Below are 57,671 nucleotides of genomic sequence, written 5' to 3'. Positions count from 1 at the left end.
TGGCTCGTCGGCGAAACCACCTTCACCAACTACCTCCACATGAACACCCGCCACCCCGTCCAGCACCCCCTGGACGGGATCACCGCCAGCCAACTCAACGCCGAACTCGTCTTCCGCGGCTCCAGCATCGAACCCTCCCCCGGCTTCCGGATCCCTGTCACCGCCACCGCCGACCTCAGCCAGAAGGTCCTGCGCAACTGCTACCGCATCGAGGCCATGAACCCCCACGACGCCACCGAACAAGCCCGGACCCTCTGGGCACGGATGCTCGACGGCGGCGCCGACCCCACCGACGACGAAGCCGCAGAGCTCATCGCCTACCTCAAATTCATCACCGTCCGCGACCGGCTCATCGCCGACATCCCCGGCATCGAAGACAGCATGCGCGACCTCCTCCTGGGCCAAACCACCCAAAGCCCCCACTGGCAGCGCGTGGACCGCGCCACCGACGTCCTCTTCCACCTCTACATGCGCGCCGACGGCCCCGACACCGCCCCCGTCCTCACCAGCCTCGGCGTCATCCAATGGTGGGAAGGCCACGGCAGCAAAGCCCACCAATGCTTCCAAAAAGCCCTCGAAGCCGACCCCGACTACCGCCTAGCCCAACTCACCGACCACCTCGTCCGCGACGGCATCCTCGCCGACTGGGCCACCAGCCGAAACAACGCCTACCAACCACCCCACACCAGGGGACCAGAAATAGGTGGCCTCGGAATGGCATAGCCTGCGACAAGCAGCTTTGCACTCGACTGAATGCTTGGAATCCCTTTCGCCGCAGCAGCGGGAGTCTGTTGGCATCCGCTTCTCGCAAACTACTTCCGGGTGTTTTGCAGCTTTCCGGTGATCTGGTGTGCTTCTTCGAGCAGGAGCCTGCCAAGGAATTCCTGGCGTTCCTTCCGGAAGCGGGGTTCGATGCCGGTCAGTGAGAGGGCCCAGGCGGGCCGGCCCTGCGTGTCGAAGACGGCGGCGCCCATCCCCCAGCTGCCTTCCAACACGAGGCCGGGATTGACCGAGTACCCGTTGTGGTTGGTCAGCGCGAGGTTGTCCCTGACCAGGGACACGGGGTGTGCGGGGGCGAAGGTTCCGGCGTGCTCGTCCCAGCGGGCCAGGATTTCTTCCTGTTCTGTCTTCGGCAGGAAGGCCATGATGGCGTTCCCGGCCGAGGCGACGCCGAGGGGGAAGCGTACTCCTTCGTGGAGGACGAAGGAGCGGATCGGGAACGGCCCTTCCTCCCGCAGCAGGCACACGGTCTCTCCTCCCCGGCGCACGGAGAAGAAGGCACTTTCCCCCGTTTCTTCCGCCAGTCGACGCAGGCTGGGTCGGGCGATGTCCTCCACGGGAAACCGTGCTGCGGCGACGGATCCCATCAGCAGGGCCTCCGGTCCGAGCACCCAGTTCCCGGTGCCGCCGTCGTGGTCCAGCAGCCCCTCGGCCGCGAGTGAGGTCAGCAGGCGGTGGACGGTGGGGCGGGTCAGCCCGGATTCACGCACCACCTCCACGAGGGCGGCACCCTCGGGCTTCCTGCTGATAATCCGCAGCAGGGCCGCGATCCGTCCGACGACCTGCGCGCCTTGCACCGCGACTTGTTTCATACAAAACACCCTTTTTAGTCCATATTGTGGATACAAATCAGCATACAGTCCACACTGTATAAATGGGCGAATATTGAAAACTTTGGCGTCTTGACAGCCCAATTCACGTCACCCTATGCTCAAAACCAAAGGAACAAGTCCACAAAGTGGACAGATCGTGAATTGGCTCAATGAGGAGATCAAAATGTCCAAGGTGCACAGCAGTGCCGCGCAGGCACTGGCCGGCGTGGTCCGGGACGGGATGACGCTGGCCGTGGGCGGTTTCGGACTCAGCGGCATTCCGGCGGAGCTGATCGAGGCCGTGCGTGATTCCGGAGTGAAGGGCCTGACGGTGGTCTCGAACAACATGGGCGTCGACGGCAAGGGCCTGGGCGTGCTGATCGAGGCCGGCCAGGTTGCCAAGGTCATTGCCTCCTACGTGGGAGAGAACAAGCTCTTCGCCGAGCAGTACCTGGCAGGGAAACTCGAGGTTGAGTTCACCCCGCAGGGCACCCTGGCCGAGCGGCTCCGTGCCGGGGGCTCGGGCATCCCGGCGTTCTACACGAAGACCGGGGTCGGCACCCTGGTCGCCGAGGGCAAGCCGCATGAGGTGTTCGACGGCGAAACGTTCGTTTTGGAGCGCGCCATCACCGCCGACGTCGCCCTGGTCCACGCACACACAGCGGACACCGACGGGAACCTGATCTACCGGTACACGGCACGGAACTTCAACCCCGTCGTCGCCACCGCCGGCAAGGTCACCATTGCCGAGGCAGAGAACATTGTGGAACCCGGCGTGCTGGACCCGAACCACATTGTCACCCCGGGCGTGTACGTGCAGCGCCTCATCCAGGCCGCGGCACGCATCAAGGACATCGAACAACGCACCATCCGGACCCGCACCGAACCCGCCACCGTCCCGGCCTAAACCACACCTATTCAAGGAGCGCATCATGGCTTGGACCCGCAACGACATGGCCGCCATCGCGGCCGCCGAACTCAACGACGGCGAGTACGTCAACCTGGGCATCGGCATCCCGACGATTGTCGCGAACAACCTGCCCGACGGCGTCCACGTGACCCTGCAGTCTGAGAACGGGATCCTGGGCATGGGCCCCTTCCCCTTCGAAGGGGAGGAAGACGCTGACTTGATCAACGCCGGCAAGCAGACAGTCACCCTGCTCCCCGGCGCCAGCATCTTCGACTCCACGACCTCCTTCGGGATGATCCGCGGCGGCCACGTCAAGGTCGCGATCCTGGGCGCCATGGAAGTCTCCGGCACCGGGGACCTGGCCAACTGGACCATTCCGGGCAAAATGGTCAAGGGCATGGGAGGGGCCATGGACCTGGTCGCCGGCACCCCGCGCGTCATCGTCCTCACCGACCACACCGCCAAGGACGGCACCCCGAAAATCGTCACCGAATGCTCCCTGCCGCTGACCGGGCGCCGTGTGGTGGACCGCATCATCACCAACCTCGCCGTCTTCGACATCGAAAAGCACGACGGCGGCACCCCCGCCCTGGTCCTGACCCGCCTCGCCCCCGGGACCACGGTTGAGGACATCGTGGCCAGCACCGGACCCGCGTTCACCGTCCGCCTCGACACCGCCACCGCCAACGACCCTGAAACCGCTCTTGAAGGAGCCGCCATATGAGCCTGCAAGAGCAATTCGGAAAAGACATCCTGCTCACCGGTTGGGGCCACAGCAAGTTTGGCAAGCTCACCGGGGAAACCCTGGAATCCCTGATCGTCCAGGTCGCCACCGACGCCATCACCAGCGCCGGCATCGAACCCGGACAGGTCGATGAAATCTACCTGGGCCAGTTCAACGCCGGCATGATGCCCCTGGCCTTCCCGTCGTCCTTGGCACTGCAAGTCTCCGAGGACCTCGCAAACGTCCCTGCGACCCGGGTGGAGAACGCCTGCGCGTCCGGCTCCGCCGCCGTCCAGCAAGGCGCGAAGGCACTGCTCGCCGGCACCGCCAAGACCGTGCTCGTCATCGGCGCCGAGAAAATGACCCACGCCGGGGCGGACACCGTCGGCGCCGCCCTGCTCGGCGCCGACTACGACATGGCCGGCCAACCCTCCACCACAGGCTTCACCGGGCTCTTCGCCGACGTCGCCAAACACTACGAAAAACGCTACGGGACGGCCACTGGAAACCTGGGCGACGTGCTGGGGTCCATCGCCGCGAAGAACCACCGCAACGGCGTCGACAACCCCTACGCCCAACTCCGCCGCGACCTCGGCGAGGAATTCTGCCGCACCGTCTCGGAAAAGAACCCCATGGTCGCAGACCCGCTGCGACGCACCGACTGCTCCCCCGTCTCCGACGGCGCCGCCGCCGTCATTCTTTCCACCCACCCCACCGGCGGGGCCACCCAGCCTGTCCGCTTGGCGGGCTTTGGCCAGGCCAACGACTTCCTCCCCGCCGCACGCCGAGACCCGACCGCCTTCGCGGCCACCCGAGTCTCCTGGCAACGCGCCCTGGGCATGGCCGGCGTCGGGCTCGCAGAGCTGGACTTCGCCGAGGTCCACGACTGCTTCACCATCGCCGAACTGCTCATGTACGAAGCCATGGGACTCACCGAGCCCGGCCACGGCGCCCGCGCCATCGAGGAGGGCTGGGTCCACAAGGAAGGCAAGCTCCCCATCAACATCTCCGGCGGACTCAAGGCCAAGGGCCACCCCGTCGGCGCCACCGGCGTCTCCCAACACGTCATCGCAGCCATGCAACTCACCGGCACCGCAGGCGCCATGCAACTGGCCAACCCGCGCCGGGCCGCCGTGCAAAACATGGGCGGAGTCGGCATCGCCAACTACGTCAGCATCCTCGAATCCGTCTAGCGCAGGCGCGGGCACAAAAATGTGGGAGGGGCCGACATTCCTGTCGGCCCTTCCCACATGTGCACCCAGTATCCGTGGGGCGCGGGGATTATGCCCCGCGCAGCACCGCCCCGAATTCCTTGGCCCCGCCGGCGAGCATCGTCAGGTCGGAGCCGGCGACAATGTACCGGTAGCCCTTCTGCACGGCGGCCGCCGTAGCCTGGGGTGAGCCGGCGAAGATGCCCATTGGCACGCCGTGGCGGGCGGCTGCCACCTCGATGTCTTTTTGCGCCTGGCGCATGGGAGCGGAATCAAGCTGCCCGGGGGTCCCCAGGTCCACGGACAGGTCCACCGGGCCGATGAACGCGACGTCCAGGTCCGCCATGGCCGCGTCAATTACATCCGCGTAGTCCGCAGTTTCGAACTGCCCCACGGCCATGACGGAATCGTTTGACTGTTGGAAGTGTTCGGTCAGCGAGGCGCGGAGGCCGTAATCCGCGGCGGGTTGCGACAACGAGACGGAGCGGGTGCCGCGCGGCGGGTAGGAGACGAGCCGCTTGAGCTCCTGCCCGGCGGGGCCGGAACCGCGCGCCAGCTGGATGCCTGCGGCACCGGCCTCGAGGAGGCGGTTGATGTCGCCGCGGTCCAGGGCCGGAACCCGCACCACCACGGGCAGCGAGCGGGCAAGGCCCGCCCTGACAATGTCGCACGCGTCATTGACGGACATTTGTGCGTGCTCGTAGTCGCAGACGATGAAGTCGAAACCGGAGAGGGCGAGCAGGTCCACGATTTCAAACCGGGGAATCTTCAGGAATGTCCCAATAATGGGGCGGTCGGCGAGCATCGCGCGCAGGCTGTCCATCAGATGCCCAAGAGGGTTGCGGGGTTGTCGACGACGAGCTTGCGCACGTCCGCCTTGGACATGCCGGCGTCCAAAAGTCCTCGGGCTATCTTCTGGTACGCGTCCATCGGCAATGGGTTGTTCGCCTGCCCAAGGTCGGATCCGAGCAGGGTGTTCTCGATTCCGGCTGCCTTTATGAAGCCCAATAGGACGTCGAGCCCCCACTGGTAGAAAATGGTGCGGTCGTCGTACTGGCAGATCGAGTGCTCGATGCGCGCGCCCAGGGCGACCCACTCGCGGACTCGTTCCGGCTCGGCGCCGATCACAAAGTTGGGATGGTTCACCAGGATCCTGCCAATCCCCATTGATGCGGCCTGCTTGATGAGCCGTTCAGTCTGGTCGGCGTCGAGGTGGCCGCAGGACATGATGGCGTCATGGGACTTGATGACCTCCAGGATGTCCAGCACCTCGGGCTGGATGGCGCCCTCGCCGTCGAGGATGCCGATCTCGGTGGTGTGGCGCAGCCCCAGGTTGTTGGTGGGGAAGCGCATGTCCTGCCCCTCTGCCTCATGCACGCAGATGTGGGCGTGGGAGGAAATGGTGGGGAACCAGACCATCCGCCCGCCGCTGGACAGCGCCAGCTCGGCCGCGTAGGGGTTCAGGCCGCCAACGTAGTTGTTAAGGGCGACGCCGGACACCACCGGAATGGGGAGACCGCCCAGTCCCTGGGATGCTGCGGCAATGTCCGTGACCATCGAGTGGTGGTGGCTTTTGACCAGAATCGCGCGGAACCCCGCCTCATGGGCCTGCCAGGCTGCTTCCGCGATGGATAGCCGCCGCGGAAACGGCGACGGGCTCGGGTGAACGTGGAGATCCACGCCTCCTTGGAGGATTTCGGCGATCTCCGGGTCGTTGATCTCGAGGGCTTCATGGCCTTCAGGTTGCAGCATGGTGGGGAATCCTTTCGATACTTCAGTGATGTTTAGCGAATGCCGGACGGGGCATTGACAGTGACCGTGGTCACGATGCTACTCTTGTTCCACTATACACACAAAACGTTCCATTATTAGGAACACTTAGAAAGGGAACCCCAATGTCCCACAATGAATCCCTGTACTCACAGGTCGTCAATTTTGACGACCTCCCCATGGAAGTCGCCCGCCCCGGCATCACCCGCAAGGCATACGCCACGGATGAAGTCATGATCGTCTGGAATGTGGTCGAGAAGGGCCTGGAGTTGCGCCCGCACTCCCACGAGACCTTCGACCAGCTGGTCTTCATCCTGGAAGGTGAGGCGGACTACTATGTTGACGGTGTCGCGCACCGCGTGCGGCCGCGGGACCTGCTTCTCGTTGAACGCACCAAGGAGCACTACATTGACGTGGTTTCCGGCCCCTGCGTCAACATCGACATTTTCGTGCCCCCGCGGGCCGACTACGCCCACCTGACCAACTGGGTCGCCCAGCTCGGCGCCAAGACGCCCCTGACCATCGGGAGCCCGGCATGAGCGCCGCCGTCGTACAGAAAAGGACCGGCACCATGAAAGCCAGCCACCACGAACGCCGCGCAGTCACCGGCGCCAGTGCCGGATTCTTCATCGACATGTTCGACATCTACCTGCCCGTCATCGCACTGGCACCCGCCATGGCCTACTTCACCCCCGCCTCCCTGGGCGACGCGACCAAGGCCATCCTTGCCGGCCTCATCTTCGCCTCGACACTGATCGCCCGACCCATCGGATCCATCATCTTCGGCTGGCTCGGAGACCGCATCGGGCGCAAGAAGGCGACCGTCACCGCCGTCGCCGGCGCGGGCGTGATGACCGGGCTGATGGCGCTGCTGCCCGGCTACCAAACCATGGGCATAGCCGCAGTCATTCTTCTGATCATCCTGCGCTTTATTGGCGGGATCTTCCTGGGCGGCGAATACACGGGCGCCGTGCCGCTGGCCATGGAGCATTCGGCCCGGCCCAACCGCGGCCGAAACGCCGGGCTGATCGCGCTGGGATTCCCCGCCTCCTACGTCGCCATCTCCGTCCTGACCCTGCTGGTTCTCTCGTTCGCCCCCGCCGGCAGCCCGAACTCCGCCTACGTCCAATGGGGATGGCGGATCGCCTTCGCCGTCGGAGCCATCATTTCCATCGCCTTCGCAATCGCCTACTCACGCGGCATCGAAGAAAGCGCCGCCTGGAAGGACGCCAAGACAAAGCGCGCAAATCCGTTCAAGGAACTCCTTTCAGGCCCCAACCGCCGGCCCCTGGCCCAGGCCTTCCTCCTCATGACCGGCGTCTGGTTCTCATCGAACGCCTCCATCGTCGTCCTGCCTCCGACCATTGCCAAGACCACCGGACTTAGCCCCGTCCAAACCTCCGCGCTGCTCATCATCGCTTTTGCCGCGGTCGCCATCGCCTACCCGCTGTTCGGCATACTGTCGCAAAGAATCGGCCGCCGCGCGTTCTTCGTCCTGTGCGGCATCTCGTCCTTCTTCGCCATCCCCTTGTTCGTGCTCTTTGCCTCCGGCAGCGTCCGTTCGTTCTGGGGAACGACGGCGGTCGTGGCCTCGGTTGCCCTGCTGGGCGTCCCGGCCTTTGGCGCCATTGGCGCCTACATGTCGGAACGATTCCCCGTCTCCATCCGAGCCACCGGATACGGCGTAGGATACTCGCTCGCCCTCATCATCCCGTCCTTCTACGCCTTCTACATGGCCGGCCTCAGCGACTTCATGCCCATCCACCTGACCCCAACGGTGCTGCTCGCCATCGGCGGGGCCTGCATGATCCTCGGCGCACTCTGGGGACCGGAAACCAAGAACGCCGAGCTGGGCGCCAATCCCACCGAGGCAGCAAACGCACACTAATGTCCCTATCTCGAAGCGATAGAGTGAGACCCATGTCAACAGCGCATCAGGACCCGCCCGTATCCGGCGGCCTCCAAGTCGTCGCCCGCAGCGCCCAGATCCTGCGCATGTTTGACTCCGAACGCACCGAGGTCCGCATCAATGATGTTGCCGAAGAACTCGCCATCGGGCGAACGTCCGCCCACCGCTACCTGCAGTCACTCGCATCCGAGGGTTTTCTCCAGCGGATCAACGACAGCGACTACCAGCTGGGTCCGCTCATTGTCGGACTTGCCGCCTCGATGGTGGGCGGACCCGCGCTGCTGGACATCGCCAGCCCCGAACTTGAACGGCTTGCAGCCGCACTTGGCCAAACCGCTGTCCTTGGCATCTGGTCCGGTTCCAGCGCCGTCGCGGTGGCCTGCAAGGAACCGCCTGGAAAGTCCGTCAACATGACAGTCCGGATCGGGGCGCCCCTGGGCCCCACATCGGCCCAGGGAATGGCATTCCTCGCCTGGGGAAAACCAGCAGCACGAGAAAAGTCCCTCTCCCGGCTCAACGTTGACCGGGACACAATCCAGGCGCAGCTCAATTCCGCCCTGGCCAACGGCTACACGGCAAGTACAGCCGTCATCGATGGCGTCGAAGCCCTGGCCGCCCCGATCTTCGACAGCTCCGAACAGATGGCCGGCACCCTCGCCTTGGTCGCACCGACCGGCGTCCTTGACTCCACACCCGGCAGCCCACACATCAAGGAACTGCTCGCCACAGCCGCCAACCTCTCGACAGCTCTGGGATCCACGAAAGCCTCCTAAATGAGGCCAATACCCCAAACATCCACAAAAGCGGCCTGCCATGCGTGTTACCTGGCAGGCCGCTTTTATGGATATTTGCACCGAACATGACTACGGTGCCTCTCTACCCACCAGCTTCAACGTCCACCACCGGCAGTCTCTGCAAGGCGGCAAAGTTCCCAGCAGTTTCGATCCCGCCGATCACATCATTAGTAAAAGGCATCCTCGCCGATGGGCCACAGGCGCCCTACTTCACACGCACCACTCAACATCAAAGGACTTCGAATGGGTGGCATGCGGCCGGCTCGGCTCAGGATCGCGGTGAAGTAGATCGCGGTGAAGTAGATCGCGGGCCTCCGAGCGCCCCAAGGCTTCGCAAGAAACCGTTCCCTCGTGACAGGTTTGGCCACGTTCCTCGGCTAGTCCAAGCCAAGGACTTTCTCCCTGGAAATCCCCTTGGAACAAGCTGCTCGACTGCGGCGCGGAATCCGTCAGCGACGAAGAGGCCCCAGAGCTGATCGCCTACCTCAAATTCATCACCGTCCGCGACCGGCTCATCGCCGACGTCCCCGGCATCGAGGACAGCATGCGCGACCTCCTCCTGGGCCAAACCAGGCAAAGCCCGCACTGGCAGCGCGTGGACCGCGCCACCGAGGTCCTCTTCCACCTCTACATGCGCGCCGACGGCCCCGACACCCCCCGTGCTCACCAGCCTCGGCGTCATTAAATGGTGGCAAGGCCACGGCAGCAAAGCCCACCAATGCTTCCAAAAAGCCCTCGACGCCGACCCCGACTACTGCCTGGCCCAACTCGCCAACCACCTCGTCCGCGACGGCATCCTCGCCGACTGGGCCACCAGCCGCCACAACGCCTACCAACCACCCCACACCCGCAGACCAGAAATCGGCGGGATGGGCATGCCATAGTCGTCCGCACAGGACAAGCTCGAGATACTCTCGGACGCCGATTCGGCTCCGGCTCGAGGTACCAAATATGACCTCCGATGGACGTATGCGTCTACTTGAATGAAGTCGCCGAGCGAGGCACATTTCAGTATGACGGCAAGTCCTCCAACATCGAGTTTCGGTCTAGCCCAATGACCGAGCTGATAAGGAACCCAAAGTGGATGGATCGACGATCATGCTCCGAAACGCACGTCCGATCACCGTTTAGAATCGGCTTTTCAGCCAACTCGACCCGAACCGATCGGGCAAGCCTGTACACGTTGACTGGAATATCTGAACAACTAGACATGCAACACACAATTTTCACCACCACCGCACGTCCCTCCGCATTCCCCGCTCCATCCCCCCTAGACCAAACATCACTCCATGCCCCACACCGAGACGACATCAAAAGCGATCGAAACTGCCATAACGTACACAACGCAAACGAGTATCCAGTACCAAAATCAAGCGGTAAATGCCGAACACTCGTCGCCGAATTTGGTCGTTCTGCCGAGACGGGCCTATCGAGAAGTCTGACTTTGGTGTCGTGTACAACCAACGGACGCGGTCGCAAGTTTCCGGCGTGCTCGATCGGCCAATGAAAACCACTGAAAACTATTGCAAGCCGATGAAAGGCCTGTGAGAATCGTCATATCGGCAATTCAACTCACGGGACGGAGGCGGTCATGGCAACAACATTGAAAGAGGTCGCGGCTGCCGCGGGCGTGTCCTTGGCCACCGCATCCCGGGCGTTCAAAGATGCAGACCTTCTCGCACCCAAGACTCGCCAACGGGTGCTTGATGCTGCAGTCATGGTTGGCTACGATGCACCCCTATCGTCGCGATCCAAGACGATCGGCGTGATTGTTCCCGACATTGCCAACTCTGTCTACGCAGCGCTGATCAAGTCCATTCAACACAACGCTTGGCCGGGCAGACATCGGATGCTGCTTGCCGATACAAATGAAGATCCTGCTCGCGAGGTTGAATTGATCGAGACCGTTGGCCGCACGGTTGACGGCTTGATTATCTGTTCGCCTCGGTCTGAGGGTATCGCAATCAAGCAAGCAGTGGGACAAAGTCCGGCTGTTGTAATCAACGGTCAGGTGCCGGGAGCCGTTTCAATACTTATGGACGTCAGGCAGGGCTTGCGCCAGGCCGTCGAACACCTCCACGCGTTGGGGCACCGGCGCTTCGTCTACGTGCCGGGACCCGCCGCGGCTTGGGCCAATCGCACCCGCCTCAAGGCACTCTCTGAACTGGCCGAGGAATGGAATATGTCCCTTTCCACGGTGGGCAACCATGCGGCCAGCATCCAGGGTGGATTGGCTGCGGCAGCTGCGGTCACGGCCAGCGGCGCAACCGCCGTTGTGGCATACAACGACCTTGTTGCCTTGGGAGTCGAGTCAGGGATCAGGTCAATGGGGTACAGCTGCCCTGGCGATTTCAGCATCCTGGGCATCGATGACTTGGACATTGCCGCAGTGTCCGACCCCGGACTTACTTCCGTCCGCATGGCCATCCCTCAAAGCGGGGCGCTGGGCTTGGAACTTATTCTGGACCTCATCGACCGAAAGCCTCAATCCCAACCACAATTCCTTCTGGAATCGCAACTGATTGTCCGACGGTCAACCAGTGCCGTCGCCCCCGACTCAGACGACGTGAGTCCCCCGCCCATCGCCGCTGGCGCACCTTAAAGCTTCTCGCCGATTTCGCACCTTGCGTCCTGGAAACGGCGAACGGCCTCTTCAGCCCTGACGACCTTCGTCTTCCAAACAACAGCCCCACTCGGTGGGTTCCTGTCTCGCACCCAATTTCAGTGTCGTTCACCCATTAGATTGAGAGTAGTTCCGATGTTCAAAGCAATTCGACCAGCACTCCTTGTAGGCGCACTCGCCCTTGCATTGGTCACCACCGCCTGTGGCGGAACCGCCGGCGCCGACAAGCCCACCGCTGCAAAGTTTCCGGCAGGATCGACTATGGCGTCGATTGCCTCGGCAGGAAAGATCAAAATTGGAGCCTCGCCCAATCAGCCGGGCCTGGCCGAGTTGAACTTGCAAGGAAAGTGGACTGGATTCAACATCGACTTGGCCGAGTACCTTGTTGCACCCATGGGAATCAGCAAGGACAGCATCGACTGGGTCAACACCACGGCAGCAAATCGCATTCCTTTTATCCAGCAGGGCAAGATCGACATCTTCGCCACCGCGCTGGCCATCACTCCAGAGCGAGTGAAGACCATCGCGATCTCCGGCCCCTACCTGCAGACCAAGCCCCAGCTAATTGTCCGCAAAGGTGACGCAGCAAAAATGCAAACCCTGGCCCAGATTCCCAAGGGCACCAAGGTCTGCGTACTTCAGGGCAGCCAGGGGCAGCCACGGGTTGCCAAGGAGATTCCGCAGGCTTCCATTGTCGAATTCAACGTCCTGACCAACTGCGTCCGGGCCCTGGAGCAGGGAACCGTTGACGCCGTGGATTCCACCGCCCCCCTTTTGGCCGGATTCGTGTCCGAGAAGCCCAATGTTTTTGAATTTGCACCCATGACTTACGGCGACGGTGAGCAGTGGGGCATCGGGATGTCCAAGAACCGCCAAGACCTGTGCGAGTTCTTCAACACCCGCCTCGAAAGCGCCTTCAAGGACGGCACCATCACCAAACTCTGGAACGCACACATGGGCAAATCCGGCCTGGCCGCGCCAACAGAGCCAAAACTGATGGGCAATTGCAAGTAACTGACAACCACGACACTGCCGGCCGTACCGGCCGCGGTATCCGCCAACTGGTCAAAACCGTCGTCCAACAATTGAAAGGAGGAACGTTGAAATGAATGCCGCCATTGAGAATCTCGGAACCTTCTGGTCCGGGTTCGTCACAACACTTGGGCTGGTTGCCCTGTCCGGAGTCTTCTCATTTCTGGGAGGTCTGGTCTTGGCCTCATTCGCCATTTCAACCAACCCACTGCTGCGACGCATCAGCATGGCTTACATCGGGCTCATGCGCAACATCCCCGCCGCAGCCCACCTGTTTTTCATGATCTTCATACTCCCCCTCTTGGGAGTGAAGGCTTCCTTCTTTGCACTGGCGATCGCAGGAATCACTGTCTACTTTTCGGCCTATTATTGCGAGGCCATCCGCTCGGGGATAAACGCTATCGGTAAAGGCCAGCTTGAAGCTTCCCGGGCCCTGGGCCTGAAGAACCGCCAAACTCTGCTCCTGATAGTCCTGCCACAAGGCCTCAGCAATTCCGTGCCACCGCTGATCAACACCACGATTGCGCTGGTCAAGGTGACGGCCATTGCTGGCGTATTCGGGGTGACCGAACTCTTTGGAACAATGCTTCAGCTCATCAATGTCAACGACTCCGCCGTCATCGCCTTAATGGTCATGACCGCCATCATGTACTCGGTGATCACCATTCCGGCAGCCCTGGCGGCCGCCGCAATCGAACGAAAGGTGACGTTTTCATCATGATGTCTACCGAACTGTTCGACCGCCCCGGCCCCATTGCACGACGTCGTGCCCGGCTGTGGACCGCGGCTGTCGCCGTCGCTGCATTAGCCATTGCCATCTGGGCGGTCGCCAAGCTTGCAAGCCAGCACGTCCTTGATGGGAACAACTGGATTGTCCTCACCCACCCGGATGTCCTTTCGGCATTGCTGACGGGGTTGCTGGCCACCTTGAAGGTGGCAGGAGTTTCGGTTGTGCTCTCACTTGTGCTCGGGCTCTTCATTGCTCTCGGGCGTATGTCCAAACGGCGGTGGCTCAATGTCACGTCCCGAATCTGGATCGAAGCACTTCGCGGACTGCCGGAATTGCTCCTGATCTTCTTCATCTATCTCGGATTCCCGGCGGTGACCGGAGCGAGCATCAGCACTTTCTGGGCCCTGGTCGCCGGCTTGGTGTTATACGAGAGCGCTTCCATGGCAGAGGCCTTTCGGGCGGGCTTTCTGGCTCTGCCCAAGGGCCAGTCCGAGGCCGCGACCGCGCTTGGTGTCCGCTACATCAAAACCCTCCGTTACATCCTCCTCCCGCAGGTCATCCGGCAGATCCTTCCCAACCTTGTCAGTGAAATGGTTCGCGTGACCAAGGCTTCATCCTTGGGATTCGTCATTGGCTACGTAGAGCTGCTTCTCACCGGCGAACAGGCAATCGAGTATTTGGGAGGCCAGTACGCGGTTCCAATCTTTGCTGGGGTCGCTGTCCTGTACGTCGTCATTTGCCTCATCCTTTCGCGCGTGTCCACCATCCTCAGCAAACGCCTGGCCTAGGCACGCTCCCCGGCTGGCTGAACCTATACCGGCACTCATCCATCCGGGTTGAGAATTCCCACTTCCCCAAGTCCTCTACCGCAAAAGCCCAAACGAGGTACAAGAAATGCAGTTGAACGAAGCAATGATCTCCATCCGGGACGTCAACAAATACTATGGCGCCTTCCATGTCCTGAAAGACATCGACCTGGATGTGAAGCGCGGCGAAGTGGTCGTCGTTCTCGGGCCGTCCGGGTCGGGAAAGTCTACTTTGTGCCGAACCATCAACAGGCTCGAACCCATCAACTCTGGAACAATTTCCATTGAGGGGCAGGTACTGCCTGAAGAGAGCGGCCCGCTCTCCGAACTGCGCAGCGAAGTGGGGATGGTCTTCCAACAGTTCAATCTCTTTGCCCACATGACAGTGCTGGAAAACGTCATGTTTGCCCCGGTGCAGGTTCGCCGGCAGAAGCGAGAACTTGCCCGAGCCCGAGCCCTGGAGCTCCTGGAAAGGGTCGGTGTTGGAGCCCAGAAGGACAAGCGACCCGCCCAGCTCTCCGGCGGCCAGCAACAACGGGTTGCCATCGCCCGCGCCTTAGCCATGGATCCCAAGGTCATGCTGTTTGACGAGCCTACATCCTCGCTGGACCCCGAAATGATCAAGGAAGTCCTTGATGTGATCGTGGAGCTGACCAAGGCGGGTATGACCATGGTCGTTGTCACCCACGAGATGGGCTTCGCCCAGACGGCGGCTGACCGCATCATCTTCATGGCCGCCGGGGAAATCGTCGAGGAAAGCACTCCGCAGGAATTCTTCAGCGACTGCAAAACCGAGCGGGCCAGGGAATTCCTCAGCAAGGTCCTCTAAACCCCCACCCGCGCCGCGCGGCTGCCGCCTACCGGCAAGCGCCATCCATCACACCCATACGGCACCGCCATGCCATCCGCCACCTAGATTGTTGAGACCCCTCCCATGCCCCACACCATTGTCGCCGCCGATGTCATTGTCACCAGCCCGAGCCGAAACTATGTCACCCTGAAGATCACCACCTCTGACGGCGTCGTTGGCTGGGGCGACGCCACCGTCAACGGCAGGGAATTATCGGTGGCAAGCTACCTCAGGGACCACTTGGCCCCGGCCTTGCTCGGCCGAGATGCGGACCGGATAGAAGACACCTGGAACTACTTCTACAAGGGGGCCTATTGGCGCCGCGGCCCCATCACCATGGCCGCCATCGGCGCCATCGACATGGCACTTTGGGATATCAAGGGCAAGGCATTGGGTGTACCCGTCTACCAACTGCTGGGGGGCGCCGTTCGCGAGAAGATCCTCACCTACACCCATGCCACCGGCTGGGACCTTCCTGAATTGCTGGACTCTGTGGACAAGCGGCGCGAGCAGGGGTTCCGGGCCGTGCGGGCTCAGGCCGGCGTGCCTGGTCTGGAGAAGGTCTACGGGGTCACCAACGGCGCCGCCAGCTATGAACCCGCCGGACGCGGCACGGGACCCGTTGAAGAGGGATGGGACACCGCCTCCTACCTCCGCCACATACCTGACATCCTCGCAGGCGTCCGCGACCATGTGGGTCCCGAGCCAGAGCTGTTGCACGACGCCCATCACCGGCTCAACCCGACGGAAGCGATCCGCCTGGGCAAGGCCCTGGAACCGGTGGATCTCTTCTGGCTCGAGGACGTCATTCCCGCCGAAAACCAACACCTCCTGCAAGAAGTCCGGCGCCAGACCAGCATCCCCCTCGCCATCGGTGAGGTGTTCAACACTATCTGGGACTGCCAGCAGCTCATCACCGAACGGTCCCTAGACTTCATTCGCACTGCAATTGTGCATGCCGGCGGCATCTCCCACGTCCGGAAAATTCTGGCACTCGCCGAGGTCTACCAGGTCAAGGGCGCCCCGCACGGTCCCTCCGATGTCTCCCCGCTGAACATGTCAGCCTCCCTGCACCTGGGCCTGGCCACCACGAACTTCGCGATCCAGGAATTCATGGGCTATGACCCCCTCGTTGCCGAAGTATTCCATTCCAGCTATACCTACGACGACGGCTACCTCCACCCCGGCGATGAACCTGGCCTGGGCGTGATGTTCGATGAGAAAGCCGCCTCCCGATTCCCGTACAAACAGGCGTACCTCCCCATCGCCCGGGACCTCGACGGCACTATGAGGGACTGGTGACCGTGACGCACACTTCACTGCCCCGCCTGTCCCTGTCCACGGCTGGCCAGACCACGGCGCGGACGGCCCCAGCACCGGGCATCGTCCATCTGGGCCTGGGCAACTTTCACCGCGCCCACCAGGCTGTCTACACCGATGCCGCAATCAAAAGCGGAGGTGGCGACTGGGGCATTACCGGCGTCTCCAACCGCTCAAGTACCGTCGTTGATGCGCTGAAGGCCCAGGACATGCTCTACACAGTCGTGGAGATTTCCCCTGAGACGCGACGGTTCTCCGTTCCCCGGGTTCATGTTGACGCATTTGTTGCCGCCCACGACCTGGCCCGGGTCCCACAAACTATTGCCGCTGAGTCCACAAAAATCGTGTCGCTGACAGTGACAGAAAACGGCTACACGTACAGCCCGACAACCGGCGGACTAAACCTGGCAGCCACCGCCGTGCAACGAGACCTAATCACCGGCAATATCCCAAGCACGACAGTGGGCCAAATTGTACGCGGCCTGCAACGACGCATGCACACTCACGGATCGCCGATAACAGTGCTCAGCTGCGACAATCTAGCCAACAACGGCCACCACACCCAGCTCCTGGTCAATGAATTCGTGTCCCATCTGCCCACTGCCGAGTCATCGGACTTGGCGCAATGGATCAAGACCAACACGACATTTCCCTCATCCATGGTGGATCGGATCGTCCCAGCCACCACAGACAACTACCGAGAAGCCGTTGCCGCCTCCCTCGGCTACATTGACGCCATCCCGGTTCCCGCGGAGCCCTTCACCATGTGGGTGCTCGAAGACAACTTCGCTGCGGGCCGCCCCTCATGGGAAGCCGGCGGCGCCATTTTCTCCACGGAGGTGGACAAGTACGAACAACTCAAAGTCCGACTCTTGAACGGAACGCACTCGCTCATTGCCTATCTTGGAGCCCTCTCCGGCGCCGCCACGATTCCCGACGCCGTGGCGGTCGGGTACATAGAATCGGCAGCCAGGTCAGTCCTTCAAAACGAATACCTGCCAAGTGTGTCTATACCCAGCGGCGTCAACGTGACCGACTACGAGACGCAGCTCTTCTCGCGCTGGCGCAACACGGCGCTGGGCCACAAGACGAGCCAGGTCGGCTCGGACGGGTCCGTGAAGCTGGGGCAGCGAATCCCCCTTCCGGCGTTGGAACTTCTGGCTGGCGGCACTATGCCGCAGCACCTAGCCCTGACCGTTGCAGCCTACATTTCCTGCATCGCCCCCCTCGCTGGATTCAATCCGGGTGCCGAAGCCTCCGCGATGGAAGACCCTGCACGGCCGCTGCTGATGGGCCTGGCGGCTGAATCGGGCTCCGGCAGGGACCTTGCTCGCAAGGTCCTGGGTACACACCACCTACTCGGTGAAGAGTTAAGTGGCCACGACGACTTTATCAATCGCACCGGCGACCTCATTGACATCATTCACAGACACGGACCAGGATCCGCGGCCCGCGACGCTTTGTCCGCTGCCGATCCACAACTCAACACTCGGACACTAACAAGGAACTGACCCATTCCCGCCCCCGCATCCACCCCCGCCCGTCAAAGTCCGTCGGCGGAATCTCACTGGAACTGCACAAAGTCGATCCCCGCAAGCGACTTCATCGGCTGGGACAGCATGCTCAGCATTCCCGTGAATGTCAGCCAATCGTTTGCAGCTGCCGAGTCCTGGAATTCTAGTGACATCAGAGTGCGCCTCGACCCGCTGACATCCGTCGACCATGAGAGCGGTGGCTCTCGGACGCTATATATGTCCTGTAACCGGACTACCACGAAGCGGCGTAGTATCTGGATGCCGCGTAGATAGCCGGTGCTTGCGACAACACCAATTTCCGCCAAGCAGAAGTTTCACGGGGTCGCGATGCTTGAATCCATGACGGACTAGAAGGGCACCTACGGCGCGAGCGAAAGGCTCCGGTTCGCAATGCACAAATCATCCCAATAGGATTTCCGGCGCCTCATGAAATCCCCATGCGACACTTTCTGCCCACGCCAGCATTTCCGCAGCAATCGTCCATGATCACCAATGCCAACCTCCCCACGCCATGCCGACCCCACCCACCACAACAGTTCCACCACCATCAGCCATGCCCCTGCCGCCACCAGAAAGAATCCTCACACCTCTGGCATCCAAGGCCCTGCCCGCGGCGGGAGCTGTCGCGGGCAGTCATGGAGTTTCGGGCCGGGATTCCCATGAGTATGCATGTCTACTCAGAAGTGTCAGGAATGCCTGGCCCCCTTCGAACCGGGCCGACCCACCCAGTTGTACTGTTCACCGTCGTGCTCCAGGGTCAGCCGCGACCGGCGGCGGGCCGAGAAGCGCCGCGCCACGGGCCGGGCAACACGGCAAACCTTGGTCGCCGTCGAACGCGCCAATGCCCAGGAAAAGCTCCTGCAAGCAGAATCCAACTACCAGCGCCAGCTCCGGCGGGAGAGCGCCTTGGCGGAGGACAAGTTCCACCACGCCGTCCTGGAACGCGACAGGACCATCGACCAGCAGCTCACCCAGCTGCGGCACCTTGCCGCCGTCAACCTGGATCTCTGCGGGGAACTGGCCGAGGCGAAGGCACAAACCACCGAGCTGCGCCTGGAAACTGCCCGGATCCTCCACAGCCAACGGGGCGACGCGCAGGACCTCATGCGGCTGGCCGCACGCCTGCTGCAGCTCACGGACCACCTCGGCATCCCCCTCGACCGGCCTACCGCGGAGATCTACCGCCGCCGCGGCTGGCCCACCACCATGCCTGCCCGTACGCGATGACCGTCTCCATCGCCCGCCTCACCGCCCACGCAGGCGTGAAGTACCTGCTGAAAACCACCATGCGCGACGACGTCCCCCTCACCCCGGGCGACGCCACCGGCTACTACCTAAAGGCCGGCACTCCCCCGGGCCGCTGGCTCGGCCAGGGACTCGACGGCATCAACCGCCACCCCCTGGACCAGGTGACCAACGCCGACGCCACCTCCATCTTCAGCAACGCCGAACACCCGGACACCCACCAGCCACTCGGCCGCCCCCACGGCCAAACCACCGTCGCCCACCGCAACGGCGAGGAAACCAAGCGCGCCGCCGTCGCCGGCTTCGACCTGACCTTCAGCGTCCCCAAATCCGTGTCCGTCATCTGGGCGCTCGCCCCCAAGGACATCCAAAAGATCATCCTCGAAGCCCACCACGAAGCCGTCAACGAAGTCCTCTCCTGGCTCGAAACCCAAGCAATCCACACCAGGACCGGCCGCGGCGGCGTCGCCCACGTCGGGGCCAAGGGCGCCGTCGCCGCAGCCTTCGACCATTGGGAATCCCGCGCCCGCGACCCCCAACTCCACACACACATGGTCATCGCCAACCGGGTCCAGCGGGCCACGGACGGCGCCTGGTCCAGCCTGGATTCACGCACCCTCTACAAGGCCACCATCTCCGCCAGCGAACACTACAACGGGCTCCTCTTCGACCGCCTCCAGGAACGCCTCGGCGCAGTCCCCGGCTTCCGCCCGCCCGCCATCCGCGAACGCAACCCGCGCCACGAGCTGGTCGGCGTAGACGACAAGCTGATCCACGAATTCTCCAGCCGCTCCCACCTCATCAACGCGGAAACCGACCGGCTCATCCAGGCCTGGGAGAAAACCCACGGCAGTACACCGTCCAGGACCACCGTGACCAAGTTCCGCCAGCAGGCCACACTGTCCACCCGCCAGGCCAAGGACAAGGACCCCACTCCCCTCAGCGACCTTGCCGCAGGGTGGCGGGTCCGCGCCCAAAAGATAGGCTTCGAAGCGGCCACCGTGATTCGCCAGACCATCAACCGCTCCCACGAACGCCCCGTCACCGCCGCCGACCTCACCGAGCCATGGGTCGCCGCCGCAGCTGCAGCCGCCCGCGAGGAAGTGGCCGGGCGCCGCGCCACCTGGAACCGATGGAACCTTCTGGCCGAGGCGGAGCGGGTCTGCGCCGACATCCGCTGTGCCACCGCCGCCGACCGCCGCTCCCTGATCGATTCGGTCGCCACCGCGGCCGAGTCCCAATGCGTCGCGCTCAACCCCTACCGCTACACGGTCCCCGTCGACGCAGGCAGCGACGTCGCCTTCGCCGGCCACGCCGTCTTCGAATTCCCCGGCGCCCGCCTCTACACCGACGCCGGCATCCTCGCCAACGAGCAGCTGGTCATGAACACCAGGAACGACGACGGCGGCCCCGCCATCGCGCCCCACCTCGCCGACACGTTCCCCGCCCATGCGGGGAAGGCCCCGGACCGGACGGAGCTGGCGCCGGACCAACTCGCCGCCGTGCACGAGGTGCTGTCCAGCGGCAGGTACCTCGACGCCGTCCTCGGTCCCGCGGGGTCAGGCAAGACGACCACCATGGCTGCCATCCGTGACAGTTGGGAACAGGCCTATGGTGCGAGAAGCGTCATCGGACTTGCCCCGGCAGCAGCAAGCGCTGACGTGCTGGGCCGGAAGCTGGGACTGGCGGCGGAGAATGTGTCCAAGTGGCTGTATGAGTCTGTCGGGCAGGGCGCTGCGGGGCGGGCGGAGCGGTTCCGCGACCTTGAAGCTTCCCGTTCCGGTACATTCTGGCAGCGGCTGCGACGGTCGCAACGGATGGCCGATTTGGCGATGCGGCAGGGGCAGTGGAGTTTTCGGCGGAACCAGCTGGTGATCGTGGATGAGGCGTCGATGGTTTCCACTGCGCAGCTGGCGGCCCTGGTGCACCAGGCGCGGGATGCCGGGGCGAAGATTGTGATGGTTGGTGATCCTGCCCAGTTGGACGCGATCGACGCCGGCGGGATCCTGGGCTGGTTGGACCGGCAGGGCAAGGCGATCCAGCTGACCAGTGTGCGGCGGTTCCGCCACGAGTGGGAGGGGCCGGCGTCGCTGCTGTTGCGGGCGGGCGACTTCACGGCGGTGCAGCAGTACGAGGCGCATGGCCGCCTTCGCCACGGCGAGTATATGGAGATGATTGACCAAGCGTACGGGCGGTGGATCGACGACGTTCATGCCGGCCGGGCGTCCATTCTGATTGCACCGGACAACGACACCGTCACAGTCCTCAACGAGCGAGCCCATGCGGAGCTGGTGGACCAGGGCCTGGTCGACGGCCGTCGGGCGGTGCGCCTGAGCGACGGGCTCAGCGCCGGCTGCGGGGACACGGTGATCGCCCGCAAGAACGACCGGCGGCTCACCGACAGTTCCGGGGACTTCATCAGAAACGGCACCCTCATCAAGCTGACCGCCAAGCCGGGCCACGACGGGTCGGTCATCGGCACGCGCTTGGACACCGGGGTGGGCATCAAGCTGACCGGCCAGTACCTGGCCGAGTCGGTGGAACTGGGATATGCGACGACGGCGCACCGCTCCCAAGGGATCACCGTCGACACCAGCCACACCCTCCTCACGCAAGGCTGCCTCACCAGGGAGCTCTTCTATGTCGGCATGACCCGTGGCAGGGAAAACAACACCGCGTACATCTGCGAAACCGATCCCGCCCCCGACGAGGAACTGCACGAGATCGACACAACCACGTGGCTGGAAATCATCGGCGAAGTCCTCGCCGCCCAAGGCGCCGAGCGGACAGCACACGAAGTAGGCGATGAGGAAACGGAGAGCGCCAACTCCCTTCACCAACTTGCCGCCGAGTACGACTACCTCGCCCAAATCGCCGCAGCCGAGAACCTGCGTGCCGCCGTCGAACGCATCCAGCCAGGCTTGGCGGCAGAACTCGAGGGCTCGCCGTCGTGGGGTGCAGGTGTCGCCGCCTGGCGACGCGCCACGGCAGCCGAGCCCCGAGCCGCAACCACCACGCTGGAACGAGCCATCCGGCGCCCTGGCGACGCGAAGGACCTGATGGCCGTCATCCACGCCCGCCTCCGACCAACCGGTCGGAACAACTCCCCCGGCATTGACGGATGGCTTTGTGAAACTGTCCCCGGCGAGCGCGCCGACCTGGTGGCCATGATCGACCAAGTACGTGAGCTTGCAAACGCCAGGATCCAACAGCTGAGGTTGACGGCACTCACTGGCACAGAACCTTGGGTCCAGCAAGTCATGGATGCACTGCCGGAATCCACTTCCACTCCGGATCGCAACCGTTTGGTGGAGGGCATCGCCGTCTACCGAGACCGCTGGCTGATGCGCGATGCCGAGGACCCGTTGGGCCCTCCCCCGGCCGATTACGAATGGGACCGCGGCCTGGACCGCCAGCAACTCGAAGCCGAATTCGCTCTGCTCCAGAACGGCAACCGGGATGGGGACAGTCCGACAACCCCAACAGTTTCAATTGAAACCGGGCTTACCAATGTCGGATGGGAAATTTAGAATGAAGGCGGAGGGAAAGCCCATGGACACCAACCCAATGGTCAAACCGCATATCGCCACCACCCCCATGGTGGTGATGACCACCATCGCTGCCGTCATCCTCGTTTGTGTTGCAGCCATCATTGTTTTGGCGTGGCCTCCAAAAATCGGGGCCTGGATTGCCCTGGCCATCGTCGTCGTCGCCGCCGCATTCCTTACTTGGCGATGGGCCTCGCTCATCCGCAAGAAGTCAGAATGGCAACGCTTCTCCGACAGGCAATGGGAGTACTTGACCCGAACGCAAAGTGAACAAAGTACAACGGCGGTCATCACCGTCCTTGAATTTCGAGAAGTCCAGCCAACCGGGGTTTGGGCAACCATCCGATGGGAAAAGTTCGGGTACGTCCAACCCGCTTGGATTGAACCGTGCACGTTCGCCATCTGGCCTAAAACGGCGCTTCTGATTCGCCCCGATCCCACACAGATACAAGTTGGCGCGCCGTGGCCGCCAACGTACTACCTTCGGTCGCACAACTGCCTGGCCATTGCCCCCGCGCTCTCCACAACTTAACCATGGCTGAGCTTCACCCGCTCTGTACACTGCCCGCCGACTTTTGGCGACGGGTGGCTTCGTATCCCAAATGACATAGCCTGAGCAGAACAGTCGAGTCTGCCCGACGGAGGATCATGGGACACCAAAGAGAGGCAATCCATGCTTTCGGTTTCCGAAACTGGCCAACGTCAGGCGTGCAGTCCCTTGCGTTTCGATTCGAGCCAGAAGAAAGCCGCACTGGCATCTATGTGCTGACCTTCTCCGACGGGTACCGCTATGTCGGTCAAAGCCTGAACGTTGTCAATCGATTTTCATCCCATCGCCGGCGATGGGACGACATTACCCACATAGCATTTCGCGCATTCATGCCGGACGAGCTCAATGCCCGCGAGCGGGAGGTACTTGCCGCCATTGAACGCCAAGGCCACAACGTGCGCAATCTCGACCTGGCCGGCCATCCTGGCGGAGACAGCCTGCTTGACGTTGTCATGGAGGAGGAAGCCCAAGCCGAATGGCTGGATTCCGTATCGCCAGAACCCACGGACGCACCAAGGTACCTTGCCGCGACGCGACGGATGGCGGGCCTCCAGAAGTTCCATCAGCTGATGGCCCGGCCGGACGCTGAAGGCCTGATATCTGCGGCCGCGACGTACATCAGCTTAGCCATCCCCTGGCCGAGCCAGACGGAGGGCAGATTCTGGACAGCGACGGCCATGTCGACGACCGGGCGGAGGCCAGACCGGCGGCGCCTCATCACAATCAGCGCCCAAAATGCAGAAGTCCTGGTCATCGGAGAAACCACCACAAATTCCGGGTGCGAAGTCACAGGCTTTCTCAACATTGACAAGGGCGCAACGAGCATCGACCGATGGCTGCAACGCCATGGCATCGACGCGGTCGTCGAAACGGCAAGTTATGGGACTATCGGAAATGTGTCCCGAATCCACTTTTCGGGTCTGCCATCCCTTGCACTGCTCTTCGCAGAAGGTAGTCCCATCGCCAAGCCGGCGAAGACACTCGCACTGAACCTCATGCGCAAAGGGCCCTCGATGTACACCCGCTTCCACAACGACCATTTGGCGGATGCCGTTTTTAACCGAATGGCTCACAAGGACAGAATCTAAATAGGGCACCCATGATTGGCGTACAGCGTTGCATTCATGGCTCGGTATCGGCCAGCCAGCGTCCATATGAACTTTTAATATGCTTGAGCCGAGTATTGGCCTTCGTTGAACTCAGTTGCGGATAGCACTATTTGGTACTGGTGGTCTACGGAGTCATTCACTGGGTGAGGGTGGCTTCGACAACTGCCAGACACGCGCGAACTCGTCGGCGACAATGGGCCAGACTAGCCGGATCCCGTCCTCCACCGACTCGACTTCATGAGCCAAAGGTCCAACGACAACGAAATCGTGGGGAATGGTTCTTCCAGCCCTGTCGCGCCGACCTAAAGGGTCTGGGAATCGTAAGGCCACCTTGTCACTTACACGGCGGCAAACCTCGGATTCATCCCACACATCCGTGAAGACGTCGTCGTAGACCCGGAGGGGCTCCTCGAATCCTCCATCACGGAGAAAGCGGAAGCCCCACGCCAGGCCACGCGTGGCCCAGATGAAAGTCATCTGCGGCTCCTGATGAGGACGTGCTCCTCTTCACCCTTGTCCAGGTCCATCCGGAACCGGGTCAACGTGGCCGTCAGATAGTCGTTTTTGGCCAGGGCCGAGGAGTTTACTTCCCGAAGCTTGTCTGCGGCCATCTTGAGTGCCTCGTCCATGAGATTAGGACCGACAGCGGCCAGAAGGGCCGCTAGCGGGCCAGGCAGCTTGGCCTTACGCCCAATAAGTATTGGTGCAAGAGCCACAGCGCCGACCAGCAGATTTTGTACGACTTTCCCTGGAAGTTGCTTCACCTGCGCCCACCGTACGTGACGTTCGAATGGCAGCATGGCGGCGATAGGCAAAATCAATTCCAGACCGACCCGCTTGGCCACCTCGATCTTGTCCGCTCCGAACTTCGCTGACGAAAGCAGCACGAAATCTTCGCCAACTGACAGGGCGTCGTTCGCTTCTACCAGCCCAGCGAGCACTTCGCGCAATTCGGTAATGTCCTCGCCGGCCTTATCAATGAGGAGGTCCCTGAAATTGAACACGTCTAGGTGGGACAGGAGATCAGACTTTGACAGCGCCATGATCCATATCCGTGGGAACTCAACAAGCGGCTTGCCGTCCTCCAAAAGTTCATCCTTTAGTGACAGGAATCCATTGCGGAAATTGGCAAGCAACGACTTCAGATACCGCTCCTCTTCGCCGGCGTTGTCCAGCAACCGCTGACCATCTACGAGCAAAAGAGCGACATCAGAACCCAACAATGACTTAAACGTGTCAATCTTTCGTGATGCCTCGTCTAGACCACTCACGTCCTCCTCGAACCACTCCCCCGGGTAATCGTGCCAAACGAGGCGCAAGGCATCGAAGGGCCTAGCCTTCATCGCCTTCCCTTCTACCCCATCCTTCAGCCTGACGGAGAAAGAGTAGGAAGTCGCAGAAAAACGGGTGGGCGAAGGAAGCCGAGCTGAATCTCTCATTCCAAGATAGTTTCGGTGGAGCCTATTACCTTGGCCAATCTCATCTGCCACCACATGGAACAGACTTTTCTGGAGATACTGAGGTTCCTGCGTTGCCCCATAGAACGAAGAGATCATGACAGTTTTGCCGCTTCCGCTCTCGCCAAAAACTGCAATATGCTGCTCTAGTGCCCTGTTAACCTGCATACGGGAAGCCTACACAACGGAATGCTCCCTCTAGGCCGGACCACCATAGAGGGCTTCAGCCCATGTACGTCGAACATTATCCAAAATTCGGCTATTTTAATGGACTCTCCCATCGAGGTGCTACCTTGCGTCTCATGCAGACTCTCGTGAAATTCGCGTTCAGCCCGAAACAGCATTAGTCAGAAGCGAAGCCGCGCAGAAAATTCGCAATTATGAATCTGAGAAGACTTTCACGTGCCACCGATGTCACTCCGCCAAGTCCAACGAAGGCAGCCCGTCCACGATCCTGTTCGTCTCCAGGCTCACCGTGACGATCCGGCCGATCAGGTCAATGATGTACCGCGGCTGGCCGTGCTCGCGTGACCAGTCATTGGGGTCATTGACAATCCCGGAGGCCTTGTCCGTCTTCACCTGGTACCGCTCCAGAATCCAGTCAATGGCCGAGCGGGCGCCGAGCATGTAATTCTGCGCCTGCGCTGGCACGCCGTCGAGGGTGACATGGCTGTTGTAGATGATCCTTGTTTTATCCCACGCGCCGGCCTTGCCGCCGTACTTCATCTTCTTCACCGCGTACTTCGCATACTCGTCCTCCGCAGGCACGACGGCGGTCTCCACCTCCGTCAGATGGTACGGCTTTTGCTGTTCGTAGCCTATGTGTAGAGCGGACAGCTCCCGGCCCGCTTGCGAGAACGCCATGAACTTTTCCGCCCCGGGCACCTTGGGAATGCGCGGAAGCATTTTCTTCAAGTCTGCCGCGAACTCACCGCGGTACTCGGGCGAGTGCAGCAGACCGTAGACGTAGAAAAAGATGTCGTCCTTGCTGACCGTTGCACCATAACCGGCGCGGTAGTCGGCCAGCGTCGCATCCGTAATATTGTCCGCTCGTTCCGGGGACGAGGACGCTCCCGCCGAAGAGAACAAGTCGTCTCCAGGTGCCGAGGTTGTGTAGGTGTATCGAGGGTAGAACTGACTATTGGTCTGGCCACCGAACTGCGACAAATCACTCACATGGTCGACAGCAAGAGTAGAGAAATTCATTGCCGCCCCCACTCCTGTAATAATCAGCCCGTAGTTTTCGATATCAGGTGTCGGGAAGATGGTTTCCAGTTGATAAACCATGTCATTGAGCTGGCGGCTGAAGTGAACGTTCTGCTTGTTGAAAGGACGGTACGCAGCGGTGCGGTAGCCAGCATCATGGACGGCGTATTTCGTACCGCGCTTGAGCTGCGCCTTGTCGGCCCGGTTCCAACTCAGTTTCGTTGCATCGGTATTGATGAAGCCGGCAACTCCAACCCCCTTGCCGTCTGAAGTGTAACGGTCCACCTCGCTGTTGTAGAACGAGACCAGAGAATCTACATTGTGACGAAGTTTGTCAGCAGAGGAGTTGTAAACCCACGCATCGCGAGCTGAGGCCAGCCCCCTAGAATATGTGGCAAAAATACCCCTGCCTGACTTCTTGTCTCCTATAGGCTGGAAAGATTCGAAGACATCGTTGCGCTGATTGATCCAGTCACCCTCGGCGTTGGGCGTTATGGTGGCCCAGTCGAGGGTGCCAATGCCGGCCCTGTCGACAAGGGCGAGTTTTTCCGTTCTATCGAGATAGTCGCCAATGTCCACGTAGTGCAGCACGGCGCCCGGCGTCGTCCCGGACTTCTTCACGAGGATCAAGATGGCCACCGTGTTGCGACTGCCTGAATCGAAAATTTTGCCGCCCTCCCTGCGGCTTTGCTCGCCCGCTGTGCGCTGGTTGCCGCGGAGGTTGTAGACATATATATCGTGGAACTCTCCGACGAGGGTTTTGCGCAGGCCGTCTGCCGTGTTGCCATCTATGTAGCCACCGTTGGAGACGTAGGCGACCACGCCGCCGTCGGGCGAGGCAAGGATCCGGTTGGACGCCCATCGAATGGCCCGGATGTAGGAGTCGTAGAGCGAGTTCTTGTTCGTCGCCGTCGACCTCTCGGCGTAGGTCGAGCGGATTGACTCGTCCAGTGTGGGGTATTTCAGGTTGGCGTTGTTGTCGTTGCCGCTGGACTGGCCCACCGAGTAGGGCGGATTGCCAATTATGACGCGGATATCGAGCTTGTTTTGGGCAACCAGGCGATCGTTGTTGGACGTAAAAACGTGCTCGTCGAGGGTATCGCCGTCCTCGGACATCTGGAACGTATCGGTGAGCACCATGCCGTCGAACGGCACATACTCCACCTCGGCGGGATCCCCTCCTACGGCTGCAGCCTGGTCTTCCAGGATTCCATGCAGTGTGGCTTCGATGTTGATGGCCGCAATGTAATAGGCCATGAGCAGGATTTCGTTCGCATGGAGTTCCTGGGTGTACTTGCGCAGCAAATCCGCCGGTTTAATCCGGCCCGATTGCAGGAGCCGCACAGTGAATGTGCCGGTTCCTGCGAACGGGTCGAGAACGTGGACACCCGGCGCCGAGAGGGACGAATTAAAGTCCTTGACCAGCACGTCGTCCACAGCGCGGATGATGAAGTCCACCACCTCGACCGGCGTGTAGACGATGCCGAGGGATTCTGCGGTGCGGGGGAAGGCCAGTTTGAAGAACCGTTCGTACAGTTCCGTGACGATCTTCTGTTTGCCCTCAGCATTGGTAACGCCTTCGGCCCTGATCCGCACCGAGCGATAGAAGTCTTCCAAATTCTGAACCTCGGAGTCGAGGTTGTACTGCTCGAGCACGGCGACCATGGAATCCATGACCTGGGACACCGGATTGTGGGCGGCAAAGGAGTAACCGTCAAACAAGGCCTCGAAAACGGGCTTGGTAATCAAATGCTGGGAAAGCATGTCAATTGCGTCTGATTCGCTGATGCCGTCGTTCAGGTTTCCCCGAAGGCCGTCCAGGAAGACGGAGAACTCTTGGCGGGCCCGGGGATCCGGCCCGTCCAGGATGGTGCGGATGCGGATCACGTGCCGGTCCGCGATGTCCTTGACGTCCGTGGCCCAGGATTCCCAGTACCGCCGATCGCCAACCTTGCGAACCATGCGGGCGAAGATCGCGTTCCGCCATTCATCTGCCCTGGCCAGGGCGAACAGCGTCTCCTGGGGAATTCCAGTGTCAGTGCCGCTTTTCTCCTGGGCAGGAGCGCCGCCGTCGTCCGCGTTGAACGGATCAGTGACCGCGATGACGTCAATGACATCATTGGCATTGCGGTTCAGGTCAAGCTTGTTGATCATTGCCTCGAAGCGGTCATCGTGGGCGCGCAGGGCCTGCAGCACGTCCCAGACAACTTTGTACTTTTTGTTGTCGTTCAGGGCAGTCTCCGGGTCCCGGGACGCCGGCACAGCGATGGGCAGGATGATGTACCCGTATTCCTTGCCCTCAGCCTTGCGCATCACACGGCCCACGGACTGGACGACGTCGACCTGCGAGTTCCGTGGGTTTAGGAACAGCACTGCGTCCAGGGAGGGCACGTCCACGCCCTCGGAAAGGCATTTGACGTTGGAAAGAATGCGACAGACGTTACCGTCTGCCGGTTCCTTGAGCCAGTCAAGTTTCGCGGAACGTTCCAGAACGTTGAAGGTCCCATCCACGTGGCCAGCCTCCAGCTTCAACGCGTCCTCTGCCTCCGCTTCGGCTGCATTGACGAGGAGCTGCTTGCCGATGAGCTCGAATTCCTCTGCAAGCTTCTTCGATTCCTTGATGTTGCGGGCGAAGGCCACGGCCCGGCGCATGGGGCTGGCGTCGGCAATGTCCAGGCGCTGGCCGTTGACCCCCCGTTTGGAAAGGCCGTTCCAACACCCCACGATGCGGGCAACGTCGTCGAGCTTGAGATCACCGTTCTCCTCAAACATGCCTTGGAAAGAGCGCGACACCGCTTCTTCATCCACTGCCAGGACAAGGACTTTGTAGTCGGCCAGATGGCCCATCTCGACGGCTTTTCCGAAGCCGAGGTGATGGAACTCGGGCCCGAACACTGCCTCGTCGTCCATCGAGTAGACCGCCACGTTGTCCTCGGCGGCCTTCGCCTTGGACTCCTGGACGTAGATGCGGGGCGTAGCTGTCATGTACAGGCGCTTCGCCGCCTTCACGTACGTCTCATCGTGGACGCGGACGAAGGATGAATCATCATGGTCTGCTTCAGTAATGCCCGTGGTTCGGTGGGCTTCGTCGCAGAGGATCATGGCAAAATCGGCAAGGCCCTGCTGCTGGGCCTGGGCAATGACATCGATGGACTGGTATGTGGAGAAGACAACGGTCACGGCCTCCCGCCCCGTGCTGATGCGGGCACGGTTCAGCAACTTCACTGGGTCCGTGGTGGCCGGAAATGCCAGGTCATGGACGTTGACATCTTCGTTCTCCTTGCGGCCGACCTTGGTGTCGGAGCAGACAGCGAACGCCCGGAGAGGAACGGTGGCCTGGGCGGTCCATTCGTTCAGTGTCTGCTGCAGCAACGCGATTGAGGGGACGAGGAAGAGCACGGTTCCGCCAATGGGAACCTGTTCCTCCACGATCTTGAGGGAGGTGTATGTCTTGCCGGTACCGCAAGCCATGATCAGCTTGCCGCGATCTTCGGTTTGGAAGCCAGCTTTGACATCGTTGATGGCGTCACGCTGGTATATGCGGGGTTCCTTGCGGTCCAGCTTGCGCATCTGCTCGGGGACATCGACGTCGAACTGCGACCAGTCAATCGTTGACTCGGCCAAGTCCTTCAAGCGTAGCCGGGTCATTCCCTTCGACTGGCCCTCAAGTGCATCCTCGGCGTGCTTGGACCAGTGGTCCGTAGTGGAGACGACCATGCCGTAGGAAAAGTCGGTCTTGCCGGCAGCAGTGAAGAACGAGTCGATCTGCGCCTTCTGCAGCGTGGACATCGGGTCATAGAACTTGCACTGGATAGCCGTCAGCTCGCCCGTGTACCGGTCTTTGGCGACCAGGTCTATGCCGGTGTCCACCTTGCCGTCCCGGCCAGGGTAATCCTGCCACATCCAGACATCTGAAAACTGGTCTGCATACTTCGGCTCCAGCTGCAGATACCGCTTGACCAACCGCTCAAACTTGCTGCCTTTGTCCTTCTGGTCAATGGCAGTGAAGTACAGCCGGTCAAGCACGTCCTCGAATGTTGCAGATCCCATGCAATCATCTTGCCGCATTCCGGCTGGTTGCATTGGACCGTGGCCGCGCCTCGGAGTCCTGTGTCCTTGAATGAGGAGGCGATGGTGCGGCGTTCGGCACTCTATGGCGCATTCGAGTGTCGCTCGGAATCGAGATTCCGAACGTCTCGATAGACCGCAGCTACGAGAGCGCAGGCTATCTTGCATCCCATGCGTTTCGAGACACTTGGGTTATGAGACACCACGCTGCCCCAGTCCTTGGATTCATGTGCCATCTATGATGAGCCGCTTAACGCGCCTTAGCTACCAAAGAAAACCCTTCCGATGACAGCGATGATTGCAACGCCTACCGAGATGCCCCCTGAGATCCAGACTGTGCGCCACGTCTGCTTGATCTTGAACTCCTCAAATTCTTGGTTGTAGACGTCGATGGGCTGAATGACGGGCAACTTTGCTTTTCTCCCACGCAGGGGACGTGGATTGGCGTATAGGAACAGGGCGTTTACTATTCCATTGCCAATAATGTCTGCCATTGCTGTATCCGTGGTAACCAGTCGAACTTCGATTCGTGTCTTGTCATTAGTAATTGCAGCTACTGAGTAATCGCCCGTTGTATGGAAAATGACTGAATCCTGGTGATCAAGCGAGGTTGATTCTATGAGGACAGTCCGACGTTGGCTCAGTGTCGAAGCGAAATATCGCTCTAGCTGGTCTGAAAACCCAATACCTTCATCGCGGAACTTGAGCTTGAAGGGGAATGTAGGTGCGATACTTTCGACTTCTCTGACGAAGTGCTCAAATGATTCCCTGTTTGGGAAGAGCCACCCTTGAGGCATGATGCAGGTGAAGTTAACTCGCATCTTGACGTCTTGAGCACCATGTTCAAAGAGTGACTGGCTTCTCGTAACGCGGCCCTGACTAGCGTTGTTGACAGCCGTCCGGTAAATTCGGACAGCTGGAATTTTTGATGTGGTGTTCAGCCACCAGTTCTTGAACCCCACCCGATACCCCTACCCAAATTAAAGTAAAGCCACCACCTACCGTGGGCGGCTTTCTTATTCCCTGAAAGGAAAACAATGAACAGCTAATTATACCAATCGAACGCGCCACATAAGGCGCACCGATCGTCTCTGCACTGACCATCACGGAATGCTCGGGCGTCCAACTCAAAAACGTGCCGCTGCTGTTAATCAACAACGACGACCTTGAAAAGTTTGGAAAGGAGGTCGTGTTTGAAAGGCGACGGCTCCCAAGCGCCCGAAATCCTCCCCGTGTCGCAATGTTGACCGAGCCGCAGGCGTCATTGTCGGTGATTTAGCAGCGGAACACAGATCAGGTGAACACGTTCAAGCTCTCAATGGTCAAGGACTTCTTCCAGATGGCGCAGCAGTTGACCGCCGATCCTGCCGAACACTCCCGCATGGAGATCTTGCAGTTGGCAATGGAGGCGGAAATGTAGAACCAAGCTTTTGAGTCGCAGCCGGCCGCTGATGCTCCGAAGGTCGGGTATGTGAAACAGTTTGTGGCGGCCGATGATCGGGATACGTTCCGGACGGTGGCTGGATCTATCGCGGGCCGGAGCAGGGATGATCGAACTCGGCCGGGAAGTTGCATGCCTGCAACAGCTACACATTTGAGTTCACCAAGGTTCAGTTGCATCTTTGATTAGCCTTATTTCAAGCACATGAATTCGATGATTACGGCAGCTCAGCGTCTCGTAACTGAAGTGTCTCTAAACCCGTCCGTTATGAGGCACTTCAGCTACGAGACACGGGCTCGGCCGCCTCGGCATGGCAAGGCGTGGGAGTTCAAGTCCTAGTGACGTATGGCGTAGTCTGCGGGTCGCGCTCCAGTCGACTACGGATATCTTCTGCCTTTACCCTGAGCTCTCGAGCAACCCAAATGCGCACTGCGAGGACCGATTCTCGCCACCGGTTAAGCAATTCTAGTTCGGTGGGGAGGTCGCGGTTTGCGTGCTTTATCCCGTTGTAGGCCTCTGTCATTCCGGCAGCCCAGTCACTGCCATCAAAAGGCACGACGTCCTCTATTTCGCGAAGGATCCGGTCCAACCGTGCACGAAGAGGCTTTCGATTGGCTTCTGAGGCGCTCATTCCATCCTTTGTCTGCATGATCAGAAATCCAAGTGCCTCGAGACCCGGTCCGACCTGTGCCATATGGGTTATGGCACCCACCTTGCTGATAAAACGGTCTGAAATGATCGGATCGAGTGCTCTCTGGAACCGTTCGCGGAGCGAAAGCCAAAGAGCGATCCCGTTCGGGCCGAGGTCTGAATATTCCACTAGATGAGGGCGCTGTCCCGTCGGCGGCGACGGCGACGGATCGGAGTGGGGCTCAATCACCGTTCGCCATTGTTCGCCATGTTCGGCGCCATCCATAGTTTTAAGTGGGTCGTCGGCGTGTTGCGCTTGAAGTATGGTGCACGTCTCTTGCACCCATCGCGAAACAACAAGTAGATCCCTAATGCCCCAATGTGCCCCCATGAGGTCTTTCCAGGAAGAGGGATCACTGCTTCTCGACTCACAGAACACGAGGTTCTTGATCGTCGTTGATTCGTGACCGTCGCGGGTGACGTCCCAACTCGGGCGGAACTTCAGGAGTGAACTTACTTCGATCGGTTCGCTTGATACTGCTTTGATCGTAAGAACACGGGATTCAAAGTCGTAGTCTTCCTTGAAAGATTCAACGCCAAGCCATTCCCGTAGCCCAGTAACCTCAGATCGGACGCCATTAACAACGGAGTAGTCGATGTCGCCATCGACGCCCAGGACCGCATACCGCGCCCAAACTCGCCCGGTACCGGTCGAAAAATTGGTGTGAAATCCCCTCGCCCAACAATCGACCAAGAGCACAGACCCGTGGGAGTCCTGGAACAAGAGCCTTTTGGGCATAGGCGGCCAGACTGCCAACTCCGGACGCCGTGTGTGCTCGCCCATGAACCACGACGAGTAGTAATCGTCGCTTCCGCTCCACGGAACGGTTAGGCTGATACCCTCATCTTCGCGCACCAGCGTGGCGGAAACAGGTGGGGTATTCGCATTGAAATCGACGAGGTTCCCTACGCGTCGAGTTCCCTTCAGAAGATCGTTGTCCATGACAGCGAGCTTAGACCGCTGTGAACGCGAGTCGGGATTCGACGCCGAAGCTCGGCATTTCCGCAAATGTCTTGTATCCCCAGGGATATGAGACGTCCCATGGACCAAGCAGCCGCGGCCGAGCCAAAGTCCCGATGATCGCGGCGTGTTGCGATTTCGTCCTGACCGGCAAGTCTCACGACCGTGTCTCAAAACGTATTCGTCGAACGCCGGCATCCATCGTTATTTACGAGACGTACCGGAACGCCTACCACGACGCTGATCGGCAACGGACTACATTTGAGGCGCACCTGTTGTCCGCCGGGGCCAACCGTTGTGGCCCTGATCAGGATCTCCGTGCACTCACTGTTCGAACTCCGCGTGCCGAGTCATATCGAATTTTAGACACCCTAGTGGATCGCGGCACCCGCGTCGTCATGGCCCATGATTCACGCGGACGAATCACCCACGAGATACGCGCCTTCGATCATGAACTGTGCAATCGACGGACGGGCCGCGCGCCTTGAACTTCAGCAGTGGCGACACCCACCAGGTGCTCACTGTAGTCCGGCCGGCCATCTGTGTGTGGTACAGACAAGGACTCCGCAATTTCATGCTCGACCAGGTGGCTGTCGCAGCCATGATTTGCTTCGCCGGCCTTCTCGTCTGGATCGGCGCCACAATGGCGCCTGAAACCAAGAACGTGGATCTCAACGACGACGCAAACTTCACGGTTTAGCTCTTAATTCGCCCTCTCCCGAAGCGGGTGGCCCACCGGCATCGACAATGGCCACCCGCTTGGGCGATTCTGGTTTTCGGACCAAATGCTTTGCTGTCACCCCACAGCCGACGGGCCCCGGGCATCAGATTCCGTTCGATGAAGATTCCACTCTACGTGAACCGTGGGCGCGTTCGCTGTCCGGTAACGAATCGGTACAGGTCCTGCCAAACCCAACCTCCCGCCGAACCCCGGCGGATTCGTCGTTTCAAGGATGGCCTTGGCCACGGACGTCACCCGGCCCAAAGTAGATTTGGCGATGTCGACCCGGGACATGGGTTTGCGTTCCTTGGAACAGCGCAGAATCGAGTCAGCCTCAGCTTCCAGTACGGCATCGGCCCAGTTGGCGAGGTAGGCTGCCGATTGTGGTCCCCGGTCGATGCCGTGAGCCCGGAGGACCACGTAGGCGACGGATTCTGCTTCGATTTCGGCAAGGCCTCGGTGTTCGGCGCTGTTGCCATATAGTGCACCGATGGCGTCACCGGGGACATGCAGTGAGGCGTGGGCCAGCTCGTGGGCCAGGGTGGCGACACGGTCGTCCAGGTCCAGCCAGGAACCGACGCTGATCAGCCGGCGCGCGTGGTCGGTGAACCCGTCCGCGAGCCCGGCCTGTGAGTCGGATACCACGAGGTTGTAGCGTGCCTGTCTCACCACGGCCGTCAGGGATTCCCAGAGCTGTTCTCGAACTTGGGGATCCGGAGGAAGCTCGGGTCGAAATGTGGGAACGAGCAATGGTTCCCCTTCGGTTTGGGAGACATCGAAGACGGCTTGTCCCCGCCAGCCTACGATTCGTGACCTGTTTTTCCCGTCGCCTAGCTCGGCCAGCGGCTGGTCCCCAAAGCCAGAGCTCGTCGGCGTCGCGTCCACCTCGGCCATCCGGGCCGTGCGTGGCGCGATGACAAACAAGGCGTGTTCGCCCTTGAGGACGTAGCGGCCGTGGCGTTCCCATTCCTTGTAGCCGGCAACAAGTGTGGGCTGCACTGTGCCTCGCTGGGCCATTTGCATCATCAGCAGTGCCACGTTGCCGCCGGAGTAGCGCCACAGAGTTGCCGAAGCGTCGAGGAGCCGGTGCCACTGCCGCGGATCGTCGACAGCATCTGCCAGCAGGGCGTAGAGCCCCTCGGTGAGCTCGACAACGCGTTGCTCGGGTCCTGGGTGCGACGTAAGTGGCGCACCCCCTTTTGGGTCAACGGCAGTGAGGCGGCGATTTACCGATTCTGGGTTGGAGTCCATGACTTTGTGCCTCCGCTGCGGTCAGGAATCGGAACAGCCCGAATCCCGGCCACCTTCCTTTCCGGGCTCGTTCGGCGTTGGCAGCCCATTTCCGGACCCGTCAAATAGCGACATTGTTCCTCCGGGTCCGTCGCTGGGCAGCCTGCGCTGTGGCGGTTCCCTGTGGTGTTGCAGGGTGACGCAGCCGGCCGTCCGGGTTTCCTCCCGCAGCCGGGCGATGCAGTGCTCAAGCCGTTCATGAAAACCCAGCGGGCCAAAGCCGCCGTCGTCCTCGGTGTAGGAGGCCTGCTCGGCCCGCTGGAGTGCGTAGAGCTCGGCAACGATCTCCGAGTGCCGCCACCAGCAGTCCGGGACCACGGAACTTGTCAGGTGGTAGGTTGCCACCAGCCATTGGACCCACTTGCCCAGGTGGTCCCAGACGTGGCTGGCTGTGCGGGGGTCCATGTCCCTCCAGCGGTACGTCATGGGCACCCGTTCGGAGCGCAGTCCCTTCGTGGAGCCGAAGAGCAGCTCGGCGAAGTTGTCTTCAGCGCCGTTTGCGACGTCGTATTCAAAGGATTCGTCTTCGTCGTCCATGGTCATGCCTCCTGGTTGTCTGCGGTGATGGCCGCTTGTTGGTCGTGTTGTCGTTTGAGGTGCCCGGTGAGCAATTCGAGCTCGGTTTGTTCCTTGGACCGTCCGAGTTGTGCCGCGTCCTTGCGCTTGTGCCATTCGCGCAGGTCCAGCAGGATGGGCCGGCTGCGGCGGCCGAGCATGATGGCCGTCCCGGCGGGGAGCCGGCGGATTTCGTGGAGCGGGATGACGGGCGATTCTCGGATCTGTTCACCGTCCTGCCTGCCCTGGGCGGACCAGGACCTGGTGTTGAAGGTCAGGGTCCGTTCCCCGATGAGGCCCGCCAGGGCGCGGAGGTCCCGTTCGTCGGAGCCGCCGCCGAAGATGACCTTGATGATGGCGGAGTCCCAGATGGTCGCGGCCTCGTCCATGGACCAGCCGGACCGGGCCTGGGAGAGGGACTGCAACACCACGATGGTGGATATGCCAATGCCGCCGCCGTCGGAGAGCACCACCGGCAGGCCCGGCCACGGTGAGAGGTTCGCGATCTCATCGAGGATCAGCGAGAGGGGCGGATCCAGCCGGCCACCGGGCGCCACGAAGGCCATTTCGCGGGCGGCATTGTCGATGTCATCGATCAGCGCAGACAGGTAAGGCCCGGCGGCAGATGCGCCGCTCTTGGTGCCGATCAAGTACAGTGTGCCGCGTTGCTCGATGAAGGCCTTGGGGTCGAACTGCTCGCCAGCCCCCAGGGGGTTCAGGGCGGCCAGGACCTTGGGCGATGACAGGGGTGCCACGGCGGCGGTCACGCCGATCCAGGAGTTGGAGGTGTTGCGGGGATCGTCGTGGAGGATGCCCATCAGGTCCGCCTGCCAGCCCAGGGCCGCCTCGGGCCGGCCCAGAATGTCAAGGGCCTCCCGCGCCAGCACCGGGTTCGAGGCCCAGCGCCGGAAGGATGCCACGCCCTCCCCGTCCAATGCGGCCGCATGGAGCAGGCACTGGAGGACAATCTGGGAGCGTTTCTGCCAGGCGGCGTTCTCCCCTTTCAGGGCCGCATCGGCGGAGATGACCAGGGCCCGGCGGGTGGCGACGTCGGGGTCCTGGCAGCCGCGCACGGGTGACCAGCGCAGTGTGGAGGGCAGGCCTGACATGCCTTGGGGGTCGAAGACGGTGACGGGGCGGCCGTTGGTGGCGCGGGCCTTCATGGTGACGACGAGGTTGTCGGCGCGGGTGGACGTGGTGACGACGGCGCCGGGTGCGTCAAGGATGGCGTTGATGATGACGTAGAGGCCCTTGCCGGAGCGGGGCGCACCTTGGATGACGAGGGATTCCTCCGTGGAGACGTGGACGGTGACGCCGCGGGACTTCCCTATCGTCCAGGACACCTCTTCCACCTTGGGGTCTTTCGCGCCGGGCCGGGTGTAGCGGCCGCGTTTGAGGGCGGCCCGGGCACCGAACTCCCGGGCGATCTCCGCACGCCGGGCCACGCCGTCTCGCTTGAGAATGTCCTGCCGCAGCCAGGCGCCGGACTGTCGCCAGGAGTGCCAGGCGAGGGTGCCTGCGATCGCTGCGAGGGCCATGAATGCGAGGGCGGGTGCGATGATGAGCCACACCTGCCCGGCCCCGATGCTGCAGGCTCCCCCGCCTGGTTGGGCCCACTGCATCCGCCCCGATAGGAGTAGTAGCGGCGCAGTGGGGTTGAAGTCCCAGGGGGCGTTGGTGCCGCAGTGGGAAGCGTAGGCGAGGTGGGCGGCGGCCTCCACGAGGAGGTCGAGGACCACGTATCCGGCGGTGGCGGCGAGCCCGATGGAGACCAGCGGGTTGCCGTCGTCGAGGCGGCGTGGCATCAGAGCATCCTTTCATCGGTGCCAAAGACGGCGAGTTCGTCGGTGGTGACCTGGTTGGCGACGATGAAGGAGCGGTTTCCGACCTTCCACAGGCCCACGCCCTTGGGCAGGTTTTCCACGTGTTCGCATTCGGCTTCGGTGAGGCCGAGGGCTTCCTTGGTCAGGCGCATGGCGTCATGTTTTTGCCGGTAGATGACCCGAGTGTCGGCCTCGGTGAGCAGGCCGAGGGCTTTTTGCCGCAGGCCGCTGGTGCTGTCGCCAATTTCGTTGAGGTCGGCGATTTTGTGCATGATGAGCAGGTTCGCGATGCCGTAGCTGCGCGCCAGCCGCCATTGCTCGCTCATTTTTGCCAGCATGTAGGGGTCCGCGAGCATGCGCCAGCCCTCGTCATAGACGACGAGGCGCTTGGCGCCGCCGGGGTTGGTCACTGCCGCCTCCAGCCACGTGGCACCGCACACCGTGGCCAGGGACAACGCCTGTTCCGAGGCGCCGATGAGAGCGGAGGTGTCCAGGACCATGATCGGGGCGTCGGCGTCAAACGCGACCGTGGACGGGGCGTCAAACATGCCCTCCAGGTCGCCGGAGACTGTGCGCCGGAGTGAATGGCCGACGCCGGTCCCCCCGTTGGGTCCGACGAGCGCGGCTGTCGCCGGGGTTGGGTTAAGCAAGTACTCGAGCACCATGGGCAGGGTGGGGGTGGTGTTGGCGGCGACGGCGTCTGAGAGGGCCATGTCCAGGGCGGTGTGTTCCACCGGGGTCAGCGGGACGCCGGGGCGCATCAGGGAGACCAGCGCGACGAGGAGGTGGCGGCGGCGCTGGCGGACGACGGCCTGCCATTGGGCGTCGGTGAGGGCGCTGGAGCGCGGGCCTGCGTCGAGCGGGTTGACCCTGGCCACCCGGCCGGGACCGACGGAGATGACTTTCCCGCCGGGGATGGCGTTGGCTACGGGAACCCACTCCCCCTTCGGGTCGGAGGCCACCGCAGCTTTGCGGCCCAGGGTGATGGACCGGGTGACGAGGGACTTGCCGCACATCGACTTGCCGGTGCCGACGGTGCCGATGACGACGATCGAGGGGCCGCTGATGAAGCCCTTGTCATACATGACCCAGGGGTCATAGCAGAACGCGCCGGAGCCGAACAGATCCTTGCCGATGTAGGTGCCCTCGGGGCCAAGGCCGGATTCTGTGAGGAACGGATAGGCTGCGGCCATGGTCAGGGTCGAGGCCCGGTGGGGTGCCGGCTGGGCTCGGTGCGGGCCCCACAAGGTGGCGCCGGCCCGGTTGCCCCAGTCCCCTGTCGAACCGGCCTCGCCTTTGTCGGCTGCCCGCTGGGCCCTCAGCTCTTGCAAGGACAGCTTGGGTGAGGTGGCCAGGGAACGTTCGCGCCGCCGTCGTGCCTGCCGTTGGCCATGGGTCTCCCCGGCGGGTGCGAAGCCCACGGTTCCCACGTGCTTGCTCATTTCAATCCCCTTCCCAGCGGTAGCGCCCCGGCGATGAAGGCAGGCCACTGCTGTCCGGCCATCAGCCGCAGCTCGACGAACGCGCCGGCAGCCGCGGATTCGAGTTCCTGCCGGCACCGGGACAGCCCGTCCAGGGTGTCCGCGGTGATGGTTACATAGGCTGCGGGGCGCACATCCCCGTGACCGGCGACAATTTCCTCCTCGCGCTGGGCGACTTCCTCCTCCTCGGCGCGCTGTTCGCGGGTTAAGGGGCGGTCCAGGCGGGCGTTGATGCGGCGCCGGGTGTCGTGGGCCTCCTGGGCGGAGCGGATGTCCCGCAGGGCCTGGTCCGTGGGCACGGCGCGGATGACCTGGGTGACGGTGTGCCGGAAGTCGCCCACGTAGATCAGCGGATGCAGGAAGCCGGGGAAGACCTGCTGGCGCGGCCACTCCGCCACCCAAAACGTTTGGTGGAAGCCGGAATCCGTCCGCAGGTAGGTCCAGTGTTCTTCGGCGGCCATGGGGCCGGCGGACACTTTCGGCAGTTCCTTGCCTGTGGCCGAGGCCCACTTGGCCACGGCTTCCGGGTCAAATGAACCCCGCACGACGGCGGTCACGGCCGCGTCTGAGAGCCACTCCGTCACCAGGACGCCGTGCGTCTTCAGCCCTGTGGTGAAGGATTCCACTTCCGAGCGGAGCACTGACTCCAGGCCCGCCATTCCTCCGCCGGCGTCCTTGATCCGGCGGCGCCCCTTCGCGGTGTCCAGCACGATCGCCATGATGATCTCATGGCTCATCGAGGAGCCCGCGGCCTCAATCAGGTCCAGGTAGGACTGGTCTCCCCACTGCGCGTCCGCAATGCGTTCCGGCGGGACAGCCCGCTCGTAGTACGCGCGCAGGGCGCTCGACGGGTACGGCACGGTGTAGTCCTGGATGGCGGTCCGGGCAACGGCCGGGCGGCGCGCCATGGCCGCCTGCACCCGCGACCACGCCTGAACCGCATACGCCTTGTCATCACCATCCATCAGGGCGAACGAGTTGGTGGTGCACCGCAGGGCGACGATGGCCTCGTGGCCAGTGTGGTCAACCATGAAGGCCTCAGCCTTTGTTGTGCGGCGGAGTTCGAGGCTGCCTAGGCCACCGGGAAGTTCCATAGTCCCTGTTTTTCGTGCCTGCTCCGGCCGTGCCAGGTACCTGGTTTCATTGAGGACGCTGCGGAGGAAGAACAAGGAAGCCGTGTAGGCCCACACGGGGTAGGGAATGCGGGCATAGTGGAGGACTCCGAACAAGATGACGGCCAGCCAGAATGGCGCCGTCAGGAAGAACGCCGGCGGCCCGCCCGTGGCTGAAGCGACGACGGCGACCAGCGTGCCGGCCGCGATGAGCGTGAGCTGGTACCACTGCAGGCCCATGAACAAGCCGTGGCGCTCGTAGCGCGGGAAGCGGACCGGTTGCAGGGTGCGGGTGTCTTCAGTCATGGCTGCCATCTCCAATTCTTGGATCGGTCTTCGGATTCGTTCGCGGCGGAAGGTTCGGCGGGGGTGTAGCGTGCCGCCCTGGTACGTCCGGCGGTTTCACCGTCGGTGCCGGTGAAGGCGGTGGCGGGCTGGACGCCGTCGTTCTTGGCCGGCCCGGATAGCGTGACGTCGTGGGACTTTTTGCCTGCGCAGGCTGTGGCGTTGATACATTTCGCTGACCGTGAGCTGGCCTTTCGGGGCCGTCGTGTCCGTGCCCAGATTCCGCATTGCCCTTCGGCGCCGAACCGGGCATGGGCCAAGCCCCGCCTGAGGGCCGAGACGAGCTCCCTTTTGGCCCTGAACCGCCAAAGGGTGCGGGAGTCCCTAGTGGGACGGAGTTTTGATGCAAGGACCCCACGCGCGGAGTGGACGGGACAGGACTGGGGCCCTTGTCCCCTGTGCCAGGCAGGTGCACTTTTCCGCCGAACTGGCGGCCAAGTTGGCGTCCGGTGAAGGAACCTGCTCGGCTGGCGACGTGGCCGCCGCCTGCCATCTGTGCCGCTCCGGCGATCTCGCCTCCGGCGAAGCTGACAAGTTTCAGGGCCATCAGGGGTGCGCCGCAGGCGAGGACCATGCCGACGGCGCCGGAGGCGAGCCCGCTGAACGACGTCGAATTGGCGAACAGTTTCACGGCCACTGCCAGCACGGTGGCGGCCAGCGGTTTGGCGATCAGGAGGGCGACGACCGTTTCGCACCAGAGTCGGGTCCACGATTTGGTGCGCTCCCACGGCAGCAGCATGAGTGCCACAGGGGCCACCGCGGCAAGGACGATCAGGGCGAAGGAGCGGAAGATCATGGAGCACATGAGGATGAAGGACAGGATCCATACGACCAGGACTGCGATGGCGGTGACGACCACGCCGCCGACCGGGCCGGCTGCCGTTCCGGTGCTGAGCGAGACCACGTCCCAGGTCCGGCCGGAGCCGAGGGGTGCACGTTGGAAGCCGAAGAGCCGCATGAACACGACGTAGGGATCCGTACCAAGGGTCTGCAGCAGCGCCGTCGATGCCGAGTCGGTGAAGCTGGACAGCTTGCCCATGAGGCCCGTGGCCACGAACACCAGCGGAACAGCCAGGGCACCGCCGAGCAGCGCACGTCCAATGCGGCGCGGCTGCTGGCTGACCAGTCCTGCGATCAGCTGCACGATCATGACGACGACCAAGGGTGTCATCATGACGACAATCCACCAGTTCGTCAGGCCGCTGACAATAGCCCATTCGGAGGTGTCAATGTTGGAGACGCCGAACGCGCCGGAGATAAATGACCACATCCACGAGGCCATGTTCTCCAGGATGCCTGCGATGTAGGCCGTGACGGACGAGGCGAAGTCGTCATTTGCTTGGGACACGATGCCGCAGCCGGGCGGCCACCAGCCGTCGGCACCGCATTTGACCATCGGTAGCATGGCCGCGACCTAGAAACCGAGGTTGAACGCGTTCTGCGACCACAGGATGTAGCCGTTGATGCCGCCCAGGATCGCCGCCACGGGCCCGGTCCAGAGCAGGATCATGCCGCCGCCGGAAGCCAGCCGCGAGGACTGGCTCAGTTTGCCGGCCAGGAGCATCGCGGCGCCGATGATCGCCACGATGGCGATCACAATGAATGCGCCGACGAGGATGCCGCCGCCGATCTGCTTGAGCGACTCGAGAAACGGAAAGTTGGTGTTCGGTGTAATGCCCGGATCCACCGCTGCCATGTACAACATCGTGAACTCCATTCGGTGTCTGTCCACGTGCGTGGACAGTATGTTCACTTGCTTCATGGTTGGTCGGTGGCGAAACTATATGACCAATCTGTCTAACCGAGTTCTCCCTTGAAGGCCCTGCGGCGTCAAGCCGTCTCAGCAACCCTGTCGTTGCGTAGCTTGGTGAATACTTCCCGTAAGGTGAGGAACCCTAAGACTGCGTGAGCCGGTCGTTAAGTTCGTCGGCGATGGAGTACATGCAGGGTTGGTGTCGGGTCAACTCGATATGCTGGTCATGTGCTCCCGGATGAGCCCGTTGGTGTTTTCGTTGGATGGTCGCTTTCTGGGCGAGTGGGGCTGGACGAAGTACACGGGCAGGTTCGTGGCCAGAGTCAGTTTGGCGTGGCGGGCCATCTCGATGCCCTTGTCCCAGGTCAGTGAGCCGCGCGTCAGGGCTGGCAGGTCGTTGACCCAGTAGATTAGGACAGCTGCCAGCCCATCGGCCGTCTTGCCTTCCCGTGGGCCCAGCATCGTCAGGAACTTGCTGTGCCACTTGCCGAGGGTCAAGATTACGGCTTTGCCGTCTTGCCGACCACCACATCCCCTTCCCATGCACCGGGAAACGGCAATACGAGGTCGTCTCAAGATGGTCATCAATGCTGACCATCTCATTGATCCGGCATCCCGGTTCTTATACAAAGCAGCGTGCAAGCCTTGCGCTTGATGCGCCTGGACTGGAGCAGGTCCACGTCTTCGCCTGCTCCGTTTTGTGCCGGGCGTAGATCCAACGGCTAATCGCTTCGAGGAGCACGGTGCGGCATTCGACGTCGGGTGTCTTCGTCATGGTCTCGACACTGTTGTCAGTTGCCTCCAAACGCAAACAGCTGGCGATCTCCCGCCACGTCCCGGACCCAGCCAGATCGGTCTCCAGGCGTGCTGAAAGGACCGAATCCATCTTGATCGTCCGTGGCAGCGCCAATCTCCGTCGGCGTTCGGCAACACAGTCGGCACTCAACGGCCGGTATCCCTACGTCCTCGTCGAGTTCCGCGGCCGCTCCGCCAAATAATGGTACGACACCGACCAAGATCGCCCACTATCTGACAAACTCTCATACCAGACGAGATTCCTACAGCGATGGCGACCCGATCCGAAAACGACATCGGCCTACACCTACCAGCAACCGCCCTTATTCAACCAACTTTTTGCTTCGAAGGCACGAAACCATCCCACCCTTGCCAAACCGGAATTGCCTAAATCAATTTGCAACACGCAAATTAATTGTGAACTTAGTGACGTACCGTGCCGGATAATTGCCATCCTCAAGGTCTGATTGTTCCACCTCAATTCCGAGCGACAATGCGTCGGACACCTGCTTAACAGCCGCCAGACCTATACCTTGCCCTTCAGCCTCAGCCTGCCTCGCAGCCCGAGCGCGATATTTGGGCATAAAAATTTGAATTCTCTCATCTATTTCGATTCTCGGACCAAGAGATTCAAACGTCAATCTGACATCATCCACAGCTTCGTCAAAGACAATAGTTGCCGTCGATCCAGGTGGTGCATACTTAACCATGTTGTCCAACAGGCCTTGAACGACGGAACCAACTGCATCACTATTATATTTTATCCGAGCGTGACACTTACCGGCCACAACTATTCGCAAATTCTTCTGCTTAGCCTGCCAATCATATATTCTGACGTACTTCAATACAAAAGGATGGACGTCGAATCGACGCTCCCCACCATGAACACGATTAATTTCGTGTAAATAAAGAAGTGAATCCATCTTCATGCGCATAAGCAGGGTCGCAAAATATATGGACCCGACTTCGCGCCATTGATCTGCCGCATCTTCCGCAACCAAACCCGGATATCTCTCATGTAAGAGATTTTCAGCATTTCCTCGTACAAGATTCATCAATTGCAAAAAGTCATGACTCTGATTCAGACTATCTTCATACTCTCCTCGGAATTGAGCAGCGATCGACTTTTGAAATTCGGGATCATTCTTCGCTTCATCAATCAGAATGCTTTTCATCGTCACAAAGTCGTCAACTACTCCGGGGCCGAGATCGCGAGCTCTCCCAATCGCACCCTTCACCTCCATAGGCCGCACCCGGCGGGCGGGTTCTTTTCTATTTCTTTTCCGCGCCCTGGGTGACATATTATCCGTATCAGCGGATACTACGCCTAAAACAATTCTCTCATCGTCGACACGAGCATACGACAATCCATATCGGCAGATTTTCAATTCACCTATTTGGGCATCCCTATCGGTCAAACAATACCGTTGTGGGCATTGAATACAATCCGGATGAACGGCCAGAATAGAACCGTCCGAAAAGTGCCCATCAGCAATTGTTGGATAGGGGAAAAGACTCCAGGGAGATGCGTTCATGACACACCGCCGAATAGTTTTATAGTTTCAATTCCAATGCCAATTGTGCCTATAATCAATTGAATGAGATCAACATCATTAATGTGAGACTGGAGGTACTGATCAAGACGATTCGTACTACCAGTCCTAAATGAGGCCAACGCCTTTCCCACGGCCTTAGGAACCAGTACGGCATTCTCGCCTAGCTGATCATTCATTACGGCAATGAAGTAGCCCGGCGTCGCCCTGCGGAGAAGCAGTTTATCGACCTCCTCTTTGAAGGTTACGTAAGAGTCTTTCTTATCAAGAAGAGTATCCGCCTTAGTCAAAAATTGATTTGCGGAAATCTTTTGTTTTTGCGACGAATAAACGATCACTGGTTGAGCAGGATTTGTGGATTTTATGTGATTGAGTATTCCAAGTCCATGAAGGTCGGGGCTTTCATTCAGACCCACGCCATGCACATCAAGTAGAATGAGATGGTAGTGACTATCTGTCAATTGGGATAGATTCTTAATCTCCGGCCATCGCTCGATATGATAGCCATCCCTTTCAAACATGTCTTTGGCAGGCCATTCTTGATCGTCGATAACCAGGATTCTTGCATTTTTCCGTACCAGTTCGATACTTGGCGGCGGAGACTGCGTTCTATGGTTCCACATGGGTCTACCCTATGCTATAAGTGCATTCTTAGGAACCAGCTGCACAAGAACATGAACTGACCTGATCAATCCGGCATGACGCATGAATATCCTTACCATACTGTGTTCACAAGCACGAAGGCATTGACAAGCTCTTCACTGTTGATCGGCAGGTCCCTAAGTGATCTGGTCACATGAGTCCCCTCGCCTAGCACCGGGCGGGCTGATCATAGGCATTACTTTAAGTCAATCAGATGTCAATTGGTGGCTTAGGTAGCAGCCGTCGGAACGTGCCAGACAGTAGACGAGGCGACAACTAGGATTCAATTGTGATCATGAGGATCGGATTATCGCTACTTTTGGTGCACAAATTCCCGACTCGCGTTTCCTAGCGAATGAAAATAGCCAATTTTGCCGGCCACTTGTTTAGGGGTTTCGTGCTGAGGCGAGCTATGCTAATCAGGCTTCGTCAAAATCTTTCAAGCCTCTCCGTCGAGGATATCGAAGACATGGTGTGGAGCACCGCCATAAAATGAAATCCCCTGATGTCACACCGCTACAAAATAGGCAGCTAAATTATTCCACGTGACAGGGTGGAACAGCGTACCCACTTCCGGGTTGAGGGCGCTGTACATCATGCCGTTGCCTGCGTAGATGCCAACGTGGCCCCAGTGGTTTGGTCCGTCGGGGTTCTGGACGACGAGGTCGCCCGGTTGTGGGTTGGTTGTCCGCGTCCCGACGGTCCACTGCTCCGTCCGCGGCAGGGTGATTCCGGCCTGGCCGAAAACCCATTGCACGTAGCCGGAGCAGTCCCAGGCCTTGAAGGCAGTTCCTCCCCAGACGTAGGCACCACCGACACCTTGCTGGGCGTAGGAGAGGATGTTGCGCCGGAGCTGGCTCAGGTTGGCGGGCAGCGTTGGCAATCCAGGGCTTTGCTGGGTGGTGCTGCACGCCGCCGGGACTGTGGAGGCGGCCAGGGCCTTGAGGATCTGGTCGGCCGCCGGTTGCCACTGGGCGTACCGTTCCGGGAATGCCGATCCCTGGACGGCCTGGGCCGCTGCCCCCTTGTCCATCTGTTGCCAGCCCGGGACGTCCAACAATCCTGGCGGGGAGCCGTGATTGGGTCCTTGGGGTCCGCCGTAGAACGCCTCAGCGTTGTAGGCGGGCTGCATGAGCTGGGCGACGGTCCCCCAGCCTGCGGAGGGACGTTGCTGGGCGCTGCCCATGGAATCGTGGTCGCTGCCGACGCCGTCGTGGGGATAGTTCAGGGACTCAGGCACGGACGGGTTGGCCAGCATTTGCAGGTTGGATTCTTGCAGTGCCATCATCAGGGCGATGACGATGCCGCCGTCGGGCACTGAGCGGGCCTGGCCGACGGCGATGTAGGTCCGGGCCACTGCCACCTGGGTGGCGTTCAGTCCGACAGATTTGCCACCGGGCACTGAAATGGTCATCGCCGTCCCCGGTCCGCCGGCAGCAAGAGAACACGCCGCCGTCGAGCCTTGGGCTGCAACGGCCATCAGGGCCATGGACCCGCAAAAAGCCATGACGCAGCACAGCAGCAAGGCGCTCAGAGCCGTTCCAGCGAGCTTAAGTATTGCGCGCTTCTTGACCGCGCCCAAGAGGAGTGCCGGGGCGGGCATCAGTACACGATCCGGTCGGCCGCGGCATAGAAAGCCACCACGTCACAACGGTTGGCAGGCGCGGTCGCTGCCGGCGGGCAGTTGACAACGACGCTGACGGGTGCGGTGTAGTTGTTGGTGCCGGAGGTGGCGTACTCGGTCACGGCCAGGGTCTCGGTGCACACGTGCATCCCGGCCCAGGGTGGCGGGTGCTGGACGTATTGGGCCAGCTGGCTGTCACATGAGGAGTTCAGGAGGCGGGCGGTGCGGTAGCCCTGGGAACCAGTCAGGGATGCGTAGGCCGCGGCGTTGGTCCCGGTGGCCTCGAACTGCGTGGCGAAGACTGTCAACGGGTTCGAGCCGTCCGGGAGCACGTGCCACCAGTTGCGCAGCCTTCCGTACGTCTGGGAGTAGGTGGCGGTGCGCGTGTCCCAGGTGTAGACAGCGCGGGCCGCCGCGGCGGCGAGCTGGCGGAAGTCGAGGGTGGATGGTTCCCCAGCTGGAACTGGTGCCACGTCCAGAGTCGGGCTGGCCGCCGTCGGACGTTGGGTGGCACCTGCAGAGGTTGGCGGAGGCGTCGCCCGTGCCAAGCTCGGCGGCGCCGGGGCTGTGGTCCCCGTTGCAGAGTTGGGTGTCCTGATCGACAGCACAGCGGCGATTCCGGCGATGGCGGCGGCAGCGATGAACAGCAGCGCCCACCGCCGAAGCCGGTCGGCCGAACCTCTATGATGCAGCGATTTCTGGTACATGACTGCGGCTCGTCACCGGGCGGTCCAGGCCCTTCGCGACGGTGGCGTGCGGGCGCTTGGCCCTGCTATGGGTAACAGTGCCCTCGATGCCGGTACCCGAACGCAGAACTTCCTCCACTGCTTGAATCATGTCGCGGACCAAGCCAATCTGGACTTCGACATACCTCGCACTTACCCCCGACTCCTGCGCTACGCCGGCGGCTGCCGCCGCACGCTCCTTGCCCTTGAAGCCCGGCACGACAACCCGCTTGGCAATGAGTCGGAGCAGCGGGGTCGGCAGCGACTCGAGGGACGCTTCCCGGAGCGATGGCAGATCCTCCACCGTCCTGGGATCGACGTCCATGGCGTTCTTCACAGCCACGGCCATCTGGCGAACCACGGTCAGAGCATGCCAGTGCTTGCTGTCAGCAACACCAGCGTTGTCCGGATCTCCATACCGCGACGGGCGCAACACGTTTTCCACGGCCAGGTCCCAAATACCGTCGGACACGTGTTCCTTCACGATGCGCAGAATGTTGGCGGCCCATACACCGCCGGTGGCCTCCTCTGATACCGGATCCGAGCGACGCGTCAGTCCCAGGTCTGCCACTTCGTGGACTCCGCGCTCGGGGTAGTCGACGAAGGGAACCGTCGACTTGGCAATGCTCCTCCGGAGGTGGTCGGCACACAGGTTGCAGGCAATCCCCTGCACCCAGGCATCAAATTTCACGTCGGGAATGGCCTGATAGCTCCCCCGCACGGTTCCTTCCCACGCCGCGACCCGGATGTCCTGCAGGACATCGTCCAGGTCCTGGAACAGCCCGTAACGTGACAAATGGGAGCCGACATAGGCTCGAACCCCCTCGACGGCCCGCATCAGCTGGTCAACGGGGATGTCCGGCACAGGAGGCCGGGTCAGGGACCTGTCAAGCGTCCCCCTTGCAAATGCTTCAACTTCTTCACTGGTCCGTGGACCCATCATGATCACCGCTTCGCGCGTTGATTGGATAGTATGCGCGGCATCGTTTGCGGGTGTCGTGCGGGAGATCCTGGAGCCACCGGGATGGCGGCAGAATCGTTCCGGCCGGAACCGGAATTAGCAGGCCGTGGCTCGATCAATGATTATTCGCAACCCTGCTCTAAGTGTCGTAAGACTAGTTTGCGAGCATCAAAGATATATTGTCAAGGGATCAATCTTACCTTGTTGATAACTATGAGGCAGAATGAGGGCATGCCTCGAATAACGCGTCCAGTAGCCAAGGATTGGCCCAAAGAAATCGAAGTGGCCGTGTTCACCTTCGGCAACTTGGCGCGCACTGAAATCATCCGCTACCTGCTGGAACACGGACCCTCCGCACGTGGCGACATCGTTGCCAACGTGGGTGCCAGCGAGGCGAGCGTAGCCAAGCACCTTGTACTGCTGGAGGACGCTGGTGCCGTGGTGGTCGACGTTGAACCCGGTCGCCGACACGGCCGGGCGCCGCGGTATTCAGCGAACCCCGAAGGGATCAAGGCCCTTATGGAAGCCCATCTTCGCTACTTGACGGAGCGTTAGACACATCAGCATGCGCGGCGATGTCGCGGTTCAAGAACTCAGTAATGGCATGCAGGGTGTCCGGGGAAACATCCGCCAGCGTGCGTGCCGCAAAGGCCTGCACCCGCGAGGCCCGCAATGCCTTCACAAAATCGAGGCGGGCCTGGATGCTCTCCGGAAGTTCGTCTGAGTCCATGTCGAGCAGAAATGACGGGTCGACGTCGAACATCTCGCAAAGTGCGGTCAGAACCCTTTTGTCCCGAACCAGCGCCCCGGTGCCATCCTTCAAATAAAACCACCGGGCCCGGGACATGCCAACCCCGCGCTCGGCAAGCTTTTCCTTGACCTCACGGAACGTGACCGCCTCGCCGCGCTTTTCAGCCGCTGCATCCAACAGCAAGTTCAGGCGCCTAGCCAGGGCCACCTGGGGCGACAGCGGCTCAGGCGTCCCACTAGGTCCAGCGGTCATGCCCGGCTCCTCACAATCCAAGCTTGGACGGATCCAGATTCCCGGACTCCGTCGCGTTCCCTCCAGTATTGTCGCCAGCTTTCAGCACCGCAAGAACTCGCTCCGTGTTGGCCCGCTTCCGCAAGATCGCGAACCGCAGGGCACTTTGTCATGCCAATTTGCATTTACTCATGTTGTTCGGGGCCGTTTACACCATGGACGGGTGAGAGTAAATTGTTCAGAATGGACGGGTCCAATATTACCTGTCCACGCGGCGCAGGAGTGTTACCCATGGAACCCTCAATCTTAATGCATCTCACGCGGAGCCGAATCCTACACATGCTGGTGACCGAGGGTCCCTGCTCGGTGGCACACATCGCCTCCGCCCTTGGCCTTTCCAGGAGGGTCACTCACCGCGAGATCACGTTCCTTGTTAGCCGTGGGATCGTGACCCGTATTGTGCCCACCCACGGACGCATCGATCCGGACTTTGCTGCGCGCGTCCCCGAGATTTTCCACGAAATGGCACGGGCGCACCAATTCCTTGGACTCAAGCTTTGAGCAGCCTTCCACCCCGACTGATTTTCAGTCATATTGTTCCTCGCTTCCCTGACTATGAGAGTGCTACGAACACAATTGGCCACCGTCAATCAGTCGGCTGACCCATAGGAAAGGCACTCCGATGACCCTTCACACCGACCACCAGCTGCGGTCCGAAGCCACCACCACCGAATGGATGTCGCCAACCGAGATCTGCAAGGAACTGGACATCCCGCTGCAAACTTTCTACCAGTGGCGCGCCAAAGGCATCGGGCCCCACGCCTACAGGATTGGCCGCCACCTCCGCATCAGCCGCGCAGACTTCGAAGACTGGCTGTCGCTCCGATCGGATCCGTAAGAACCCCGACAAGCAGGGGAACCACCATGGCCAGGTTGCCCATCCCGTTGGGAAACTGGGGTGTTATCCGGACCAAGCGGATGACACCCCGTTCTTGGCGCGCCCGCGCCTACTACCGCGACATGGATGGCGTACTGCGGCTGGTAGAAGCGCGTGGTTCATCGTCTGCTGAGGCCCAGCGCAACATCCAAGTGAAATTGAAGGAACGCCAGACACCCCGCAATGGGCTCGTCTCGGCAATGGACAGGATTAACAAGCTCATCGATGTGTTCCTAGTTGAGATGGAAGCCTCCGACAAGGCAGACCGAACGAAGGACAAATACTCATACTGCGTGAAAAAATACATCCAGCCCGCTCTCGGCTCGGTTCGCATCAGCGAAGTCACTTCAGGAGTGGTTGACCATTTCATCCGGTCGTTGGTCGCGGATGTCGGCTCGTCAACCGCCAGGTCCTGCGGCGCGGTATTGTCCTGGATGTTCAAGGTGGCCTTGCGACACGACGCAGTGAAGATCAATCCCGTCGTTGGCGTTTCCATTCCCAAGAACTCCACGGCGAAGCCCCAGGCGCTGAACATGGCGCAGTATCAAGACCTTCGCAACAAGCTCATCGCTTGGGAGCAGGAACCAGCCCTCGGCAGGCCACGTACCCAGGAACTCCATGAAATCGCAGACTTCCTAGTCGGTACAGGGCTGCGCCCCGGCGAACTCCTGGCCCTCCACTGGGGGGATCTCGATCTGGAATCCGATCCGCCCACAGCCTTCATCCATGCCACGGTCATCCGGACTACGAGCGGCGGAGTGCGGATCCAGAATCATCCCAAGTCCAGACATGGCATCCGCCGAGTAGTGCTTCCGGCATTCCTCGTTGTCGCCCTTCGAAACAGGCTCGCACACCAACAAGTCACCAACTCACCAAATCTCACGAATCTGATTTTTCCGTCATCCACCGGAACCATCTGCGATGCCAACAACGTCGGCAAGGTCTGGCGCAAGGCCGCAAACTCCATAGGCTATGACTGGGTGACATTCAGGACCCTGAGGAAGTCAAACGCCACCGCCATCGCGAGAGCCATGGGCGCCGAAGCAGCCGCCTATCAGCTCGGGCACTCAAAAATTGCGATGACGCAGGAGCACTACATCGAAGAGTACAAGGAAGCACTGGATACCCGCTCGGTTCTCGACGGCTTCGGCACATTGCCTGAAGGGGCGGCCGACACGCCTCCGGCACCGACCAAGGCCGCGGGCTCCAGAGACAACGAAGACGAATGAGTCCATGCGGCGGCAACGCTACCCAGACCCTCGACTAAAGACGGAAATCAGCCACAATTGACGGGCCCTCAACAGCCAAAAGAGGGCCCAATTTAATGAGTTTTTAATGAGTTAAGTTGAAATGGCCCCGACTCGGGGCCATTCACACTTCCAAAAACCGCTAGATTCCGGGCTTTCTGGGCCCCCTGTCGGATTCGAACCGACGACCCCCGCTTTACAAGAGCGGTGCTCTGGCCAGCTGAGCTAAGGAGGCAGACGCAATCAAGCGCTAGACAAGGTTACCGTAGGAGCCGCCGGAAAATGAAAACCGGCCCCTGCGCGGGATGCGCAGGGGCCGGAAGCCACGGGCAGCTGGATCAGCAGGGCCAGCCAGAGGGCGCCGCCCCCGAAACGTACTGTTACTTCTTCGCAGCCAAAATCGCGTTCGCGAAGTCCGTGAACGTTCCGGTGGAATACTGCTTGCCATCCATGAACACGGTGGGCGTGCCGTTGATGCCGTGGCCGGTGGCCAGCGCACTGGTGTACTCAACGTACGGGCGGTACGTCTTTGCATCAACGCAGCTGCCAATGTCGGCAGACCCCGCATCCGTCGCCATCTTCTTCAGCGTGGCATTGTCCAGCCCCTTGCTGTTTTCAGCCGGCTGGTCTGCAAACAGCGCATCCACGAATGCCTTGTACTTGTCCGGCGAGGTGTTCGCCACACAGGCCGCCGCCGCCGCCGCACGGGCCGAGTAGTTGGTCCCGGAGGAGAAGCGGTTCAGGAAGTTCAGGGGGCGGTATTCCACCGTAATCTTGCCCTCGTCCTGCCACGTCTTCAGCTGCGCGCCGTACGTCTTTTCAAATTCATTGCAATGCGGGCACAGGAAATCAAGGTAAATCACCGTCTGGACGGGCTGGCCGGAGGCCGACGCCTTGACGCCAATGGCATCCAGGCCCGTGGCCGCCGTCGCCTGGGCAGTGGGCGGGGCCGGCGCATTCTTAATGTCCACGGAGGCCTCGGTGGTGACCGGCTTGACCAGCGCCCCGTTCTTTCCAAACGTGATGCCGCCATAGGCATTCGTGTTTGCCGGCACGGGACCGGACGCGGCAATCGGCTCATTGTTGGCATTGTTCTGAATGATCACCAGGGCAATAATGACCACAATGGCCACTGCCGCCGCCAGAACACCGCCACGGAGCAGCCAGCTGTTGCGCTTTTCCTTCTTCAGCTGGGCCTCGCGAATAATCCTGGCCTTTTCGCGGGCCTGGGCCGTTCGTTGGGCTTTAGTCAACCGTGGTTCGTTTTGGGGGCTCATAGTTCCTCAGGTCCGTGGGCATGGCCGAATGGCCGCGATAGCAACTAGTCAATAATCCTAAGGGACAAACCTTGGAGCCTGCTTGGCCACCCGCCCCACACAGTCCACCCGCGCCCCCGCCCCACCCGCTAAGCTGACAATCAAGCTGACCTTTACCAGCCGCCTACGCATTGGAGCGACATTTGCCTGAGAAGTTGCAGACCCAGCAGCCTGTGAAAAGCGCGCCAGAGCCCCTCCACGGCCTCTCCGACTTTCTCGTCGTCTCCAACCGGCTGCCGGTTGACCGTGTTTCCACCGACGACGGCGGCGACGGCTGGCGGCGCTCCCCCGGTGGCCTGGTCACCGCCCTGGCACCGGTCATGGCGTCCCGGGACGGCGCCTGGGTTGGGTGGCACGGCGCACCCGATGAGAACCTGGCCCCGTTCCACCACGAGAACATGGACCTCATCCCCGTCCCCCTCAGCAATGACGAAGTTGAACTGTATTACGAAGGCTTCTCCAACTCCACCCTGTGGCCGCTGTACCACGACGTCATCGCCCCTCCTGAATTCCACCGCACCTGGTGGGACGCCTACCGCAAAGTGAACAGGCGGTTCGCCGAGGCCGCCGCCGGCGCCGCCGCGCAGAACGCCACCGTGTGGGTCCAGGACTACCAGCTCCAGCTGGTGCCCCGCTACCTGCGCCAGCTCCGCCCCGACCTGCGCATCGGCTTTTTCAACCACATCCCGTTCCCGCCCCCGGAAATCTTTGCCCAGCTGCCCTGGCGCCAGGCCATCATCAACGGACTCCTCGGCGCGGACCTGATCGGCTTCCAGCGCCCCGGCGACACCGCAAATTTCCTGCGCTCGGCCCGCCGTTTCCTGGGTGCCAGCGTCAAGGCCCAGCAGGTCCACGTGGGCGACGCCGACGGCGCCATCAGCCACATCGCACGGGCCGAGCCGTTTCCCATCTCCATCGACGTGGGCCAGATCCAGGAACTGGCCGCGCGCCCGGACATCATTGCCCGCTCACAGCAAATCCGGGAGGACCTGGGCAACCCGAAGACCATCCTGCTCGGCGTGGACCGGCTGGACTACACCAAGGGCATCACGCACCGGCTCAAGGCCTACGGCGAACTCCTGCACGACGGCGTCATCAAGGTTGAGGACGCCGCCCTGATTCAGGTGGCCAGCCCCAGCCGCGAGCGCGTGGAGTCCTACCGGCTGCTGCGCGAGGAAGTCGAGGGCATGGTGGGCCGGCTCAACGGCCAGTTCGACACCATTTTGAACACTGCTGTCCGCTACCTACACCACAGCTACCCGGTGGAGGAGATGGTGGCCCTGTACCTGGCCTCCGACGTCATGCTGGTCACCTCCCTGCGCGACGGCATGAACCTGGTGGCCAAGGAGTATGTGGCCGCCCGCGCCGACAACACCGGGGCCCTGGTCCTCTCCGAATTCACTGGCGCCGCAGACCAGCTCAAGCAGGCACTGCTGGTCAATCCGCACGACATTGACGGATTAAAGGCCATCATCACGCGCGCGATCAACCTGCCGCCGCGGGAGGCCAGCCGCCGCATGCGCTCCATGCGCAAGCAAATCCTCGCCCACGACGTCCAGCGCTGGAGCAGTGACTTCCTGTCCACGCTGGCCAACGAGGCCGTGCGCGATGACCGCTGAGGCAGCAATCGATCCCCGGCTTGAGGATGCCGTGCTCCGCATTGCCCGCACCGACCGCCTGCTGGTGGCCATGGACTTTGACGGCACCATGTCCCCCCTGGTCTCCCGCGCCCAGGACGCCCGCCCGCTGCCTGCCGCTGCCGCAGCCTTTGCGGCCCTGGCCGGCCTGGAAGGAACGACGGCGGCACTCGTCTCGGGGCGCGCACTCGCGAGCCTGCGCGCCGTGGCGGCGCCCCCCGAACAGGCGCTGCTGGTGGGCAGCCACGGCGCCGAGGTGTGGCTAGGGCCCGATTCCCCTGGATTGGAACTGGACAACGAACAGGAGCTGGCCCTGCAACGGGCCGTGGCCAGCGTGCAAAAGGCGGTGGACGCCCACCCCGGGACGGTCCTGGAACGCAAGCCGGCCGGCGTCGTGCTTCACTACCGGCAGGCAGCAGCGCAAGCCGCGGCAGCCGCCGTCGCCGAAGTCCGCCAGGCCGCGGAGGGCCAGCCGGGATTGTTCCTCTCCGAGGGCAAAATGGTGCTGGAAATTTCGGTGGTCCGGGCCGACAAGGGCCAAAGCCTGGCCATGCTACGTGAGGTCACCCGCGCCACCGCCGTCATCTTCGCCGGGGATGACGTCACCGACGAGCACGGCTTTTCCGCACTGCACCACGGGGATGTGGGCATCAAGGTCGGCCCCGGGGACAGTTCAGCCCGGTTCCGGCTGGAATCCCCGCGGCAGCTCCCGGCCGTTTTGGAGCTCCTGGCAGCTGCCCGGGCCCGCTGGAAGCCTGCACCTGCGTAACAGTGACGCACACCACTGCCCCGATGTGTCATACTTCGTACATCGTCCCGCATCGCGCCCGGGTGGACTGCCCAGGCCAATGGCGGGACGAATAACTGAATAAAACAAACCATTCACTACGGATCGTTCGGCACGTACCTGCCGATGAAGGGAATTATTACTGTGGCTACAGTAACTTTCGACAACGCTACGCGTTTGTACCCGGGCACCACGAAGCCCGCTGTTGACAAGCTCAACATTGACATCGCCGATGGCGAATTCCTCGTCCTCGTTGGCCCCTCCGGTTGCGGAAAGTCCACCTCCCTGCGCATGCTCGCCGGCCTGGAAGACGTCAACTCCGGCCGGATCCTCATTGGCGACCGCGACGTCACCGACGTTCCGCCGAAGGACCGCGACATCGCCATGGTCTTCCAGAACTACGCGCTGTACCCGCACATGTCCGTGGCAGACAACATGGGCTTCGCCCTGAAGATCGCCGGCGTTTCCAAGGAAGAGCGCGCCACCCGCGTGAAGGAAGCCGCCAAGCTCCTTGACCTTGAGGCCTACCTTGACCGCAAGCCGAAGGCACTCTCCGGCGGCCAGCGTCAGCGCGTTGCCATGGGCCGCGCCATTGTCCGCAACCCGCAGGTCTTCCTCATGGATGAGCCGCTTTCCAACCTTGATGCCAAGCTCCGCGTGCAGACCCGCACCCAGATCGCATCCCTGACCCGCCGCCTGGGCGTCACCACCGTCTACGTGACCCACGACCAGGTCGAGGCCATGACCATGGGTGACCGCGTTGCCGTGCTCAAGGACGGCCTGCTGATGCAGGTTGACACCCCCCGCAACCTGTACGACACACCGAAGAACGTGTTCGTGGCCGGCTTCATCGGCTCCCCCGCCATGAACCTGCTGGAACTGCCCGTCGTGGACGGCGGCGTGAAGTTCGGCGGCGCCATCTACCCGGTCAAGTCCGACGTCCTCGGCGCAGCCGCGGGCAACACGGTCACCGTCGGTGTCCGCCCGGAGGACCTCGAAATCGTTGGCGCAGGCGAGGGCCTGGCTGTTGAGGCCGACGTCGTTGAGGAGTTGGGTGCCGATGCTTACGTTTACGGCCACGCCTCCATCGACGGCAACGAGCGCGACATGGTGGTCCGTGTTGACGGCCGCCGCCCACCGATGAAGGGCGACACCATCCACGTCCGCCCGCAGGTTGGCCACGTTCACCTGTTCGATGCCACCTCCGGCCTGCGCCTGGGCAACGAGAGCGTCGTCAGCAACTAACCCGGGGGTCGAGCGCGTCGAGACCCCGGGCGGGGGGGGGGGGGGGGGGGGGGGGGGGG

General features: G+C 61.5%; 50 protein-coding genes, 1 tRNA gene and 1 pseudogene (1 of these 52 running past the window's edge). 28 read left to right on the top strand and 24 right to left on the bottom strand.

The window, feature by feature from the left end; genetic code table 11:
- On the top strand, window positions 1-723 hold the 3' portion of the coding sequence (locus tag G6N77_RS10965; protein ID WP_165182208.1) for a DUF4192 domain-containing protein. 336 nt of this gene lie to the left of the window's left edge; only the last 723 of its 1,059 coding nucleotides appear in the window; its start codon lies beyond the left edge, outside the window; the stop codon is at window positions 721-723.
- 89 nt (window positions 724-812) lie between these two features.
- On the opposite strand, the gene G6N77_RS10960 is transcribed toward G6N77_RS10965, so the two are convergent.
- Complete coding sequence (locus G6N77_RS10960) at window positions 813-1,592, bottom strand: IclR family transcriptional regulator (protein ID WP_165182207.1); 780 nt, start codon at window positions 1,590-1,592, stop codon at window positions 813-815.
- Between the two features lie 184 nt (window positions 1,593-1,776).
- On the opposite strand from G6N77_RS10960, the gene G6N77_RS10955 reads away from it, so the two are divergent.
- The 3 genes from G6N77_RS10955 to G6N77_RS10945 are packed head-to-tail and all read left to right on the top strand — an operon-like array spanning window position 1,777 to window position 4,419.
- Window positions 1,777-2,499: a CoA transferase subunit A gene (locus tag G6N77_RS10955; RefSeq protein WP_165182206.1), complete on the top strand. Its 723-nt coding sequence runs from the start codon at window positions 1,777-1,779 to the stop codon at window positions 2,497-2,499.
- A 25-nt stretch (window positions 2,500-2,524) separates the two neighbouring features.
- Entirely contained in the window at window positions 2,525-3,226 is a 702-nt protein-coding gene (locus tag G6N77_RS10950; protein ID WP_165182205.1) for a 3-oxoacid CoA-transferase subunit B, read from the top strand.
- Complete coding sequence (locus G6N77_RS10945) at window positions 3,223-4,419, top strand: acetyl-CoA acetyltransferase (protein ID WP_165182204.1); 1,197 nt, start codon at window positions 3,223-3,225, stop codon at window positions 4,417-4,419. Before G6N77_RS10950 ends, G6N77_RS10945 begins: the two co-directional genes overlap by 4 nt.
- A gap of 88 nt (window positions 4,420-4,507) precedes the next feature.
- On the opposite strand, the gene G6N77_RS10940 is transcribed toward G6N77_RS10945, so the two are convergent.
- Both G6N77_RS10940 and G6N77_RS10935 read right to left on the bottom strand, forming a co-directional pair.
- On the bottom strand, window positions 4,508-5,260 hold the full coding sequence (locus G6N77_RS10940) for an HpcH/HpaI aldolase family protein (protein WP_165182203.1): 753 nt from the start codon (window positions 5,258-5,260) through the stop codon (window positions 4,508-4,510).
- A complete protein-coding gene (locus G6N77_RS10935) occupies window positions 5,260-6,189 on the bottom strand; it encodes a DUF6282 family protein (protein ID WP_165182202.1) in 930 nt (309 codons plus the stop codon). The genes G6N77_RS10940 and G6N77_RS10935 overlap by 1 nt, the downstream gene beginning before the upstream one ends.
- 143 nt (window positions 6,190-6,332) lie before the next feature.
- On the opposite strand from G6N77_RS10935, the gene G6N77_RS10930 reads away from it, so the two are divergent.
- The 11 genes and pseudogenes from G6N77_RS10930 to G6N77_RS10880 all read left to right on the top strand — a co-directional run bounded on the left by G6N77_RS10930 (window position 6,333) and on the right by G6N77_RS10880 (window position 17,782).
- Complete coding sequence (locus G6N77_RS10930) at window positions 6,333-6,746, top strand: cupin domain-containing protein (protein WP_165182201.1); 414 nt, start codon at window positions 6,333-6,335, stop codon at window positions 6,744-6,746.
- A 32-nt stretch (window positions 6,747-6,778) separates the two neighbouring features.
- A complete protein-coding gene (locus G6N77_RS10925) occupies window positions 6,779-8,095 on the top strand; it encodes an MFS transporter (protein WP_165182200.1) in 1,317 nt (438 codons plus the stop codon).
- 32 nt (window positions 8,096-8,127) lie between these two features.
- Window positions 8,128-8,889 carry an IclR family transcriptional regulator gene (locus tag G6N77_RS10920; protein ID WP_165182199.1) on the top strand — a complete coding sequence of 254 codons (762 nt, stop codon included), beginning with the start codon at window positions 8,128-8,130 and terminating at the stop codon, window positions 8,887-8,889.
- A 668-nt stretch (window positions 8,890-9,557) separates the two neighbouring features.
- Window positions 9,558-9,794, top strand: a pseudogene (locus tag G6N77_RS10915) (DUF4192 family protein); the annotation flags it as partial.
- A 707-nt stretch (window positions 9,795-10,501) separates the two neighbouring features.
- Window positions 10,502-11,512 (top strand): LacI family DNA-binding transcriptional regulator, encoded by a 1,011-nt coding sequence (locus G6N77_RS10910; protein WP_165182197.1) that lies wholly within the window; start codon window positions 10,502-10,504, stop codon window positions 11,510-11,512.
- 282 nt (window positions 11,513-11,794) lie between these two features.
- Entirely contained in the window at window positions 11,795-12,547 is a 753-nt protein-coding gene (locus G6N77_RS10905) for a transporter substrate-binding domain-containing protein (RefSeq protein ID WP_165182196.1), read from the top strand.
- Window positions 12,548-12,638: 91 nt separating this feature from the next.
- A complete protein-coding gene (locus tag G6N77_RS10900; protein WP_165182195.1) occupies window positions 12,639-13,286 on the top strand; it encodes an amino acid ABC transporter permease in 648 nt (215 codons plus the stop codon).
- The gene (locus tag G6N77_RS10895; protein ID WP_165182194.1) at window positions 13,283-14,083 is read left to right on the top strand and encodes an amino acid ABC transporter permease; all 801 of its coding nucleotides are present in this window, start codon (window positions 13,283-13,285) and stop codon (window positions 14,081-14,083) included. Before G6N77_RS10900 ends, G6N77_RS10895 begins: the two co-directional genes overlap by 4 nt.
- Window positions 14,084-14,189: 106 nt before the next feature.
- Window positions 14,190-14,930, top strand: coding sequence for an amino acid ABC transporter ATP-binding protein (locus tag G6N77_RS10890; RefSeq protein WP_276609796.1), 741 nt, complete (start codon window positions 14,190-14,192; stop codon window positions 14,928-14,930).
- 105 nt (window positions 14,931-15,035) lie between these two features.
- The gene (manD, locus tag G6N77_RS10885; protein ID WP_165182193.1) at window positions 15,036-16,253 is read left to right on the top strand and encodes a D-mannonate dehydratase ManD; all 1,218 of its coding nucleotides are present in this window, start codon (window positions 15,036-15,038) and stop codon (window positions 16,251-16,253) included.
- 2 nt (window positions 16,254-16,255) lie between these two features.
- Entirely contained in the window at window positions 16,256-17,782 is a 1,527-nt protein-coding gene (locus tag G6N77_RS10880) for a mannitol dehydrogenase family protein (protein ID WP_165182192.1), read from the top strand.
- 53 nt (window positions 17,783-17,835) lie between these two features.
- On the opposite strand, the gene G6N77_RS20125 is transcribed toward G6N77_RS10880, so the two are convergent.
- Window positions 17,836-17,958, bottom strand: coding sequence for a hypothetical protein (locus G6N77_RS20125; protein WP_276609795.1), 123 nt, complete (start codon window positions 17,956-17,958; stop codon window positions 17,836-17,838).
- 517 nt (window positions 17,959-18,475) lie between these two features.
- Between G6N77_RS20125 and G6N77_RS10875 the strand changes: the two genes are divergently transcribed.
- The 4 genes from G6N77_RS10875 to G6N77_RS10860 all read left to right on the top strand — a co-directional run bounded on the left by G6N77_RS10875 (window position 18,476) and on the right by G6N77_RS10860 (window position 24,237).
- On the top strand, window positions 18,476-19,033 hold the full coding sequence (locus tag G6N77_RS10875; protein ID WP_165182191.1) for a hypothetical protein: 558 nt from the start codon (window positions 18,476-18,478) through the stop codon (window positions 19,031-19,033).
- Complete coding sequence (mobF, locus tag G6N77_RS10870) at window positions 19,030-22,581, top strand: MobF family relaxase (RefSeq protein WP_165182190.1); 3,552 nt, start codon at window positions 19,030-19,032, stop codon at window positions 22,579-22,581. Before G6N77_RS10875 ends, mobF begins: the two co-directional genes overlap by 4 nt.
- A gap of 22 nt (window positions 22,582-22,603) precedes the next feature.
- Window positions 22,604-23,131, top strand: coding sequence for a hypothetical protein (locus G6N77_RS10865; protein WP_165182189.1), 528 nt, complete (start codon window positions 22,604-22,606; stop codon window positions 23,129-23,131).
- Window positions 23,132-23,307: 176 nt separating this feature from the next.
- On the top strand, window positions 23,308-24,237 hold the full coding sequence (locus G6N77_RS10860; protein ID WP_165182188.1) for a GIY-YIG nuclease family protein: 930 nt from the start codon (window positions 23,308-23,310) through the stop codon (window positions 24,235-24,237).
- Window positions 24,238-24,731: 494 nt separating this feature from the next.
- Here the strand turns inward: G6N77_RS10860 and G6N77_RS10855 are convergent, their stop codons facing one another.
- From G6N77_RS10855 to G6N77_RS10845, 3 genes are all read right to left on the bottom strand, one after another.
- Window positions 24,732-25,883: a TRAFAC clade GTPase domain-containing protein gene (locus tag G6N77_RS10855; protein ID WP_165182187.1), complete on the bottom strand. Its 1,152-nt coding sequence runs from the start codon at window positions 25,881-25,883 to the stop codon at window positions 24,732-24,734.
- Window positions 25,884-26,129: 246 nt separating this feature from the next.
- Window positions 26,130-30,971: a DEAD/DEAH box helicase gene (locus G6N77_RS10850; RefSeq protein WP_165182186.1), complete on the bottom strand. Its 4,842-nt coding sequence runs from the start codon at window positions 30,969-30,971 to the stop codon at window positions 26,130-26,132.
- 278 nt (window positions 30,972-31,249) lie between these two features.
- Window positions 31,250-31,951 (bottom strand): hypothetical protein, encoded by a 702-nt coding sequence (locus G6N77_RS10845; RefSeq protein ID WP_165182185.1) that lies wholly within the window; start codon window positions 31,949-31,951, stop codon window positions 31,250-31,252.
- 335 nt (window positions 31,952-32,286) lie between these two features.
- Here G6N77_RS10845 and G6N77_RS20120 point away from each other — a divergent pair, with 335 nt between their 5' ends.
- Window positions 32,287-32,409, top strand: a complete 123-nt coding sequence (locus G6N77_RS20120; protein ID WP_276609794.1) for a hypothetical protein — start codon at window positions 32,287-32,289, stop codon at window positions 32,407-32,409.
- Window positions 32,410-32,758: 349 nt separating this feature from the next.
- On the opposite strand, the gene G6N77_RS10840 is transcribed toward G6N77_RS20120, so the two are convergent.
- Window positions 32,759-34,063, bottom strand: a complete 1,305-nt coding sequence (locus tag G6N77_RS10840; protein WP_165182184.1) for an ApeA N-terminal domain 1-containing protein — start codon at window positions 34,061-34,063, stop codon at window positions 32,759-32,761.
- Between the two features lie 502 nt (window positions 34,064-34,565).
- On the opposite strand from G6N77_RS10840, the gene G6N77_RS10835 reads away from it, so the two are divergent.
- On the top strand, window positions 34,566-34,781 hold the full coding sequence (locus G6N77_RS10835) for a hypothetical protein (protein WP_165182183.1): 216 nt from the start codon (window positions 34,566-34,568) through the stop codon (window positions 34,779-34,781).
- A gap of 96 nt (window positions 34,782-34,877) precedes the next feature.
- Here the strand turns inward: G6N77_RS10835 and G6N77_RS10830 are convergent, their stop codons facing one another.
- The 13 genes from G6N77_RS10830 to G6N77_RS10770 form a co-directional block, all read right to left on the bottom strand.
- Entirely contained in the window at window positions 34,878-36,053 is a 1,176-nt protein-coding gene (locus G6N77_RS10830; RefSeq protein ID WP_165182182.1) for an ArdC-like ssDNA-binding domain-containing protein, read from the bottom strand.
- Window positions 36,054-36,074: 21 nt separating this feature from the next.
- Window positions 36,075-36,629 carry a hypothetical protein gene (locus tag G6N77_RS10825; RefSeq protein WP_165182181.1) on the bottom strand — a complete coding sequence of 185 codons (555 nt, stop codon included), beginning with the start codon at window positions 36,627-36,629 and terminating at the stop codon, window positions 36,075-36,077.
- A 2-nt stretch (window positions 36,630-36,631) separates the two neighbouring features.
- Entirely contained in the window at window positions 36,632-38,452 is a 1,821-nt protein-coding gene (locus G6N77_RS10820) for a type IV secretory system conjugative DNA transfer family protein (RefSeq protein WP_165182180.1), read from the bottom strand.
- Window positions 38,452-39,912, bottom strand: a complete 1,461-nt coding sequence (locus G6N77_RS10815) for an ATP-binding protein (RefSeq protein WP_165182179.1) — start codon at window positions 39,910-39,912, stop codon at window positions 38,452-38,454. The genes G6N77_RS10820 and G6N77_RS10815 overlap by 1 nt, the downstream gene beginning before the upstream one ends.
- Entirely contained in the window at window positions 39,909-41,369 is a 1,461-nt protein-coding gene (locus tag G6N77_RS10810; protein WP_165182178.1) for an SCO6880 family protein, read from the bottom strand. The genes G6N77_RS10815 and G6N77_RS10810 overlap by 4 nt, the downstream gene beginning before the upstream one ends.
- Window positions 41,362-42,813 (bottom strand): type IV secretion system protein, encoded by a 1,452-nt coding sequence (locus tag G6N77_RS10805; RefSeq protein WP_165182177.1) that lies wholly within the window; start codon window positions 42,811-42,813, stop codon window positions 41,362-41,364. The genes G6N77_RS10810 and G6N77_RS10805 overlap by 8 nt, the downstream gene beginning before the upstream one ends.
- Window positions 42,814-42,822: 9 nt before the next feature.
- Window positions 42,823-43,113, bottom strand: coding sequence for a hypothetical protein (locus G6N77_RS10800; protein ID WP_129545596.1), 291 nt, complete (start codon window positions 43,111-43,113; stop codon window positions 42,823-42,825).
- Between the two features lie 255 nt (window positions 43,114-43,368).
- Window positions 43,369-43,659: an IS30 family transposase gene (locus tag G6N77_RS10795; protein WP_165182176.1), complete on the bottom strand. Its 291-nt coding sequence runs from the start codon at window positions 43,657-43,659 to the stop codon at window positions 43,369-43,371.
- A gap of 689 nt (window positions 43,660-44,348) precedes the next feature.
- Window positions 44,349-45,491 (bottom strand): sensor histidine kinase, encoded by a 1,143-nt coding sequence (locus tag G6N77_RS10790; protein WP_165182175.1) that lies wholly within the window; start codon window positions 45,489-45,491, stop codon window positions 44,349-44,351.
- Window positions 45,488-46,132 carry a hypothetical protein gene (locus G6N77_RS10785; protein ID WP_165182174.1) on the bottom strand — a complete coding sequence of 215 codons (645 nt, stop codon included), beginning with the start codon at window positions 46,130-46,132 and terminating at the stop codon, window positions 45,488-45,490. The genes G6N77_RS10790 and G6N77_RS10785 overlap by 4 nt, the downstream gene beginning before the upstream one ends.
- A 527-nt stretch (window positions 46,133-46,659) precedes the next feature.
- Window positions 46,660-47,754, bottom strand: coding sequence for a C40 family peptidase (locus G6N77_RS19895; RefSeq protein ID WP_240901958.1), 1,095 nt, complete (start codon window positions 47,752-47,754; stop codon window positions 46,660-46,662).
- Window positions 47,754-48,248 carry a hypothetical protein gene (locus G6N77_RS10775; protein WP_165182173.1) on the bottom strand — a complete coding sequence of 165 codons (495 nt, stop codon included), beginning with the start codon at window positions 48,246-48,248 and terminating at the stop codon, window positions 47,754-47,756. The genes G6N77_RS19895 and G6N77_RS10775 overlap by 1 nt, the downstream gene beginning before the upstream one ends.
- Before the next feature lie 208 nt (window positions 48,249-48,456).
- A complete protein-coding gene (locus G6N77_RS10770; protein WP_165182172.1) occupies window positions 48,457-49,443 on the bottom strand; it encodes a sigma factor in 987 nt (328 codons plus the stop codon).
- Window positions 49,444-49,692: 249 nt separating this feature from the next.
- Between G6N77_RS10770 and G6N77_RS10765 the strand changes: the two genes are divergently transcribed.
- A complete protein-coding gene (locus G6N77_RS10765) occupies window positions 49,693-50,016 on the top strand; it encodes an ArsR/SmtB family transcription factor (RefSeq protein WP_165182171.1) in 324 nt (107 codons plus the stop codon).
- On the opposite strand, the gene G6N77_RS10760 is transcribed toward G6N77_RS10765, so the two are convergent.
- Window positions 49,979-50,464, bottom strand: coding sequence for a hypothetical protein (locus tag G6N77_RS10760; protein ID WP_165182170.1), 486 nt, complete (start codon window positions 50,462-50,464; stop codon window positions 49,979-49,981). The two genes, G6N77_RS10765 and G6N77_RS10760, sit on opposite strands and share 38 nt — an antisense overlap.
- Before the next feature lie 150 nt (window positions 50,465-50,614).
- Here G6N77_RS10760 and G6N77_RS20455 point away from each other — a divergent pair, with 150 nt between their 5' ends.
- From G6N77_RS20455 to G6N77_RS10750, 3 genes are all read left to right on the top strand, one after another.
- On the top strand, window positions 50,615-51,004 hold the full coding sequence (locus tag G6N77_RS20455) for a MarR family transcriptional regulator (protein WP_370875234.1): 390 nt from the start codon (window positions 50,615-50,617) through the stop codon (window positions 51,002-51,004).
- A gap of 121 nt (window positions 51,005-51,125) precedes the next feature.
- Window positions 51,126-51,341 carry a helix-turn-helix domain-containing protein gene (locus G6N77_RS10755; RefSeq protein ID WP_165182169.1) on the top strand — a complete coding sequence of 72 codons (216 nt, stop codon included), beginning with the start codon at window positions 51,126-51,128 and terminating at the stop codon, window positions 51,339-51,341.
- A 26-nt stretch (window positions 51,342-51,367) separates the two neighbouring features.
- The gene (locus tag G6N77_RS10750; RefSeq protein ID WP_165182168.1) at window positions 51,368-52,609 is read left to right on the top strand and encodes a site-specific integrase; all 1,242 of its coding nucleotides are present in this window, start codon (window positions 51,368-51,370) and stop codon (window positions 52,607-52,609) included.
- Window positions 52,610-52,788: 179 nt separating this feature from the next.
- Here the strand turns inward: G6N77_RS10750 and G6N77_RS10745 are convergent.
- Window positions 52,789-52,862: transfer RNA gene (locus tag G6N77_RS10745), tRNA-Thr, on the bottom strand.
- Between the two features lie 145 nt (window positions 52,863-53,007).
- Window positions 53,008-53,904, bottom strand: a complete 897-nt coding sequence (locus tag G6N77_RS10740; protein WP_165182167.1) for a DsbA family protein — start codon at window positions 53,902-53,904, stop codon at window positions 53,008-53,010.
- Between the two features lie 194 nt (window positions 53,905-54,098).
- On the opposite strand from G6N77_RS10740, the gene G6N77_RS10735 reads away from it, so the two are divergent.
- The 3 genes from G6N77_RS10735 (at window position 54,099) to G6N77_RS10725 (ending at window position 57,612) form a co-directional block, all read left to right on the top strand.
- Window positions 54,099-55,562, top strand: coding sequence for an alpha,alpha-trehalose-phosphate synthase (UDP-forming) (locus tag G6N77_RS10735; RefSeq protein ID WP_205678217.1), 1,464 nt, complete (start codon window positions 54,099-54,101; stop codon window positions 55,560-55,562).
- Complete coding sequence (gene otsB, locus G6N77_RS10730) at window positions 55,552-56,349, top strand: trehalose-phosphatase (protein WP_165182165.1); 798 nt, start codon at window positions 55,552-55,554, stop codon at window positions 56,347-56,349. The genes G6N77_RS10735 and otsB overlap by 11 nt, the downstream gene beginning before the upstream one ends.
- 162 nt (window positions 56,350-56,511) lie before the next feature.
- The gene (locus G6N77_RS10725) at window positions 56,512-57,612 is read left to right on the top strand and encodes an ABC transporter ATP-binding protein (RefSeq protein WP_165182164.1); all 1,101 of its coding nucleotides are present in this window, start codon (window positions 56,512-56,514) and stop codon (window positions 57,610-57,612) included.
- Window positions 57,613-57,671 lie beyond the last annotated feature (59 nt).

The sequence above is a fragment of the Arthrobacter silviterrae genome (genome assembly GCF_011045165.1).
GTDB classification, from domain to species: domain Bacteria; phylum Actinomycetota; class Actinomycetes; order Actinomycetales; family Micrococcaceae; genus Specibacter; species Specibacter silviterrae.
The sequence above is the reverse complement of the archived record's forward strand: the minus strand, read 5'-3'. Positions and strand labels throughout refer to the sequence as shown.

Bases quoted from the DNA above. Each gene is read 5' to 3' on its own strand.
- G6N77_RS10960 (WP_165182207.1), bottom strand. From the start codon at position 1,592: ATGAAACAAGTCGCGGTGCAAGGCGCGCAGGTCGTCGGACGGATCGCG.
- G6N77_RS10955 (WP_165182206.1), top strand. From the start codon at position 1,777: ATGTCCAAGGTGCACAGCAGTGCCGCGCAGGCACTGGCCGGCGTGGTC.
- G6N77_RS10950 (WP_165182205.1), top strand. From the start codon at position 2,525: ATGGCTTGGACCCGCAACGACATGGCCGCCATCGCGGCCGCCGAACTC.
- G6N77_RS10945 (WP_165182204.1), top strand. From the start codon at position 3,223: ATGAGCCTGCAAGAGCAATTCGGAAAAGACATCCTGCTCACCGGTTGG.
- G6N77_RS10940 (WP_165182203.1), bottom strand. From the start codon at position 5,260: ATGGACAGCCTGCGCGCGATGCTCGCCGACCGCCCCATTATTGGGACA.
- G6N77_RS10935 (WP_165182202.1), bottom strand. From the start codon at position 6,189: ATGCTGCAACCTGAAGGCCATGAAGCCCTCGAGATCAACGACCCGGAG.
- G6N77_RS10930 (WP_165182201.1), top strand. From the start codon at position 6,333: ATGTCCCACAATGAATCCCTGTACTCACAGGTCGTCAATTTTGACGAC.
- G6N77_RS10925 (WP_165182200.1), top strand. From the start codon at position 6,779: ATGAAAGCCAGCCACCACGAACGCCGCGCAGTCACCGGCGCCAGTGCC.
- G6N77_RS10920 (WP_165182199.1), top strand. From the start codon at position 8,128: ATGTCAACAGCGCATCAGGACCCGCCCGTATCCGGCGGCCTCCAAGTC.
- G6N77_RS10910 (WP_165182197.1), top strand. From the start codon at position 10,502: ATGGCAACAACATTGAAAGAGGTCGCGGCTGCCGCGGGCGTGTCCTTG.
- G6N77_RS10905 (WP_165182196.1), top strand. From the start codon at position 11,795: ATGGCGTCGATTGCCTCGGCAGGAAAGATCAAAATTGGAGCCTCGCCC.
- G6N77_RS10900 (WP_165182195.1), top strand. From the start codon at position 12,639: ATGAATGCCGCCATTGAGAATCTCGGAACCTTCTGGTCCGGGTTCGTC.
- G6N77_RS10895 (WP_165182194.1), top strand. From the start codon at position 13,283: ATGATGTCTACCGAACTGTTCGACCGCCCCGGCCCCATTGCACGACGT.
- G6N77_RS10890 (WP_276609796.1), top strand. From the start codon at position 14,190: ATGCAGTTGAACGAAGCAATGATCTCCATCCGGGACGTCAACAAATAC.
- manD (WP_165182193.1), top strand. From the start codon at position 15,036: ATGCCCCACACCATTGTCGCCGCCGATGTCATTGTCACCAGCCCGAGC.
- G6N77_RS20125 (WP_276609795.1), bottom strand. From the start codon at position 17,958: ATGTCACTAGAATTCCAGGACTCGGCAGCTGCAAACGATTGGCTGACA.
- G6N77_RS10875 (WP_165182191.1), top strand. From the start codon at position 18,476: ATGTCTACTCAGAAGTGTCAGGAATGCCTGGCCCCCTTCGAACCGGGC.
- mobF (WP_165182190.1), top strand. From the start codon at position 19,030: ATGACCGTCTCCATCGCCCGCCTCACCGCCCACGCAGGCGTGAAGTAC.
- G6N77_RS10865 (WP_165182189.1), top strand. From the start codon at position 22,604: ATGGACACCAACCCAATGGTCAAACCGCATATCGCCACCACCCCCATG.
- G6N77_RS10855 (WP_165182187.1), bottom strand. From the start codon at position 25,883: ATGCAGGTTAACAGGGCACTAGAGCAGCATATTGCAGTTTTTGGCGAG.
- G6N77_RS10850 (WP_165182186.1), bottom strand. From the start codon at position 30,971: ATGGGATCTGCAACATTCGAGGACGTGCTTGACCGGCTGTACTTCACT.
- G6N77_RS10840 (WP_165182184.1), bottom strand. From the start codon at position 34,063: ATGGACAACGATCTTCTGAAGGGAACTCGACGCGTAGGGAACCTCGTC.
- G6N77_RS10830 (WP_165182182.1), bottom strand. From the start codon at position 36,053: ATGGACTCCAACCCAGAATCGGTAAATCGCCGCCTCACTGCCGTTGAC.
- G6N77_RS10825 (WP_165182181.1), bottom strand. From the start codon at position 36,629: ATGGACGACGAAGACGAATCCTTTGAATACGACGTCGCAAACGGCGCT.
- G6N77_RS10820 (WP_165182180.1), bottom strand. From the start codon at position 38,452: ATGCCACGCCGCCTCGACGACGGCAACCCGCTGGTCTCCATCGGGCTC.
- G6N77_RS10815 (WP_165182179.1), bottom strand. From the start codon at position 39,912: ATGAGCAAGCACGTGGGAACCGTGGGCTTCGCACCCGCCGGGGAGACC.
- G6N77_RS10810 (WP_165182178.1), bottom strand. From the start codon at position 41,369: ATGACTGAAGACACCCGCACCCTGCAACCGGTCCGCTTCCCGCGCTAC.
- G6N77_RS10805 (WP_165182177.1), bottom strand. From the start codon at position 42,813: ATGCTACCGATGGTCAAATGCGGTGCCGACGGCTGGTGGCCGCCCGGC.
- G6N77_RS10800 (WP_129545596.1), bottom strand. From the start codon at position 43,113: ATGTTGTACATGGCAGCGGTGGATCCGGGCATTACACCGAACACCAAC.
- G6N77_RS10790 (WP_165182175.1), bottom strand. From the start codon at position 45,491: ATGAACGCATCTCCCTGGAGTCTTTTCCCCTATCCAACAATTGCTGAT.
- G6N77_RS10785 (WP_165182174.1), bottom strand. From the start codon at position 46,132: ATGTGGAACCATAGAACGCAGTCTCCGCCGCCAAGTATCGAACTGGTA.
- G6N77_RS19895 (WP_240901958.1), bottom strand. From the start codon at position 47,754: ATGCCCGCCCCGGCACTCCTCTTGGGCGCGGTCAAGAAGCGCGCAATA.
- G6N77_RS10770 (WP_165182172.1), bottom strand. From the start codon at position 49,443: ATGATGGGTCCACGGACCAGTGAAGAAGTTGAAGCATTTGCAAGGGGG.
- G6N77_RS10765 (WP_165182171.1), top strand. From the start codon at position 49,693: ATGCCTCGAATAACGCGTCCAGTAGCCAAGGATTGGCCCAAAGAAATC.
- G6N77_RS10760 (WP_165182170.1), bottom strand. From the start codon at position 50,464: ATGACCGCTGGACCTAGTGGGACGCCTGAGCCGCTGTCGCCCCAGGTG.
- G6N77_RS20455 (WP_370875234.1), top strand. From the start codon at position 50,615: ATGCCAATTTGCATTTACTCATGTTGTTCGGGGCCGTTTACACCATGG.
- G6N77_RS10755 (WP_165182169.1), top strand. From the start codon at position 51,126: ATGACCCTTCACACCGACCACCAGCTGCGGTCCGAAGCCACCACCACC.
- G6N77_RS10750 (WP_165182168.1), top strand. From the start codon at position 51,368: ATGGCCAGGTTGCCCATCCCGTTGGGAAACTGGGGTGTTATCCGGACC.
- G6N77_RS10740 (WP_165182167.1), bottom strand. From the start codon at position 53,904: ATGAGCCCCCAAAACGAACCACGGTTGACTAAAGCCCAACGAACGGCC.
- otsB (WP_165182165.1), top strand. From the start codon at position 55,552: ATGACCGCTGAGGCAGCAATCGATCCCCGGCTTGAGGATGCCGTGCTC.